Raw genomic sequence first — 57,671 nt, forward strand, 5'->3', positions numbered from 1 at the left:
CAGAACTGATTGGGGCAGCAGTTCCAGAGCTTCAAAGCTATTTGGGATAGCTGGCGGTTTGATTTCCATGGTTCTACACTACTACTCATCCTTCCCTTTTTGTCAACCCCATCACCTGAATGCTTACCCTTTTTCTTCTTACTAACCCGGTTAACTCCAGCTGACAAGTGTTACGGGAGAGTCGCTTGCACTTGTACCCTCCTTGTTGGTAAACTATTTGATTCCTTACCCAAGAATGGCCTCTCTGATATTCCTTCCTAACAAGTCTATGTAGGAGTGAATTGTCCAGAAAAGCTAAGGTTTTAAGCTGTTTACAAAGCTCTTTTTTTATCTTCTGGTTGTCCTTCCCAGGAAACCTTTTGTAAATCTTTTTAATCACCGCTTCAGTACAAGCTGCCTGCTGAGCGGTGATCGCTTTGGCGACATCGCTGACTGTCCACTCCATCAACTTAGAGGGCAGTCCCAATGATTCGGGAGTCCTGAAGCTTCTGACTTCTGGGTATGACTTTTTCCAGTCAAGCCCCCAGTGGCTAATACTCCCCAGCTTGTTGTAAGACTCAGCCCTGACGATGCCAAGCTTTTTCATTGTAGACAGCAACTCAGACTCAACCGCCTCAGTCGTCCCCACAACAGGGACGATTTGAGTTGATATTTTCTTAGTTACTCCTACTTTTTTAGCCATCGTCGTTAATTATCTTGGTACTTTAATGATACCTTAGCGCTATAAAATTGTCAAGTGTCTATTTTGTTGCATAAAATACCGTTTTATACCGTTTTAATGGTCAGGCACAACCTATCTAATGGTGCCGCTTCACTCAGACCAATCTTATACCCAATCCTATTATAGCAAGTCTACACGCTCAACTAGAAACTATTTGTTTTTGGATAGTGAAACAGGTAATAGCAAATGGCTCTTTGCTAAGAATGACTATTTAATTGCTAGCGATCGCTTCATTTCAGGAACTAATGATAAAGAGAATAATAGGCTTAAATCGAAACCAGTTATAGCCGTTTTATACCAAATTATTAAACAAGATACCAATGGTGATGGAAGATTAACAAACAATGATCTGCTCACAATAGCATTTACCCATTTCAATGGTAATGACTATCAGGAAGTCCTAAGTGGAGTAGATAAATTTTTGGGTTACAAGGTTCTAAAAGCAAATAGCCTATTAATTTTGTATCAGCGGGATGGGATTGCCTATTCAGCAAAGGTTTCTCTAGATAATTTCGCTCTCTCCAATGAAAAGGAAATAGCTAAATACTAAAAACCTACCTCACCCCCGCTCAGCTCACCTTAAAATCAGAAATCGTCTCAATCCATACCCGTGCTCCACAATGTAGGGGATTATCTGGGCGATACATGACCCGACAAGGGCCATTGACTTCGACAGTATGACCGTAAGTATTGTTAGAGCCTCGTTTTACCGTAATCACTGGATTGCGTTCGCCGGTCTTGAGATTTTGGCGAATCACTTTCTGATTAACGTGGATGACCGCCTTCGTGTAATTTGTACGCTTTGACCAATTCCGCTTCGGTCCGCGAGTGCCAGGGGTAACGACTGGCATGCCATCAAATAAGGGAATCACCCAAGTTCTACCGACCTTATAAGCTCCTTTAACTCTGCCCTTGCTCAACAGGAAACGGACGCGAGTGGCAGAGATACCTAGTAATTCAGCAGCTTGTGCGGTAGAAATCATCATGGCGGTAAAACCATTGCTTTAACGATATTGTTATTTTAACAGGATTTCTGAAAAGATGCAATGGGTTATGTGGGTTATGTGGGTGTTTAAAAAAACTATTGCATTGTCGCAAGTAAGGCTTTGGTTGGTGCGTTACGGGGCGGGCTGTCCCAGGCAACAGATTGAACATCAAACCAAGCCCGCCCCTAACACACCCTACGCAACATCTCCCCGATTCCCGATTCCCGATTCCCGATTCCCGATTCCCTGTTCCCGATTCCCGATTCCTGATTCCTGATTCCCTAATCAAAATAAAAAAAATTCGGTCAAGTTCTGGTTAATTCCAATCCTTGACCGAATTATTTCTTGTAATAGTCAAGAGCCCTAGGAACCTTGACTATGTGTTCACCAAATCAACAACATACTAACTTAGGTTTCAGACTTTAGACGTCGTACTTTCTCCTCAGTTTTTTCCTTGTTGTCAGGGATTGGAATCCCTGACAACTTGCTATCTTAATCTACCAACAGATGTCGAATCAAAATACTGATCACCTCACCAGGATTTCCGGTAGGTTGAGGAGCGCTCCACTCATGAACTTGGGCGTAGCCACGGCTATAAAGATTATAGATTGTGACCCGGACGGTTTTGGGAGAACCGATCAATATATGTTTGATTTGCTCCCGTCCTGGCTGGGGTTGGCCAAATAATTCAGGGAAATTAGGATTGTTGGGATTATACTCAAAATTTGGGAGAAAGTTTTCGATGTCCATAATGTTTTTTGCTGTTGTTTTTGGGACATTTTTATGTTAATAAATGATTATTTATTTTGTCAAGTATTTTTCAACATTTTTTTTAGATTTTTTTTCGGGAGGGGGTATATATAAAAAAACTAGATTAGTATTTTTTGGCTGATATTTTTAATTAGCGTTCGCTTTTAGCGGAAGCTGAGGCCAAAGGCCACGCTTTGCGTTCGCGTAGCGTCGGCTTTGCCGAAACGCTTCATCGCGTAGCGGCTCTTTCAGAGCATCGCATTTAATTTGAGACTGTAATCATGGGATAGTTTAGCGGATCAGACTATCGCCTTTTTTTAGGGATTATGAATTAGGGATGATGAATTAGAGTAATGGTGTTAGATTGGAGGAGTCCGGAAATCTCTCTAGTTTGTCCCCCTTTCATGCGGGATATAATGGGGAATAAAACCCTTTCTATGCCATTTTCTAGTACGATCCCCCCCAGCCCCCCTTAATAAGGGGGGAGTCCGGAAATCTATCTACTTTTTCTCCCTTTCATGCGGGATATAATCGGGGATGAAACCCTTTATATGCCATTTTCTAGTACGATCCCCCCCAGCCCCCCTTAATAAGGGGGGAGTCCGGAAATCTATCTACTTTTTCCCCATTCCATGCGGGATATAATCGGGGATGAAACCCTTTATATGCCATTTTCTAGTACGATCCCCCCCAGCCCCCCTTAATAAGGGGGGAGTCCGGAAATCTATCTACTTTTTCTCCCTTTACTTAATAAGAGTGAAGTCCGGAAATCGCTCTGTAAAGTCCCCCTTATTAAGGGGGATTTAGGGGGATCACAACCCATGCAAAAAACCTGCTCCCGAAATTGCTATAATTAAACCAATCGAACATAATTACCTATAAATTATGGCAGCATTGTCCCTTTTGGCTGGTTTGGAACTATCGCAAATAGCGCCACCATTGTTAAGTATTGTTGCTAAAGAAGCAGGTAAACGCTTAACTCAAGCCTTGACGAAAAGCGATATCGAAAAAGCTATCAAAGCCGGAGCAGAAGCGGTTGATCAATGGGACAAACAACTGGATAGTCAACAGCGCTTATTTTTTTACGCTCCCCCGGATGGCTGGAAGGGAGTTAGTAGGTTTTTGCACGAGTATTTTACTAACCCGGCTGTTTTGGCGGAATTACAGAAACCGTTACTTCATCAAGGTAAGCCAGACCGGGATATTTTAAGCACGGTATTTCAACAAGAAGCTGAATCCAAGACTATTAAACTAAATCAAGACAGTCTCAAGCCTTGGATAGAGACATTTATTAATGCTTATTTTCAGCATACGGATACTTATATAAAATTTCAGGTAGCTAAACAAGATTATAATCAACAGTTAGCTAACTGGTATGATGATGTCAAATTTGCTGGCATTGCTGTGCCTGGGCAAGAAGTAGAAAAATCCGAGAAGTTAGCCCAGATTTTTGTAATGCCAGATGTAGTGGAAGACGTATCAACTGCTCGCCCTTGGGAGCGGGAGTTGTTAACAGTTGGTAGTGGAGAAAATCCAGAAAGGCTACTATTGGAAAAGACAACTGGCCGGAAATTCTTGGCTGAGCAGTTATTGAGCCAAAGTCAGTCGAGACGAGTGGTAATCTTGGGTGCCCCAGGCTCTGGTAAAACCACCTTGATGAGCTATTTTGCAGTAATGTTAGCTCAGGGAAATCCTGAGGTTTTGGGATTAAAGGGTGATACCGACTGGTTACCGATTTTAATCAGGATGCGAGACTTTGCCAGAGATCTCGATAAAAGCCTAATCGACTATGCTCGGATATTTGCTGAAAACACCATGTCAGTGAAACCGTTACCAGTGGGATTTTTTGAGCATTGGTTATCTGATGGTAGAGCCTTGATATTGCTGGATGGTTTGGATGAAGTCGCAGAAGAGGCTAAACGCCATGATGTAGTCAAGCGCATCGAGAATTTTTTAGGACAGTTTGACAGAAATCGCGCTATTATTACATCTAGACCGGCTGGTTATCGGCGCGACTTTTTCCGCACTGAGGAATTTCCCCACTATCAAATCCAACCCTTTGATGACCAGAAGATTTCCGCATTTATTGATAACTGGTATAACAGTCGGTTTCAAGACCAAGCAGAAGCCGAAAGGCGCAAGGAGAGTTTACGAAAAGCCCTGGATGATAATGACCGGATTACCTTGTTGGCACGGAATCCGTTACTGTTGACAATTATTGCATTAATTCATCGGTATCAAGCAGTATTGCCCAAAGAACGGTTTGAGCTTTATAATTGCGCAGTCAAAACCTTGTTAACCTCTTGGGATGCTAATAAAGAAATCAGCAATCAGGGAATATTTAAGTATCTAGATTTATATGATTTGCGTCGATTGATGGAATTGCTGGCTTATTGGATTCATCGCCAAGGAAATAGTGAATATAACGAAGGCGGCACGCTGATTAACCAAGATGATTTGATTGCTCAGTTGAGTCAGCAGATTAAAACCTTGAAACAGGTGCAGTTATATCAAGCTAAAGAAGAAGCAGAAGTATTTTTAACCTTGATTCGCGACCGCACTAGCTTGTTGAATGAGCAGGGGCAAGATTATTATGGGTTTGTCCATAAAACTTTTCAGGAATATTTGTGTGCTGAAGAGATTAACTATCAAGCCGAGAATGAGTATGATTTCGATATTGTTTTGAATCATATTCGGGAGCATTTACATGACTCCCACTGGCGCGAAGTGTTACTATTGCTGATAGCACAACAAAAACCGAAAAATGCGGCAAAGGCAATTCGAGCAGTATTGACTAATAATAGTAACTATGAGCAGTGGTTACATCGGGATTTGTTGTTTGCTGGTAATTGTTTGGCAGAAGACCCGAAGAATTTGCGTGGTGCTGATCGTGAGTTAGTGCAAGAGATTTTAGAGCGGTTGGTTGAGTTGGAGGTGAGTAGTGAGGAGCGGGTTGGGGAGATGGTTTACGAGCAGGTTTTTCAAAGAATTTGTAGTTTGTATGACACGGATTTTGAGGCACAGGTATTGGAATTGTTGAAAGAGCGAACAGATTTAATTGATGAGACACGATTGCTTAACTATCGATACGAGTTAGGGGAAAAGGAACAGGTAATTACAATATTGCTAGCACGGCTAAAAGATGAGAATTCTGATGTACGTAGGGAAGCCGCCTATGCTTTGGGCAAATTCGGAAATAGCTCAGAAACTGTAATCAATGCCCTGATCACAAGGCTTGAAGATGAGAATTCTAGTGTCCGTAGGAGGGCAGCCAATGCCTTGGGCAGATTCGGCAACAGCTCAGAAACAGTAGTCAGCCGTCTCCTAGCTTTGCTTCAGGATGAGAATTCAGATGTGCGTGGTATGGCAGCCTTTGCCTTGCGCATATTGGACAAGAGCTTAGAAACCTTAGTCAGCGCCCTCCTACCTTTGCTTCAGGATGAGAATTCGAATGTACGTGGGGAGGCAGCCTTTGCCTTGGGTAATTTGGGAAACAGCTCAGAAACAGTAGTCAGCCCCCTCCTAGCTTTGCTTCAGGATCCCGATTATCATGTACGTATAGAGGCGGCCAGAGCCTTGGGTAATTTGGGAAACAGCTCAGAAACAGTAGTCAGCCCCCTCCTAGCTTTGCTTCAAGATCAGAATTCTAATGTGCGTGGGTGGACAGCCTCAGCCTTAGGGAATTTGGGAAACAGCTCAGAAACAGTAGTCAACGCCCTCCTAGCTCTGATTCAGCATCCCGATTATCATGTACGTGGGGAGGCAGCCAGAGCCTTGGGCAAATTGGGCAATAGCTCAGAAACTATAGTCAGCGTCCTACTACCACAGCTTCAGGATTCGAATGATCATGTGCGTTGGTTGACAGTCGTAGGTTTGGGCGAATTGGGCAACAGCTCAGAACCTGTAATAAATGCCCTGGTGGGACGACTTCAAGATCCCGATTCCGCTGTGCGTTGGTGGACAGCCGAAGCATTGGGGAATTTGGGCAACAGCTCAGAAACCGTCGTCAACGCTCTAATAGCAAGGCTTCAGGATCAGCATTCTAATGTCCGTAGGAGGGCAGCCCAAGCCTTGTGCAAATTGGCCGAAACATCCAATCATATCCTCCCTACTATCATGGAATGGATTGAACAACACCAGGATTCCGACTATGTGGGCAGAAGTATTGATGCCCTGCGGTATTTGCTTGTAAGACGGGAATTAGGGAATAGGGAGTAGGGAGTAGTAAGAAAGAGATCTAAAGAATTTTTGATTTTGTGAGAAATTAAGATATTGCTGTGCTATAATTTAATATTATTCATTTTTAATGTATTGTTGTTGTTGAATGCGATCGCGTAGCGGCTCTTTCAGAGCATCGCATTTTCCCTACTCCCTACTCCCTACTCCCTGCTCCCTAAAATCAAACCATTGCGATAACACAACATAAAACCCTCAACAGCTCTAAGCCATCGAGGATTTGGTAATATTAAAAGCTGAAAGCTGATGGCTGATAGCTGAATGCTTACCGTTTTTTCCTACGCTTCCTTGCCAGCTTCCTCTCCTTAATTTTGGCAGCCACAACACTTGGTTCAATAGGCAATCCTGCTCTAGGAATTACCTGATATTGTCGCTCGTCTTCTAGATTTTTAAGCTTAGTGTAATCAACCCAGTGGATACAATCTACTGGACAAGTGTCTATCGCTTCTTGTATCACGTCTTCTGGGTCGCCATCTTGCCGAAAAACCCGGGATCTACCGTGGTCGGCTTCCATATAAAACGTATTGCGAGCGACGTGGGCGCAGTGTTTACAGCCAATGCAGGTAATTTCATCAACGTAAACACCTTTTTGTCGCAGAATACCCCCTAGCTCTGGCTCAAAACCAGACCGCTCTGGAGCATCTCGAAAGACACCCCCTAACTCTGGTTCTAAACCCGAACGCTCTGGCGTCGGTGAGAACTCAGACATTACGCGCTCCAGCGTTGTACCACGAGACGAATTGAACCATCTTTATTATCTTGTTGCTCAGCAACCTCAAAACCTTGCTTAGCAGTTTCCTTCATTACTGTGTTGTAAGCGTAACGCTGGGTTACCCTTTGTAGGAAACCATCTACAGACCAAGGCTGTTGCCAATACTGAAAATCAGCAACAAGTTCGTAGGCGTTACCATTCCAACTAAAACCGATGTCGTAGTCATTCTCTTGCTCAATCACTACTTCAGCAGTGCGAGTTTGGCCTTGATAACCGCGCACAGGGCTAGGACCAGATTGCCAATCAATCCCTAAGTCATTTAAAGCAGTTTCTAGGGATGAACGGTTACGGATTTGGGTTTTGATAGTGCTGAAATGAGACATGTTTGGTAATTAAACTAATTTACTAACTGGAACACAAATTTACCAATGGCTAACCGTAGCTTGAGTTGTCGCTGTTGCCGACAGTTCAAGCTTTTGGTCGAAGTAATCTGATGTTTTCTCAACATATACGACTCGTCCTAGCTGAGCTTCAATAGCAGCTGTTACCTCTGCGCAAGATGCTCCGATGATCCCAGTGACTTTTTCCTGGACTCGACCATCTGGATAAATTACAAACTCTAATGTTTCCATAGTCGCCTTAGTGCTCGGTTTATGCCTATTTAGAGGTTGTGGCACCGGTTGTTGCACCAGTCCAGGAGTATCTAATCCCGGATTGATATCACTGATCACTGACCAGTGCTATAGCTGGTCACTAATCAAATGATAATAATTCAGATCATGGCGCAAACAACATTAACATAAGTTTATAGTAAATCGAGTGTTTACTTTAATATTTTGTTAGTTTCTCGTAACTTTAGGGAATAGTCAAGGGGTGGTATAACCCAAAAATGGTTTATTAACAAGTAAGCTATCAGCTATCAGCTATCAGCTATCAGCTCTCAGCTCTCAGCTTTCAGCTTTCAGCTATCAGCTATCAGGTATCAGCTATCAGCTATCAGCTTTCAGCTTTCAGTTTTCAGCTAAAGGCTGAGGGCTGACGGCTGAGGGCTGACGGCTGACGGCTGACGGCTGACGGCTGACGGCTGAGATTAACAAAATGTAGAGAATTGAGGGTACTGGGCAAAGTATGAAGTATGAAGTATGAATTATTAAAGTTCGGCTAAAGAGTCTATAAGTTATGAGTGAAACGCAAGTCAGAGGTGTAAATAACCCGAAAACCGCCAATCCCAATGGATTAGAGCGAATCAGAGTGGGAGTTTTAGGCTTTGGGGGATTAGGTCAAGCCGCTACCAGAGTCTTAGCTCCCAAGGGAGAAATGCTTTGGGTAGCAGCAGCTGACCGCAAAGGTTATGTTTATGACGCAGCTGGGTTAAATCCTGACCGTTGTATCCAGACCTACCAATCCCAAGGTTCATTGGGTTATGTAGAACCAGGTGGCACTTTAAGTAGCAACAGTATCGAAGACTTAATCCAAAACGCGACAGTAGATGGATATTTCCTAGCACTGCCAAATTTACCGAATACCTTTATGGCATCGGTAGTTAAGCAATTTATTCAATCGGGTTGGCAGGGAGTGTTAGTAGATGCTCTCAAGCGCACTAGTGCTGTAGAACAACTGTTGCAACTGCAAGATGAATTGCAAGCCGCTGGAATTACCTATATGACTGGCTGCGGTGCGACACCAGGACTATTGACCGCTGCTGCTGCGATCGCATCTCAAAGCTATGCCGAGATTCACAGTGTCAAGATTACCTTTGGGGTAGGGATTGCTAACTGGGAAGCCTATCGAGCAACCATTCGAGAAGATATTGCTCACCTTCCCGGTTATGATGTAGAACGAGCCAAAGCCATGAGTGATGCTGAAGTCGAAGCGTTATTAGATCAAACCCAAGGCATCATCAGCCTAGAGAATATGGAACATGCTGATGATGTGATGCTGGAACTAGCAGGGATTTGCTCACGCGATCGCGTTTCTGTTGGTGGTGTCGTTGATACCCGCAATCCTAAAAAACCCCTCAGTACCAATGTCCAAATCACAGGTCGCACCTTTGAGGGTAAGATTTCCACTCACACCTTTACCCTTGGTGATGAAACCAGTATGGCGGCTAATGTCTGTGGTCCCGCCTTTGGCTATCTAAAAGCAGGAGTTTCCCTACATCACAAGGGTATTTATGGTCTATTGACTGCTGCTGAAGTCATGCCGCAGTTTGTGAAATAGTCGGGAGTAGGGAGTAGGGAGTAGGGAGTAGGGAGTAGGGAATAGGGAGTAGGGAAGTTAGAAAAGGGATCCCCCCTAACCCCCCTTAATAAGGGGGGAACGGAAGAGGGAAAAAATCCTGTTTACTTGTCTATAGCTGAGAAAAACGCTATAATCAAATAATTTCCTGATAATTACCCTTAATCAAAATCTCCCCACCTCCCTATCTCCCCACCTCCCTATCTCCCCACCTCCCCATCTCCCTATCTCCCCACCTCCCTATCTCCCCATCTCCTCACCCTCTTCCACTAAGCTGGATTTTTCCTCCTGTTCCAGATTAATCGCATCGGTCGTTTGTACCACAAATGGTAAACTAGCCCCTAGTAAGCCTCGCTGAATCCGTTGGGGTGTCTCTGGGAAAACCACAAACAGGGGATAGATACGGTTTACGCCATCACTGAGAATGTGTTGATAGCCAGGAGGCATTAGCCACTCATAGTCTTTGTCTAGTAAAACTTGGGTCTGACGCCAGCGACTGAGCAAGTCAGAGAAGTCTTCATGGGGGCGATGGATAAATAGAACAATCTCTATCTCCATCTTGATTTTCCATTCGGGATCACACATTACCATAGCTAGATCACAGGGTAAAGCTACAGTTTCGGTGATCGTGCCATGGCTAACACTTTTATGCCCTAAGGAGGATGGCGAGTGACGAATTCTCACCACTGGCAAGGGAATGGTGATCACACTCTCGTAAGGTCGGCGCATACTAGGAATCATTTCCAGGTAAGGTCGATAGGATTTCAGGAGTGCGATCGCACCATCATGGTTACTATACTCTGCTAGCCAAGCTTCGTAATCAGATTTCTGAACAGGCATCGAATTAAGCTGTTGCGCATTTAAATTGGATATTATTCAGTTAGAAAAAAACCGTCAAACCCTATCCCATGCTCCTATTCCCCCCTTAATTAAGGGGGGTTAGGGGGGATCCGATTCCCCCCTTAATTAAGGGGGGTTAGGGGGGATCCCTGCTGCCCTGCTGTCAGAACCATTGAATTTAAATTAAGACCAGCTTAGCCCATAGTTTCAAACACTTTAAACATTGGTAGATACATAGATATCAAGATCACACCAACCATGCCTCCCAAAACCACAATCATAATTGGTTCCAAGATACTAGTTAGTGCTTTAACCGCTTGCTCCACTTCATCTTCATAGAAGTCAGCAACTTTCATCACCATAGAATCCAACTCACCCGTCTCTTCACCAATACTAATCATTTGAATTGCTAAAGGAGGAAAAATATTTTCTCGTTGTAAAGCGAGGCTAATCATTCCACCCTGTTGAATCTCATTCTTCGCTGAGTTAATAGCATTAGAAATTACCTGGTTACCCGCTGTATCTCTGACAATATCTAAGGAATTCAGGATCGGTACTCCCGAACGAGTTAAGGAGCCAAACACTCGGCAAAAGCGAGCTACAGAGCCTTTTTCATTCAACTCACCAAATAGAGGCAGTTTCAACTGCAAACCATCAATTTGTAACTTACCCATGGGGGTTTTGTAGTAATACTTGAAAGCGGTAACTAATACAATTACAACAACAATAGGAATCAGAACTTTCCAACTTCTGAGGATGCCGCTCAACCATAGCATAAATCTGGTTAAAACTGGCAATTCGGTTCCTAAATCTTGAAATATCCCAGCAAAGATTGGGATCAGAAACATCGTCATTGCCAGAAAAACCAGTAGGGCTAAAAATCCTACCACAGTAGGGTAAGCCATAGCTGATTTGATTTGGTTTTGCAGGCGATTCATATCTTCGAGCAGCTTAGCTAATCGGTTGAGCACTTCATCAAGTACACCCCCAACCTCTCCAGCCTGAACCATACTCACATAAAGATCATCAAAACAATCTGGATGCTTACGCATGGCATCTGATAGATTAGTGCCTTGTTGGACCTCAGCACTGATGTTCATCAACGCCTTTTTCAGCTTAGGATTAGAACACTGTTCCCCTAAAACCCCAAGACATCGGACGATCGCCACACCAGCATTAACCATAGCGGCAAACTGACGAGAAAAGACCGCTTTGTCTTTGATCGTGACATTGGTAAATTTTTCAGAAAGGCTTGATAGGCTAAAGTCAATATCTAAGCTTTTCTTGACGCTGCCAACAGTAGCATACCGATGTTCTAGCATGCTGCGGGCTTGTTCAGGAGTAGCAGCGTCAATTTTTTCTTTTTTGGATTTGCCTGATTTGTCCCGAACTTGAGCAATAAAAGTAGGCATGGCTTTTTTCTAGATTAAGTCTAATAGCAAGTTTTATGATAAGAGTAGTTGCTTCCTCTAGACTAGGGATAAGCCGTCAGCCCTGAGCTTTTAGCTCACGCTACGCGAACAGCTGTCAGCCGTCAGCTTAAAATAAACCTCGAAAGGGATAATTTAATATTAAGAGATTTTAGAGAATTGAAAGTCTGGGCAAAAGCCGATCAAAGCATATGCACCTCAAGTAGCGCATTAGCTGATAGCACCTCAAGTAGCGTGCGCGTAGCGCTTAAGCTGATAGCTGATAGCTTACGACTAGCGGGTCGCCTTTGCTCTACCGCCCTTAGAATTCATCCCTCCAGAACCAGCAAGGATACGCTGCAATTCATCCGGTTTAGAACTTTTACTAAGTCCTGCTTCCAAAGAGATCAAGCCAGATTTCACCTGATAAGCTAAAGCTTGTTCCAGGGTCTGCATTCCCAATTTCATACCGGTTTGGATAGCAGAGTAAACTTGAGAAGTTTTTCCTTCCCGGATCAGGTTAGAAATAGCTGGTGTCACTACCATGATTTCCTGAGCCATAGTCCGACCAAACTCACCAGGTTTAGGATTTTTCTTTGGTACTAGACATTGACTAAATACTGCAATCAAAGAGTTAGACAGTTGAGCTCGGATTTGAGCTTGCTGTCCAGATGGAAACACATCAATAATCCTGTCTACAGTTTGAGCAGCTGAGTTAGTGTGTAGTGTTCCAAATACTAAGTGACCAGTTTCAGCTGCGGAAATAGCTAGACCAATAGTTTCCATATCCCGCATTTCACCAACCAAAATCACATCCGGGTCTTCCCGCAGTGCCCCCTTCAGGGCATTGGCAAAGCTCTTAGTATCTTCACCTTTTTGACGTTGGTGAATCAAGCTCTTGACGTTAGGAAACACATATTCTATCGGGTCTTCCACTGTCAGAATATGTTCTGCCCTAGTGCGGTTAATTAAATCAATCATGGCTGCTAGGGTAGTGGTTTTCCCAGAACCAGTCGGTCCGGTGACCAATACCATTCCCCTTGGTCGTTCACTCATAGACCGCACCACATCCGGTAAACCCAATTTGTCAAAATTAGGAATCTTGGAAGACAACGCCCTCAAGCAAGCCGCATAGCAACCCCGTTCTTTGTAAACATTGACACGGAAGCGAGCCAACCCCTTGACACCATAGGAACAATCAAGTTCCCAGTTTTGCTCCAATTCCTTACGCTGGGAATTGTTAAGCATACTGAAAATCAATCGCTGACAGGCTTGAGGGTTCAGGGCTTCTTCATCAATGGGTTGGAGTTTACCACTGACGCGGAAGTAGACTGGCGCACCCGCTTGGATGTGCATATCTGACCCCCCCATCTCAATCATCTGCTCCATCAAGTCTTCAATCATCAGTTCCATAATCTTCTCTCCCTTAAAAACCTCAGTAGTAGTTAGTGATTAGTCATTAGTCAAAATAAAATAGCCAATTGTTAATTAACAATTAACTAATAACTAATTTAATTTTGAAAACGCGGTGTCATACAGTAAGGACAGTCTAGCCACTCCGGCTGTAATTGAGCTGAGCAAGTGGCACAGGTCAGAGAACTCTTGCGCTTAGCTTTCAGTTCTGCCTCTAAGCCGGAATCAGTAAAGGTTACTCGTTCCACTTCTTCAAAGGTGGTGTAACCTTCCTTTACCAAATTCAAGCTATAGGCTAATATGGTGATCATCCCTTCCTCTACAGCAGCTTCCTTAATCTCCTCCGTGGGGGCACCTTCGTTGATTAAGGCTTGCAGGTTTTCAGAGATGCGCATAACTTCATAAACACCAACCCGTCCTTTGTAACCAATACCATTACAGGTTTTACAGAGTGTACCTTGTGCCCTAGCTTCAGCAATTTGCTCCGGTGTGAGGGTATTGGCGCGATAGATGGTAATCCCCCCTTCTCTAGAGGATGATAAACCATAGCGCGCTAGTTCCGCAGAACTTGGTTGGTAAGAAATGCGGCAATTGGAACAAACACGCCGCATCAATCGTTGAGCTAACACTCCCAGCAAGGCACCAGAAACCATGAAGGGTTCAACACCCATTTCATCTAAACGAGCGATCGCACCAGCCGCATCATTAGTGTGTAGAGTAGTCAAGACCAAGTGACCAGTCAAAGCTGCTTCAATCGCGGTTTTAGCTGTTTCTTTGTCTCGGGTCTCACCCACCAGAATCACGTCCGGGTCTTGGCGCAGAAAGGCTCGTAGAATTGAGGCAAAATCCATGCCTTTTTCCCGGATAACTTGGACTTGGGTAATCCCAGGTAACGAATACTCAATTGGGTCTTCTGCAGTACTAATATTCACCCCAGGGTCATTACGTTCTGCCAGAATTGAATACAAGGTGGTTGATTTCCCCGATCCCGTCGGACCCGTCACCAAGATTAATCCAAAGGGACGCTTAGCCATTTCCCTCACCAATTCTAAGGTGTCTGGGTCTGTGATCAACTTATCCAAGCCCAACTGGGTGGATTCGTTATCTAGGATCCGCAGAACCACCTTTTCTCCATAACGACTGGGCAAGGTATTGACCCGAAAGTCAACTTTCCGCCCCTGGAACATACGCCGAATTTTACCGTCTTGGGGTAAGCGTCTTTCAGCAATGTCGAGATCTGCCATAATTTTGAAACGAGCCGCCACTGCTGTATGTATTCGCTGTGGTAAGGCATCAAAGGCTTGACGCAGTACCCCATCTTTGCGATAGCGCACCCGCAACTGATCCTCTTGGGGTTCGATGTGAATGTCAGAAACCCCTTCTTGTAAAGCCTTAGCCAGGATTTTGTTGACCAGGTTGATGATCGGAGCCCCCCCTGCCTCATTCAAAGAAGAATCTAGGTCTGCTTCCGCTTCCTCTGGGGCATCCTGTAAACTCTCAAATGAGCCTAAATTTTCTAAATCCTCCTTTACATCTACGGATTTTTGTTGATCTAGTTGCTTTTGCCGTGCCAACTGATCGTCAAGATACTGACTAATGATTTGCTGATAGTCTTCCTTAGTGATGACCATCCGTTTCAACTTGATTCCCTGAGGTCGTAGAATCCGATTCAAATCATCCTGGGCTTCTAAATCATCAGGAGAAACCATTGCCACCAAAACCGATGGCGGCTCAGTTTCATGCTTAGATATCGGGAGCAGGTGATAGCGACGGCAAATATCAATAGGAATCAGGGTTTCGATCAAGCCACCGACTTGCTGAGTAGAAATATCACTAATTTCGGGATCTAGAGACTCAACACCAAAAAGAACTTTCAGTTCAAACAACTGCTGTTTCTTGTATTGGCGGATCAAGTCCGGTGGTAACTGACGTCCGGTCATTGCTTCGATGACTTCCGTCAGGGGTCTTCCGGACTTGCGAGTTTCCAGCCAAGCTTCCTGCATCTGGTCAGCATTAACGTAACCAGCCTGAATCAGTTTATTGCCAAAGGGAGAAAAATCGTTACGGACTACTAGGGCGCGTCGTTGAGATGAGGAGTAAGTCATGACGGAATAGGAAGTCTCCTTACTTTACACAGTATTCCCAAAAGCCTTATGTTAAGTGACATAGGAGTGGCAGCCACTCCCTTATTTTTACGTTTTAGTTAGATTGACGGATTAGGATAATTTGTCTTAGCTAAATATCACAGTATACATCATAAAAACTAAGCCAACTCATTTGCTGTATAATTCTTATCAAGTCCTACTCGCTCAAGGTTGGTTACCATCTCAGATGCTACTAGATTTTCGTTAATGACCGATTTATCATCACAACATTCAACTATGCAACAAGACCAGCCAAAGCATGCAAAAAGACTAGCAAACGGAAGTAGCGCCATCAAGGAAAGTCCGTGGAGAAACAACAGTAGGTGGCTCAGTAAGCGTACAGGCCATAAGGATATGATCGGCGACGCTGCCCAAGACCCGCATTGTTGCTAACGGAGGGCTTGCCAGACCACACAGTTGAGGTAAGTCTGAGGTCGCAACAACTCTCAATAAGCTTAGAAACCCATGCTATAGTCTTAGACTGAACGTGGTTAGCTGGCAGGCATTAGAAGCCCCACAACGAACATGCGCAGCATAGGTGCTTAAAGTTACCGTAAGATAGTGGAGCTTTTATGGTTAGTCGCTTATGCGCAAAAGGGTTAAATATGCATGTAATAAAGCTCCACTATCTAAGGTTTCGTCTCCAGGGATGAATTTTGCACAGAGTCTTTTGGGTCCCGAAAGCGAGCTATCAAGCTCCTTATCAACTCTGATTGAGTCATTCCGCGTCGCGAGGCCTCTTGTGCTAACTGTCTTTTCTCAAAATCTGTAATCGAGATTGTTAACTTTTTATCTTTCATTGTGACTTGAAAAATGGCTGTACGTTAACTATAATATTACTAGGTCGATAGATAAGAGGACAAGCAAGGGTGAGAATTGCCTATCAGTACCGGCTAAAGCCAACAAAAGATCAAAAAGAAAAAATAGATAATTGGCTCTCAATGCTTTGTGCTCAATATAATTATTTATTGGCTGAGCGATTTTCTTGGTATGAGCAAAATCGCTGCTCAATCAATGCTTGTCCTCTCGTTTGTCATATTCCCGAATTAAGAAACAATCCAGATTACTACTCTCAGAAAAAGACTTTACCAAATCTCAAAAAAAGTCATCCCTGGTATAAAGAGATTCATTCTCAAGTACTACAGGATGTAGTAAAGAGAGTAAAACTAGCTTTCGATCGGTTTATAAAAGGAGATAGTAACGGTAAACGAAGCGGAAGACCTAGGTTCAAAAAAAGGCACCGCTATCGTACTTTCACTTACCCTCAAATAAAAGAAGGGTGTCTAGAAGGGAATTTAATCAACCTTCCCAAAATAGGTAAGGTAAAGATTATATTACACCGCCCTATCCCTGTTCGCGAAGCGTCGGCTACCCCGAATGGCTTTAAGATAAAGACAGCTTCAATAACAAAAAAGTGTGATGGTTATTATCTGGTCTTGTCTCTAGAAGATAAGACTGTTCCCAAGGTTAAGCCCGACATTAACCCTGAATCTATAATTGGGATTGATGTTGGCCTTAAAGAATTTTTGACCACTTCTGAAGGGGAAACAGTAAGCATTCCTCAATATTATCGACGGTCTCAGAAAAGGCTGAGAGTTATTCATAAAAGAGTATCTCGACGAAAAAAAGGAGGGAAAAATAGACTCAAAGCTATCAAACAACTTGGAAAACAGCACAAAAAAGTATCGGACAAGCGAAAAGACTTTCATTTTAAGACAGCCAAATATTTGCTGTCAAAATACGATGTAATTGCTCACGAAAAATTAAACGTAAAGGGACTTGTCTTATCTCGATTGGCTAAATCTGTGTTAGACGCTGGGTGGTCTAGCTTTCTGACAATCCTGGCAAGCAAAGCCTTAAATGCTGGCTTGTTGGCGATTCCAGTAAGTGCTCGGAACACTTCACAGAACTGTTCCAGTTGCCGCAAAAAAGTCCCTAAAAAGTTGCATGTTCGGTGGCATGATTGTCCTCACTGTGGTTGCAGTTTGGACAGAGACCACAATGCAGCAATAAATATAAAAAACAGAGCGGAAGGGCAGTCCGTTCTTAAAGCCCAGCGCCTCCTAAGCGATAGCCGGACTGGCTGGGAAGCCTACACTGACCTTACAGGTTCAGTGTAGGAGCTGTCACTTTACAAAATTTGCTGGAAAATTGGTTGGCTAGTAAGAAATTATAGATAAACTAGCAGTCTATTGAATTGGGATGAGTGGAGCATGATTGACGAAGCAAAACAGTCAGATAACACTTCGCAGGAGACAAAGGAAGAGTCCACTACGGTACTCGCAGACAATCTTGAGGTGGAAGCGGTAGCCGTAGCCTCTGACTCAGAGGTCAACTCTGAAGCAGCACAACCAACTGAATCCCCTGCTGCGGAAGCATCTGAGCCAGAGTCGGTAGACCAAGCCGAGACCGAGGTAGCTCAAGCAGCTACCGATGAATCACCTACGGAGGATGATTCCAAAATTATAGAAACCATCAAGCAGGAAAATGAGGCCCTGAAAGCTCAACTAGAAGAGCGAACTCAGCAATGTGATTCCTTTAAATCTCAATACATCCGGATTGCGGCAGATTTTGAGAATTTCCGCAAACGGTCAACTAAAGAGAAAGAAGACTTGGAACATCAAGTTAAAGGAAACACCATCACTGAGTTATTGTCAGTAGTAGATAACTTTGAACGGGCGCGCACCCAAATTAAGCCTCAAAATGATGGGGAAATGTCAATTCACAAAAGCTATCAAGGTGTTTATAAACAGCTGGTAGATAGCCTCAAGCGCCTTGGGGTTGCTGCGATGCGACCAGAAGGGCAAGAGTTTGACCCCAATCTCCACGAAGCGGTTATGCGAGAACCAACGGATGACTATCCAGAAGGAGTAGTCATAGAACAGCTAATGCGGGGTTATTTACTTGGGGAGCGGGTGTTACGTCACGCTATGGTGAAAGTAGCTGCTGCGGCAGAACCACAGGAAACCTCGGAAGCTCAGAAATCTGCTGAGTCAGAAAATTAGCTGCCATTGAGTGGTTAACCTTCCTTTGGTGTCAGTCTCTGACCATCCTACGAAAAGGGACGAACGCACCAAGGGAAGTTCTATTATTTTGACCGAAGACCCTGAGGGCGCAAGCCCCTGGATTCTATCCATGGGGTTAGCCCGAACAGGAATTTATTCCCTAACTGCGATACGAACTTTTGCTTCAATATATCGACTATAATAGTAAGCAATGTATTAACCCCAAGGAGGTGGTTTTAGGTGTTGGTCATGGAGTTCAAGGCTGTTCTCAAAGAGCCTCAAAGGTTTGCAATAAATGAAGCCATTAGAACGGCTCGCTTTGTCCGCAATAAAGTACTTCGGTACTGGATGGACAATCGTGGTACAGGGAAAAAAGAACTCTATCGCTACAACACTCAACTAAGAGACGAATTCAAGTTTGTTAAAGACCTCAATAGTCATGCTTGTCAGGCATCAGTTGAGAACGTAGAACGCGCTATCAAACGTTTCTTTGATAATTGCCAGAATAAAATCCCTGGGAAGAAAGGTTATCCCCGTTTCAAAAAGCATTCTAGGTCAGTCGAATATAAGCAATCTGGATGGAAGTTATCCCCAGATAAGAAGTCCATAAAATTCACCGACAAGAAAGGCATTGGGCAAGTCAAGCTCAAAGGTACCTGGGACTTGTGGCGCTTCGACCAGAAGCTAATTAAGCGAGTTCGGATTGTTCAAAGATCCGATGGGTACTATGTCCAGTTTTGCGTCAAGGTAGATAATTATGACCAATTAGAAGCAACTGGGTTTACTGTTGGCTTGGACGTTGGGCTAAAAGAGTTCTATACAGACTCTGATGGGTATTCTGAACCTAACCCAAGATTTTACAGAAAAGGTGAAAAGCGTTTAAAATTTTATCAACGTCGGGTTTCCCGAAAAAAGAAAGGCTCTACTAACCTAAGACGCGCAATTAATAGGCTGGGTAGACATCACCTTAAAATAAGTAGGCAACGTGAAGAACATGCCAAGAGACTGGCCCGTTGCGTAATCCGGTCTAACGACCTGGTCGCTTACGAAGATTTGAGGGTTAAAAATTTAGTTAAAAATCACTGTCTCGCTAAGTCTATTAATGATGCAGGTTGGTACCAGTTTAGGGAATGGTTGGAATATTTTGGGCAAAAGTTTGGTCGGATAACTGTTGCAGTTAATCCTGCCTATACAAGCCAGAATTGTTCCAAATGTGGTGAAGTGGTCAAAAAGTCATTATCAACTCGAACCCATGTCTGTCAGTGTGGGTGTCGGCTAGACCGCGACCACAATGCCGCCAAAAATATCCTAACTAGAGCCTTGAGTACCGTGGGGCACACGGGAACTTTACTTAACGCTTGGGGAGAATTGGCCTCTACTCTTCCTGATTCCGGTCTGGTTGAGCAAGTCAGCTCGTTGAACCAAGAATCCCCCGGCATAAGCGCCGTGGGGAGTGTCAACAACTCAACAAAAAATCAAACTAAAATAACTTAACATAACCGTTAAGCCGCAACCCTATGGGAAAAGTTATTGGCATCGACCTAGGCACAACCAATAGTTGTGTTTCTGTCTTAGAAGGGGGTAAACCCATAGTCATTTCCAGCTCGGAAGGTGGGCGAACTACACCGAGTATTGTGGGATTTGGCAAGTCAGGGGAGCACCTGGTGGGTCAACTGGCCAAGCGTCAAGCAGTCACCAATGCGGAAAACAGTGTCTACAGTATCAAGCGCTTTATCGGACGTCGTTGGGATGAAACTGCTACAGAGCGTTCCCGTGTCCCCTATACCTGTGTTAAGGGTCGTGATGAGACGGTAGATGTAAAGATTCGGGATCGGGAGTACACCCCTCAGGAAATCTCGGCCATGATCTTACAAAAGCTCAAGGCTGATGCTGAAACCTTTCTTGGGGAGTCAGTGACTCAAGCTGTGATCACAGTTCCTGCCTACTTTACCGATGCTCAACGGCAAGCCACCAAGGATGGGGGTACCATTGCTGGTTTGGAAGTATTGCGCATTATAAACGAACCGACTGCTGCTGCTCTTGCCTATGGCTTAGATAAGCTGGATCAAGACCAGCTTATATTGGTGTTTGACTTGGGTGGTGGTACCTTTGATGTCTCAGTTCTGCAACTGGGGAATGGGGTCTTTGAAGTAAAGGCAACTTCTGGGAACAATCACTTGGGGGGAGATGACTTCGATAATGTGATTGTCCGCTGGATGGTTCAAAACTTTAAAGCCAAAGAGGGCATCAATCTCACCGAAGACAAAATGGCTCTTCAGCGTTTGCGAGAGGCGGCGGAAAAGGCAAAAATTGAACTGTCTAGCATGGTAGCCACCCCCATCAACTTGCCCTTCATTACTGCTGATGAAACAGGACCAAAACATTTAGAGATGGAGTTGTCCCGGGCTAAGTTTGAAGAACTATCCAGGGACCTGATTAACGCAACTATAGAACCGGTAAAGCAGTCGCTCAAAGATAGTGACCTCAAGCCAGAGCACATTGACCGGATTTTGCTGGTAGGGGGTTCAACCCGTATCCCGGCGGTGCAGGATGCCATTAAAAAGTTTTTTAATGGTAAAGCTACTGATCGTTCGGTTAACCCCGATGAAGCTGTGGCATTGGGAGCAGCAATTCAGGCTGGTGTTTTGGGCGGGGAAGTAGAGGATGTCCTGCTACTGGATGTTACTCCCCTGTCCCTAGGTATAGAAACGTTAGGAGAAGTGTTCACCAAAATTATCGAGCGCAATACTACTATTCCTACCAGTAAGTCCCAGGTATTTTCCACAGCTACTGATGGACAAACCTCCGTAGAAATCCACGTATTGCAGGGGGAGCGGGCAATGGCTAGAGATAACAAAAGCCTAGGAAAATTCCTGCTCACTGGTATTCCCCCAGCTCCCCGTGGTGTCCCTCAAATTGAAGTTACCTTTGAAATTGATGTCAACGGCATTCTTAAAGTCGCTGCCAGTGATCGAGGAACTGGGAAAGAGCAAAGTATTGTGATTACCAATACGGGTGGATTAAGTCCAGCGGAAGTGGAACGGATGCGCCGTGAGGCAGAAGACTATGCTGACCAAGACCGCCGTCGCATGGAATTGGTGCAACTCAAAAACCAAGCCGATGGCTTACTATATAACTATGAATCTACTATCAAAGACCATGGGGAATTGATTAGCGCTAACCTTCAGGCTCAAGGACTAAAGGAGCAAGCAGATCAACAAAAGCAGCACCTAGATACCATAATCACAGACCCCTCAATTGAGGTCGAGGAGGTGAAAGAAGCTATTGAAACTTTGCAGAAAACTGTCTTGGAAATTGGGGGGATCATTTACGCCAGTGCCAGCCTGGGGTCAGACCCGGAATTTATCGTGTCTGACGAAACAGTTCAAGAGTCCAATTCAAACGACTCCACCCAAATAGAACCGGATGCTGTAGGAGAATTTGTGGTTGATTTTGAGGATGAAACCTTAGAGGTGGAGGTTGACTACGAAGCTGTTGATTACGGCAACAGCTCCCTAAAAGATAGATAATTCAATTCCTTGCTTTGACTAGCTCAAGCCAACCTTGAGATTATGGTCACATAAGCAGGTGGCAATCAGCTGATTTTTTTGATAGACAATGATATAGGATGCAGGTAATGCTGGAATGCGCTCTTTGTGCTTTTATAGCAATAACCTGAGGAATAACAAGAGCCCCCACTATATAAATGGAAGACCGATCAGCGCTCTATGGCTGACTATTATGATCTGCTTGGTGTCTCTCGTGATGCCGACAAAGATGAAATTAAACGTGCTTACCGTCGCTTGGCACGGAAGTACCACCCAGATGTTAACAAAGAACCAGGAGCTGAAGAGCGCTTTAAGGAAATTAACCGGGCTTACGAAGTCCTATCAGAACCAGAAACTCGAGCAAGATATGACCGTTTTGGGGAAGCTGGTGTTTCCTCAGGTGCGGGAGCAGCCTACTCGGATTTTGGCGATATGGGCTTTGCTGATATTTTTGAAAGCTTCTTCAGCGGCTTTGCTGGTGGTATGGGTCAGCAAACTGGTGGTCGTCGGCGTAGTGGCCCGGTGCGTGGTGACGACCTGCGACTAGACTTGAAGCTGGCTTTCAAGGAAGCTATATTCGGTGGTGAAAAGGAAATCCGCATTCCTCACCTAGAAACTTGTAAAGTCTGTAACGGCACAGGGGCAAAGCCAGGAACTCGAGCCCGCACTTGCCCAACGTGTAACGGTACAGGTCAAGTACGGCGTGCTACTCGTACCCCTTTTGGTAGTTTCACCCAAGTCTCAGTCTGTCCTACCTGTAACGGTGAAGGTCAAATCATTGAGGATAAGTGTGAAGCCTGTGGTGGTGCTGGTCGTAAACAAGAAACCAAAAAACTGAAAATCACCATTCCAGCAGGGGTGGATAATGGCACCAGGCTACGGGTTTCTAAAGAAGGGGATGCTGGATTACGTGCTGGTCCACCAGGAGACCTATACGTTTATCTATTTGTAAACGAAGACAGCCAGTTTCAGCGGGATGGCATTAACATTCTGTCTGAAATGAAAATTAGCTATTTACAAGCAATTTTAGGCTGTATTATCGAAGCAGAGACAGTAGACGGTCCAGTGGAATTAACTATTCCACCCGGTACTCAACCCAATACTGTATTAACTTTAGAGAATCACGGTGTCCCAAAATTGGGCAACCCAGTCAGTCGGGGCGATCACCTAATCACGATTTTGATAGATATCCCCACTCGGATTAGCCCTGAGGAAAGGGAATTGCTAGAGAAGCTAGCGAAAATTAAGGGTGAGCGCACTGGTAAAGGTGGTATCGAAGGATTCTTGGGAGGGTTGTTTGGCTCATGAGTGGACTAGCCTCCTCGCAGATGAGTTCATTACCTGATGATCAACTGGATCTGCGGGGTACCCCTTGCCCGATTAACTTTGTTCGCACTAAACTCTATCTAGAAAAAATGGCTCCAGGTGCCCTATTAGAAGTGTGGCTCGACCCAGGAGAACCCATTGAACAGGTTCCTGATAGTCTGACTATGGAGGGTTACCCCATAGAGGGTGTTGAAGAACGCGATCGCTATTTTGCTCTGAAGGTGCGTCGTCCACACCAGCATCTTCATGATTGAATTAGAATACACTAATTCGTCAAACTTGTCAACCCGTTGGCTGGGTACCGTGCTGGCGGTTCAGGCAAATTTCTATCAGGTGCGTTTAGATCAGTTGAAGGTTGACAAGTTGGAGGTTGTAGGTTGTGAAGATAACCTTCAAGCAAATAACCTACAACCTTCAACCCTCTTATGTACCCGTAGAGCCCGGTTAAAAAAAATTGGCCAGCAGGTGATGGTGGGAGACCGGGTTGTAGTAGATGAACCTGACTGGGTTGGTGGACGAGGGGTGATTGCTGAAGTGCTGCCCCGGACAACCCAGCTCGACCGCCCACCAATCGCCAATGCTCAGCAAATTCTGGTGGTTTTTGCTCTGGAAGAACCGACCCTGGATGCTTATCAGCTGAGTCGGTTTTTGGTGAAGGCAGAATCTACTGGTTTCAAGGTATGTCTGTGTCTGAATAAACGTGATTTAGTAACACCACAGCAACAGCAGCATTGGCAACAACGTCTGGAAGCATGGGGTTATCAGCCAGTCTTGATCAGCGTTCATAATGGTACTTGTTTAGAACAACTGACTGACCTGTTGAGTCAGACCATCAGCGTTATGGCTGGTCTTTCCGGTGTGGGTAAATCGAGTCTAATTAATTATCTGATTCCAGCAACAACGGTGCGGGTGGCAGAAGTGACTGGGAAACTGGGTCGAGGACGCCACACCACTCGGCATGTGGAATTATTTGAATTGCCTAAAGGTGGTTTTTTGGCAGATACCCCCGGATTCAATCAGCCTGACTTGACTTGTTCTCCTGAGGATTTAATCCATTACTTTCCAGAAGCAAGAGAGCGTTTAGCCCAACACCGCTGTCAATTCAGTAATTGCCTACATCGGGATGAGCCAAACTGTGCTGTGCGAGGAGACTGGGAACGGTACCAGCATTATCTGGATTTTTTAGCAGAAGTGATTGCACGGCAAGAGGCTTTGAAGCAAAAAGCTGATCTTGAATCCACTATGAAGTTAAAAATTAAAGCTTCTGGTCGGCGTCAATACGAACCTAAGCTAGAAACAAAAAAATACCGCCGTCGCTCCCGCCGTACTCAGCACCAGAACCTAGATGAACTTTATGACGAGATGAATTAAGGTTAAAGGATGAAGTATGAATACTTCATCCTTCAACCGTTTAACTTCAAAGCGCGTTTAACTTCTAAGGCTAACCCCAAATTTTTCCTCTAGGGCTTCTCGCACTTTCTGATGTACTGGCTCGACTTCTGCATCAGTAAGAGTGCGATCGCTAGCACGGTAGATTAGCCGAAATGCCAAACTTCTCTGTGCCTCAGGAACAGACTCTCCTTTATATTCATCAAACAATTGCACTGACTCCAACAAATTCCCCGCAGCTTTGCGAGTTGAACGTTCGATTTCTGCCACAGATACTTGTAGTGGGGCAAAGAACGCAATATCCCGGTCAATGGCTGGGTAGGTGGAATAGACTTGGAATCGGGGAGTCAGAATTTCATCGCGATCAAGAGCCTCTAAAATTAGCTCCAAGTCCAAATCAAATACATAAACCTGATCGGGAAAACCTCTTTGTGAGCTTAGCTGGGGGTGCAATTGCCCAAATTTGCCTAATTTTTCACCTTGCAACCACATCGATGCAGTCCGTCCTGGGTGAAGACGGGGATCGCTGTGGTCTGGTTGGTATTCTACTGTCAGACCGCAACGGGAAAACACTCTCTCGAGTACTCCCTTAGCCTCGTACCAGGTCATGGGTTCGGAATGCCCTCCCGTGACCCAGTTACCTTGGGTGATATTTCCCCCTAAAATCCCGGCAATAGCATCAGCTTCTGCGAAACCCTCTTCTGCTCGCCAGAAGATCCGACCAATTTCAAAACCGTTGAGTACACCGTTACCTTGCTCGATATTGTACTGACAGGCATCAATAAGCCCTGATAGTAAATCCGTGCGTAGGGATGAGTATTCCGTAAACAGGGGATTATCAAGACGAATTTGGTTTTGTTCCTCTGGCTTGACCAAGGAATACTGGACTAATTCGGTCAACCCAACTGCACGGAATTGCGATCGCAGTTTTCGCTTTAAAAATTCCTCAGCAGACAGATAACCTGGTTCAGTTTTGTCTGGTAAGCTATCACAGAAGTTGTCATAGCCGTAGAGACGGGCAATTTCCTCAATTAAATCAATTTCTCGCTCTAAATCCCGGTAGCGGTAGGGGGGTACAGTCACTTTCCATTGGGGAGAATCCTGGGGTGTAATTGGTTGTAGTTGACATCCGAGGGCAGTCAGGATTCTTTCCACATCTTCTGGCAGGATTTCCCCAAGCTCCTCTCCCTCATGAACTGGTCCTAAAATCTTATTGACACGGTCAAGACGTAACTCAATGGAACGTGCCCAAGTAGAGGGGTCAGGGCGCTGGTCAGCAATACTCTGGGTTGTGGGAGTACCACCAGCTAACTCAGTAATTAATGCGATCGCTCTTTTACAAGCAATATCCAATTCTGCTTGATTGACACCACGCTCATAACGGGTAGATGATTCTGTCCGTATGCTTTGACTACGGGAAGAACGACGAACAGTCACTGGATCAAACAGTGCTGCTTCCAAAACAATACTTTGGGTGTTCTCGTTCACTTCTGTGGGTTCCCCACCCATAACCCCAGCCATCGCAACGGGTTGGTCGTTAGCTGTGATCAGTAACGCTTGTGGTTCCAGGGAACGGGTTTGACCATCAAGAGTAGTCAGGGATTCCCCACTGTTAGCAAAGCGGACACCAATGGTCACGTTTTCTGCACCAGCAACAGCTTGCAAGCGTTCCCGGTCAAAGGCATGGAGAGGCTGACCCCATTCCAAGAGAATATAGTTAGTGACATCCACTACATTATTAATCGGTCGCACTCCAGCGGCTTCCAAGCGCTGTTGTAACCAATCGGGAGAAGGAGCAATCTTAACCCCTTCAATCACAGTGCCAATATAGGCGGGACAAGCTTTGGGTTCAGATACTTTCAAGGTCAAGGCATCGGATTTTTTGGGAATAGACACCTCAACAGCTTCTGGCAAGCTTAAGGATACCCCAGTTAAGGCGACTACTTCTCTGGCCACGCCCACCATACTTAGAGCATCTGCCCGATTAGCCGTAGACGTAACATCAAGAATGATATCAGTTAACCCCAGTAAGGGACGAGCATCACTGCCTAGGGGTATAGTTTCTGCCTCGAAAATATGAATGCCAGCGGATTCCTTGGCCAAGCCCACTTCTGCTAAGGAACAAATCATCCCTTCTGAGCGAACACCGCGCAGTTTTGAGGCGCGAATTTTCAAATCAATAGTTGGTAGGTAGGTTCCGATGGTGGCGACCGGCACGTAAATGTCTGGTCGGACATTGGACGCACCACAAACAATATTCAATGGGTCACTGCCACCAATATCAACTTGACAGACCCGAAGCTTATTGGCATTAGGGTGAGGCTCTACCTCCAGAACCTTGCCAATCACCACTCCATCGGCCAGGGTTCCTAGGTCTTCAATATCTTCTACCTCAAACCCAGCCATAGTTAGGGTTTGAGCTAGCTCTTCTGGTGTCAGAGTTACCTCTACTAGTTCTCGCAGCCAGTTTAACGATATACGCATGGACTCCTAAATTTTTTTGCTGAACTCTAATATAAGGTAATAAATAAGGTGCAAGTTGCCGGTTACTTCCACCGTAAGCATATGCGCTACGCGCACGCTACGCGAACAGCAGTCAGCGGTCAGCCGTGAGCTTTAGGCTCACGCTGCTTGAGGTGCTTATTTTATTCAAAAGCTGTTCGCTTAGCGTGGCCAAAGACCAATGGCACCTCAAGTAGCGTGCGCATAAGCTGATAGCTGATAGCTGATAGCTGATAGCTGATAGCTGATAGCTGATAGCTGATAGCTGATAGCTGATAGCTGATAGCTGATAGCTGATAGCTTACCTTCCACGAAAACATTTTTCTATTGTGATGGGCCTAACCCCTTAACGCTTGACAAAAGTACACTATCTATGGTCAATGCTAAATAAACGCTCTAAAATATAGGTAGCTTCATATACGTTTTACTTTAATCACCCTTTACTTAACTCAAAATTGTCCTTTGTACCCTTAGGTGGATACAAAAAATAAGGTATCCTGGTTGAGGATCAGGTTTCACCGGAATAGTTGTCTAACTAAGGGGGTAGTAAGAGGCATTTTGCATAAAATAAAGAAAAGTAAAAGACTATAAATCATCTTTCCTGCTCAGGTGCTCCGAGCAAAAGTTTTAGTTCCAGTATGGGCAAAGGAACATCAGTAAGGCTGAATGAGCTACTGTCTAAATCCTACCTGCACTCAGGCAAAAAACCCAGAACACGCCGACTTTTGTCAGGCGTGCAGTTCTAAATTATTATTAGTTGACCGCTATCGTGTGATCAAACCACTCGGTCAAGGCGGATTTGGAGCAACTTTCTTAGCAACAGATCAATCCTTGCCCGGTAAGCCGACCCGTGTAATCAAACAACTCCGCCCAAGCGCCAAAGGCTCAGAGATTTCACCGATGGCAAGGGATCTGTTTGAGCGAGAAGCCCGAACCTTGGGAGAAATAGGGAATCATCCCCAATTCCCACAGTTATTCGATTACTTTCAAGACAATGAGCATTTTTATCTGGTTCAGGAATACATTAGCGGTTTGACACTGCAACAGCAAGTCAGACGGTCTGGTTCATTCTCGGAAGAGGGAGTTAAACAATTTTTAAGTGAAATTCTACCACTCCTGCAATATATTCATCAGAAAAACGTAATTCACCGGGACATTAAACCAGCGAATATAATTCGTCGTGACCAAGACCGCAAACTGGTACTGATTGATTTTGGGGCTGTGAAAAACAGCCAAACCAATCCCTCCAATTCCTCAGACACAGTATTGACCAACTATGCCATAGGAACTCCAGGCTTTGCCCCTCCTGAACAAATGGCATTGCGACCTGTAATTGCTAGCGATATCTATGCAGTGGGGGTTACTTGCCTTTATCTGTTGACGGGTAAATCTCCCAAAGACCTCGATTATAATCCTTCAACCGGAGAAATAGTCTGGCAGACTAATGTCAACGTTAGTGACCACTTTGCTAAGGTTTTAAGAAAAATGCTGGAGTCTTCTGTCCGTTATCGCTATCAGTGCTCAGAAGACATCCTGAGAGCTCTTGACCTAGAGCCATATCTGGAGAGTTTAAACAAAAGCTTAGTGTCGCAACCGATGGATGACGCTAATTCTCACTTCAACTCAGGGAATTTGGGTCCTGTGAATGGTTATTCATCCCCGTCGTCAGTTCAATCCCGAAGAATGGCAGAGCAAATTAGAGAATGGCGGGAGCGTCGGGGATTGAGCAATGGTCGAAGATCAGAACCTAAAAACGGTGGAGGTTTTACCAACAGGGATTCTACAGCTGTGAGCGGTAGTAGGAATAGCATTACAGGCAAGTCGAAGGGTAATGGCAAGTTGGAGGCGGAAACGTTATTAAAAGCTTACGGCTCTGGCAGAAGAGACTTTGCGGCTAAAGATTTGAGGGGACTTAACCTTAATAATGCCCAGTTATCTGGGATAATTTTCCGCCAGGGCAAACTGTTAAATATTAGTTTGAAGGGAGCGGATTTATCTAGTGCTAATTTTGGTGAAGCGAATCTCCATCAAGCCGACTTACGCAATGCCAATTTGGGTCGAGCTTACCTGAAAAAAGCTATTTTGGCAGGAGCAGACTTGCGTGGGGCAAATCTTAGTTATGCTCATCTCGAAAATGCTAATCTACGGGGAGCAAATTTGTGTGGAGCCAATCTTGCTAATGCTAAAGTTACTCAAGAACAGTTGACCCAAGCTAAGACTAATTGGACAACAGTACTCCCTACTGGGAAGCGGGGGTTTTGGTAATATAGCGCAGGGAGTAGGGAGTAAGGAGTAGGCATGCTAGCAATAGGCAATAGGGAACAAAAATTACCACAATTCATTTATGATTATATAGCACTACGGATTTAGATTAGGACATTCCTAAACTCAGCAAACCTAGTTCTAGCTTACTTTTGACTTCTGACTTCTAACTTCTAACTTCTGACTTGCGCGTAGCGCTATATAGGTAATCAGGGATTATTTTTTTTTACTTCCTGGCTTTACTTTCTTAATCTCACTTGCTGGCTTGACATTCATCTTAGATAAAGACTTTCTGATTTTATCTATTTTATCTTTGAGGGATTCTGAAAGACATTTGGTGGTTTTAATAACAGCAAGCAAATCATCTGTTGTCACTGTATCTTTTTCTGGATCAAGGAAAACATTTTCTATGGTTTCTTTAACAACAGCTTCAATGTCAGCACCACTATAACCATCGGTTTCTTTTAGCAAGCTAATTATATCAATCATCCTATTCCATTTATTTCTCCTTTTTAGATGGATTTCAAATATTTTTTTGCGCTCATCCCCATTAGGAAAATCTACAAAGAACAGTTCATCAAATCTTCCTTTTCTGAGAAATTCAGCCGGAAGTTTGGCAATATCATTAGAGGTAGCCACAATGAAGACAGTGTTTTCTTTCTCTTGAATCCAAGTTAAAATATTACCAAATAATCTGGTGGTGATATCACTTCCGCCTCCAGTTTCGCCAATGCCAGCAAAGGCTTTTTCAATTTCATCTATCCATAAAATACAAGGACTAACCGCCTCAGCTATTTTAATTGCCCGACTTAAGTTTTCTTCACTCTCTCCCACATACTTACCAAGTAGTTTACCAATATCTAGCCGCAGTAGAGGAACTTCAAACAGATGAGAAGTAGCTTTGGCGACTAAACTTTTGCCACACCCAGGCATCCCAATTAGCATAATACCTTTAGGTATATCCACTCCAAATTTGATAGCTTGGTCGAGATTTTTAAATATATTAGCTTTTCTAGTCAGCCAGGACTTGAGATTATCAAGCCCTCCAACGTCATCTAGTGTTTCTTTGAAATTCTTAATTTCAAGGGTGCCAGATTTTTTGATAATTTGTTTTTTTTCTTGGATGATTAGGTGCTTATCATTTTTGTCTATACAGCCACCCTGTTGATAGGCTAGGTTTAAGATCTGGATAATTTCAAATTTACTTAATCCTTTAAAGGATAAGGATAATTCTTCAATGACATTGTCAGTCATATCAAATTGTAAATCCTGCAAAAATTGTTTAATTATTCCTCTAATTTGATTAAGATTGGGAATAGGGACTTCAAAGACCGTAATAAATTTATCAAGTTCAGCCGGAATGATTAATTGACTAGAAACAATAAAACTAGTGGTATAAAAATTATCCTTGTATAGGGTCTTGAGGGCAATTGATTTGAGCAGAGCAATGACTTTGGGATTATCTAAATAAAAGTGAATATCCTTGAGTACCAGAAAACTATCCCCACTTTCATTATTATCAAAAGCTGACAAAAACGTTTCTAAGTCAAAGTTAGACTTAGAATTTTTGGTCTCAAAATCAACATGACCACCAGCATCATTATATTCATAAACGTCAGCTGTTGTAGCAATCTCCTTAATCAGCAAATCAGTAGAATGGAAATCAAAATCGTTGATATAAATGATTGGTCTTAAGGAATCAACATAGGAAGAAAGTTTATGAATTGTATTGTTCATGATAATTGTTAATCGGGAATCGGGAATCGGGAATCGGGAATCGGGAATCGGGAATCGGGAATCGGGAATGGGGAGTGGGGAAGAAAGGTAAGCATTCAGTCAGCTATCACTCACAAGCTGACTGCTGACAGTTGACAGCTGACAGCTAACATGAGAAATGCTATATAATCTCAAACTTCCAAATAACCAATTACATGGTCAGGATTTCTACTCTTGTAATCTATCCCATCTAGAATGACAAATTTACCATTAACATCATCGGCTGATAACTCTTCACCATGTTTACCAGAGTTTCTTACATAATTTCCATCGTTCATACCTAAAATCATAAAACGCTTACCCTTGGGTTCAATATCTTTCCAAAACTCTTTTGTCTCACCTTTAAATATTTTTAGATGATTCCTGACTAAATAAAACATTTTATGAATTGCAAATTCTTTTTCTGAAAGTACCAAATTTTGTTCGGAAGGAAATATCATGTATTCCACATAATCATTAGAACTATCAGAATAAAACATTAAACCATTCATGATTTTTCCCACAGCATCTTCTTTTTTAAATTGATCGGACCTCAAACTTGGTTCTGAATGAGATACCATCACATCATCACTCTCAGTTAAATCCAAAATTAAACACTTTTTTTCTGGAGTAACAAGTTTCTGCCACCTACGATTAGTGTCTGCTTTATGCTGAATAGGTTTTAGACTAAGTATATCAGGATGTTTTAAAAATCCTTCAGATAACATTTTGGCTGTATTAGGATTAATTTTATTTGTCAAATTTTCTATTCTTTCAGCCATCATGTCAGACCCTAACACTAATCTTCTCAAAGTGGGATTCATGAATGATACAAAAAGAGATAAGGGGACTTTGTCAAAAAATTCATCATACAAGCCTGGTAAGTGAAACTTAAATATCCAGAAATAGTTTTTAGCAATTTGTGCTACACTACTTTTAATCAACGCAATATTATCGGGATCCTCCAACATCCCTGTCAATACTCTATAGTAACCCTGGTGATAATCCTTAATAATGGCTTTGCGATTAAAATTGTTCTTAGCATAATTATTTACCTTGTTCTGGAATTCTTCATGGAATTGGATACTATACAAGGATTCCTCTAGTTTAGTTGCTTCAATTTCCATATCGAAAATTTTCACTAGTTCCTTGCTAATCTCTAGGTCACTTTCGGCTGAGATATCCTTTATTTTTGATAAGGTATCTGTAAATCCCCTAACAGCAAGCCACTTTTGCAATAGACCACTTTTGTAATATCTCAAGATATCATCGATATTAAAATTTTCCCTAACACCATCTAAATCTCTGACTGGAATATTATCCAAAATAAGACTAAACTTAATTGTCTTTGCCATCTTTATCCACCTCAATAATTTAATTTTAATAATTTAATTTTGCTGTCAAGGGCTACCAATTCAATGGATTTAATTTACTTTTAGTAAAAGCTCGCCCAAAAGATTTTGCTCCTGCCCAGGCTTTTTTTACTGTTTTGGTTACTGCTTTTTTACCAAAATTGGCTACTTTTTTGATACCAGTGGCAATAGGTTGACCAATGTTTTTTCCAGCAATTTTACCTGTAACGCTTCCTAGCATTCCTCCAACTGCTGTGCCAATTGGTCCAAATACAGTTCCAACAGTAGCTCCGATACTTGTACCGGATAACCAACCGACAGCCTTGGTGTTTAGACTCACTAAGGTACAGGTAGCTGCAACTTCTCTATCATATAAATCTTCTACAGCCTCAATCAGTGTAATCTCGCCTTTGCCAAGTTTATAGCCGATTTGGGGAAGCGTCAGTCCCATATCAATCATGGCAGCAATTTGGGCTATATCTACTTCATCAAGTATGCCTAAGTGACCCTCTTCTTTAGCAACTACTGTGCCTAAGGTAACTAGTTGTTTGAAGGTATTATCTAAGGGCCCAAGGTATTGATTTAAATAATTATCAGCAACGTCCAGAAAGGAAAAATTATTAAAATAATCTAGATTTAAAGGGTCTAAAAGTGTATCAAACTGCTGGGCCATGGAAATTGAAGATAGCATGGAGTTGTTCTGAATATCATCTAATACTTGTTGTTCCATAACTCTAGGCTTGTTGATGCCTTCAACTTCAATTTCCTTGAGAGGAGTATATACGCCCGTTGGTTCACCAGACAATGACGCTAATTGCTGATTATTGGCTAAAACTAAGGCTTCTTGAATCTCTTGAACAATTTCACCTCTTTTTATCACACTTTCTCTATCGGTGATTTCTTCAAGGGTAGATTCAAGCCAATTTACTTTTGATTTACCTTGTTCTTGAGCACTGATTAAGCTTTGATGATAACTATCAATCAAGTCGATAGTATCTAACGCATTGTTGATATCACTAAGGGTTTTGGTTTTGTCTTTTATGCCTTGACGCTTCTCGATAACATCCTTACAAAAATGTTGAATATTATCTCGATCATGATACTCTTGATAGTTGACTAAGATTTCGGAAATTATTTGTTCAGTAGTTTTCCTACCCTGAGGAGGGATCAAGTCGCTCATTGTTGTTATGATTTACTGAGGATATTACTGATAATACAAGGGTTAGGGCTGGTGTGGAATTCCATAGGATCCCATCGTATTATAGCCTAGTCCAGGATATATTCTTTTTTGAGACTTATGTTAATTATAGTACCAAGTTAACTGGGATCAAGTCTTAGATTTTGACGTATAGTTCTGGGGGGGTGACGAAAATACTTATAAAGTAGACAGGGCAAGCGATCTAGCTCTCATTCCTCGTAAATAATACTTCTGTTGTCTTGATGCAAAGCGCGAGTGGTTTGAAGTTACCGTAAGATAGTGGAGCCTTATTCAAAAGTATTTAACCCTTTTCTGCATAACCTGCTAACTATAAAGGCGACCCTATCTAAGGTTTCCTCTCCGGGGGAAACCCCCGCATGAAGGCGCTGCATCGCTTATTACGATTAAGCTTCATTAATTTTTGGATTAAATTAATTAGTTCATGGCTAAATTTCACCCAAGCTTGAGCATGTAAGCCTATATAAAAACTAGACGGTGCGCGCCTCCTAGGGCGAGTAAATCGCCCTTGGGTCGCACCGCTGTGTCGTCGTTGTAAACGACCAGATTCTTTTACTCTACCGACATATTCCTGAACTCCTTTGCGTTTTATTTCTTGTCCGTTAAGAGTAGCAGAAGTATAAGCTATTGTTATCACTAAAATTAGGGTAATTAACCGATCTCCTGAAACATTAGTGTCTTCGCGCGTTATAGCCACCTGGTCTTGATGCAAAGCGCGAGTGGTTTGAAGTTACCGTAAGATAGTGGAGCCTTATTCAAAAGTATTTAACCCTTTTCTGCATAACCTGCTAACTATAAAGGCGACCCTATCTAAGGTTTCCTCTCCGGGGGAAACCCCCGCATGAAGGCGCTGCATCGCTTTTGAAATCTCTAAACATTTGTTCAATATTAAAGCGTTTTTTATAAGCGGAAATTGCCAAATATAAAGAGTTTAGATTGGTTAGAATAAACCAGGGTTCTTTTGGGACAAATCCTGAAATCTTTCTTTGTCTTGATGCAAAGCGCGAGTGGGGTTTCCCCCATGAGCGACTGCATCAAGAAGCGCTGTAGTCTTTTTCTTATACTTTCAAACTTTATTCCAAGAGGTAAAGCATTGGCTAACTTTTCAATGGCTTTCTCTTTTGATCGATTGTAGAAGAATGACTACAATATTTACTAAAATAAAATTACGATCCTTTAGTTCAAATTTTAGATGGTTTTGATAAGTAGTCGGACATAATTAAACTTCGCTGTGTTAATAAATGTAAAATAAAGGCTAATTTTTATACCACAAGCGTTTTGGCAATCTTTACAAAACTTTATACAGACCCAAAAACTTTTGTCCGACTACTTATAATAATGGCAACATTTGCAACAGATAGGTCTTATTGACAATTTGAGACCTATCTTTTTAGATCACAAATCGTTACACTCTTTATGTATCAATCGTTTCAAGCCATATCGTCGCCCCCCCAGGTAATAGGCAAGAGGCAAGAGGCAAGAGGCAAGAGGCAAGAGATAGGATTATTTTTTGGTGTTATGAGAAATCAGCAATTTTAATAATAAATTGTCTAGCTTACGGTCGGGTGCAGTGATTGGTTAAACTTTTTTGGTGGTTCAGTAGCGGTCATGAGTTATTTGAGTACATTTGTCATGGAAATTTGACATGCTCCCAACACACCCTACAAAATTAGCGATTGGCCGTAGGCCACGCTACGCGAACGCACTAATGTTAGATTGCATCAGTACTTGTGTTTGATTGCTCAACTTGCTGCTGATGTATCAAGATAGGCAAGCAACAAAGCCTCAATGTAAGGCACCAGAGATATGACATCAATGGACTCCTAAACTCAGCATCGCAAATCAAACCATGAGCCATATGATTTCTTAAGTTACTACCAGCATGTTCAACCAGTAAACATTTCAAGTCAAATAGCGTATTTTCCTCAAAAATAGAGGTTATCTCTGAATGAGCAAGACTCTTGCTCAAACTAAATTCATCCTGAATACCGTTGTCGTCCAACCCAGAAGTAATGATGCCTCTTTGGCGCAGGATATAACGGATAGAGTTTTCAATTTGGGGAATTAGGATGTGGGTAGATGTGAAAAAGTCTCCAGTAAGTCCAGCATACAGCCCCTTTGCAAACAGGTATTCACGCTTAGGTGGAATAAATGGACTATTGGAAACGATGAAGAGAATATCGTCTAGTCGAACACAATGCTCTAAATTAATCTGATATCTAGCAGGTTCAATATATGCTTGAGCTTGTAGATTATAATCTTGAATGGCTTTCTGGCACATATAAAAATTGGTTGCAGCCTCCGCTTCTTCAGGATCACTGGAGAGAACAGAATATGGTTGACTCGCAACAGTTTTGCCCATTTCATTTATTTTTTTAATAGGGACAAGATGAGATCCTAAAGACTTATGAGCGTCCTGCTGTACTTGTTGTTTCAATTTAGAGACATGAGTTGGAGCACCCAAACGAGCCAAAGCGAAGAGTGCCTCTTGAAGTTTTTTGTCCCTAACCCAATTTCTGGCTTCCTCTACGACCTTGCTAATATCCATTTTATGAGAAATGGTCATCATCTCGTTGCGACTTTTTTCTTGGTACTGAAGAAGCCGCTTGTGAAGTTCATTGGCTTTTGCTTTAGCATCCACAGTTTCTTCCTTTGTTCCTCGAATGCTTCTAAAGGCTTTAACAGCTTGTTGTAAAAACTGTGATGCGACCATGTAGCTTGGTGGAGTTCTTTCAAGAGCAGAGTCGGCGTCCTTGACATAAGTCTCAGCGGCTGACATTGAAGCAGCACGCTCTTTGCTGTAGTCTTTATCCATACGATGCCATACTGCTTTAATACTCCAGAATCTTCTTGCTATTTCCCAATTATAAATTGATTCTGCTAAAGTTGCTGCTTTTTCAGCAAGGGCTGCATATTTGACTGGTTCTCCACATTTATGTTCCTGCAATAGCTCCATTAATTGTCTAGATGGCCACAAATAGTCTTCCCCTTCATAGCATTCAAGAACTGCTTCTAGATGTTCAAAAACAACTTTTTTCTTATTTTTAAATTGGCGTTCGAGCCGAAATGCTCGTTCTATTCTCTCCAAATAATGATGCCAATTCTTAGAGCTTTTTAAGGTAGTTGCTGATTTTAAGTAAGCGGTAATTGACAACTGAGCCATTGGATAGTCACGTCGTATGACCCAAAGAATATCTGCTACTCGCGCTTGAAGTTCAGGATCTAATTTTTCAGGTGCGATTTCAGCAAGAAAATTTAGCTGCTCTTCTGTAAGATTTTTAAACCTATCAGCAAACAACTCTTCGTTTGATTTTGGATTAATTGGAGACATAGTCACGGCTGCCAGAATTTCAAAAACAGCTTGTTCTCTGAAATTTCCTGATTCTTGCGCCTCCTTGGCTTTTTCATGAAAACCAATACAATAGGTGATACAATCCTTACTTTCGCTGCTTTTCACTACATCTTCCCAGCAAGTGTTAGTGAAGTCTGTTTTTGTAAGAGGTTGGTTCAATTCTGACATAGTGCTAATTCATTATTTTTTTTATAATTTGCCAAAATTTTATTCAATTAGCTTGAGTATAAACACTGGGGGGGCGACAAGCGCCCTGTAACCCTTGATATATCTTAAATTGAGCGAATTATGGTAAAAAAAGATAGGTCAGAAATTGTCAAGACGACCTATCAATTCAAAATGCTACCAGAATTATATCAAAAACATCTAAAAAATCTCCTTTCCGAATCTCAATTATTGTTTTTTTACCTTGTAGTAATTATTGTCCAAGATATCAAGAATGTTAAACTCGAAAAAATTGCTGAATCTTGTCTTGGTGCAGTCGCTCATGGGGTTTCCCCCATGAGCGACTGCATCAAGACAACGTTTTGATATTGAGGAAATGTTCCGAGATTATAAAAGCGGTGGATATAATAGGGAAGGCAGTAATGTTGTCGGGAAACGCTTTATATCTTTACTTATTATAATCTCTTTTGCTTACTTTATTGCTACAATTAAAGGAGAAATAATTAATAAAAGCGATGCAGCGCGGTCTTGGGGGTTCCCCCCATGAGCGACTGCATCAAGACAAGGAGTTCAGGACTATGTAGCTAGAGTCAAAGAGTATGGGCGATTAACTAAAAAACATAGTAATTTTTATATTGGAATGTATGCTCATAAATGGATTAATTTTATGGATAAATGTTGGGAATTAGTTTATGCTTTGATGCGTTTAAGTCGTCATAAGCTCGATAATTATTTACGAGGTATGAGAGCTATGAAGCTTATACAGTCTACTTTTTAGCTCTCATGTCGCCCCCCCAGGTATAAACACTAAAAAAAAATAAATAACTAACCCACTAGTAACTTAAGCAATCGAATTAATAATTCTTATCCTAAAAATATTTGATACTACTATATCAGTATGATAATGTTTAGCTTATAGAGCTATTGATTAAGTTGAAACTAAAAATCATAATTTATTCCCTATTTACCATAAATTCAGTTAAAAATTTTAGCTTTGTCTTTTATTACTTGACGCTTGTCGATAACATTATTCCAAAAATTTTTAATATTATCTATATCAGTCTACTCTTTATATTTGAATAATATTTCGGAGATTATTTGCTCAGTATTTTTCCTGCCATGAGGAGGTATAAAGTCGCTCATTGTTGTTATGATTTACTGAGGAAATTACGGATAAAATAAGGATTAGGGCTGGTGTGGAATTCCGTGCGATCGCATATACCCTAATCCGAGATATATTCTTTTTTTAAAAGTTATGTTACTATTCTAGTAGGTTAGGTGTTAATCCCTAATCAGTGATTCTGCGGGAAGTTTCCTGAAAGTCGTCGGTTTATCTGGTATAATTGCCTTAACAGCCACAAAAGCTTCAGATTTTTCAGTCTGTTGATAAAGACTCCAGAAGCAATAATCGAGCTAAGAGTCTTTGAAGTATCAAACAACAGTATCGAGTCTTAGATATTGACGTAGAGTCTAAGAGGTTGTCTGAGAAGTCCCATTTGCCACATCCAAGCCCCCGTGGGTCCCCCAATTTTGGGGGACTTTTAGAAGCAAATTGACTCTTGTTCCCCCCAAAGTTGGGGGGCTAGGGGGGCAAAATTCAGTATCAAAAAACTTTTCAGATATCCTCTAAAGGTGGTGCTTCAGGGGCGGGCTCTCCAAACACTGGCGACTGTGAAAATGAGGGCAAGCCCGCCCCTGAAGCACCCTACATGCGGGTGCATGTCAGTTTTGTTAAGCACCTAAACAAAATTAATTACATATTCTTGACCAAAATTTTCAAGCACTTTTTTGAGATATTTGATAAAGCTTTTCCAGTTTTCGTAAGCATCAACTTCAATCCACTCATACTTAATAAATTTCCAGAAAATTTTAATTAAGTTGTACTTGGGAGAATAAGTGCAAAATATATCTAAATTTTTTCCTTTCCATTCCTCTAGTTTTTCGAGGATTTTATTGCTCGTGTGTATTGAAGCTTGATCCATTACTACTACAGTGAGTTTAGATAAATTTTTACTAAACTTATCTAAAAAATTAATCACAATTTCACTGTCAATTGAACCCTGATGGATTTCGTAATCTAATTGATTTTCACATCCCATTAATCCGAGAACATTAATTCTTTTGCTTTGGGAACTATTAAGAGTTATTATTTTTAACTTTTCTTGCCATGCATAAGGAATATCTGGCTTCAAAGAGAATCCACTTTCATCTAAATATCTTAATTCAATTTCTCCTTTTATAGCTTGATATTTTAGCTCTTTTAGTCTGGGAATTTTTACGTCTAGCTCCCATTCATCAGGGGTTTTACTCGTTCCTCTCTTCATTCTTTTCCATTTCATATTTAACTTTTTTATGGTTCTTTTTATAGTTTCCTTACTCACCTCGATTTTCCACTCTTTATTGATTTTATTTTTAACTTTATTCAGGCTTTTTGGTTCAGAGTTTACCCACTCCTTTACTTGTTTCCTTTGCTCCTTATTTAATTTAGGTTTTCTGCCCCTACCTTTTTGATTGTATATTCCTATTATTTTTTGATCTTCCCATCTAGTTAACCAGTTATATATAGTTTTTCGAGTGACTCCAAATAGCAACGTTAATTCATTGATAGAAAACTTTTGATAACTCAACAATATACATTTAGCTCTGTCTCTAACTTGAGGATATTTACTTTGCCAACTCATTCTTTCCAACAGTTTTTTAGTTTCGGTATTTAATTCTCTAATGACTCTCATATAAATACCCATTTTTAGTGATTTTATATAATTATAAATTATTAGGCCAAAAATAGGTAATTAATTTTGTGCACCTGCTTAAGCCCTGATTCAGATCCCCCTAACTGAAGTTCCCCTGTACATTTGTACTACAAGGTCACGGAAAGGCTATCCCCATCAGGGATAAGCTTTATTTAGCCTGACCCTTGTGTGCCCATGTAATTTTCCAATTTTATTAAGATTTAAAGTTGGGTAACTTCGGCTATAATGTAGTCATGTATATAGAACGAGTTCCCAATCGAAATTCACCACCTGCTGTCCTTCTCAGGGAATCATACCGAGAGGGAAATAAAGTTCGTAAACGCACCCTAGCGTTCTCTGTCTAAATTACCTGATGATGTCATCGAAAATTTACGTATTGTTCTCAAAGGAGGAGTCGCTGTTGAAAACTTCAAGCAGGCTTTTGAGATTCAAAGGAGCTTACCTCATGGTCATGTATCTGCGGTATTAGGAACTCTTCAGAAATTAGGAGTGCCAGAACTGATAGATTCAAAAGCCTCTCGAAATCGCTCTTTAATCATAGCAATGCTCGTAGCAAGAATTATTGAGCCCCGTTCAAAATTGGCAACGGCGAGGGGATTTAATGTTCAAACTTGTTCAACATCAATGAGTCAGCTACTCGGACTTGAATCAACAGATGAAGATGACTTATATGAAGCCTTGGATTGGCGGCTAGTTAGACAAGCTAATATTGAAAATGAACTGGCTAAAAAGCATTGAGAAGAGGGAGCGTTAGTTCTTTATGATGTCAGTTCTACCTATTTTGTTCGCGAAGCGGAGGCCGTAGGCCACGCTACGCGAACGGCTTTGCCGAAAGGAAAATCCTGTCCTCTGGCTAACTATGGCTATAGTCGAGACAAAAAGAGAGGAAAGCTACAAATTGTTTTTGGTCTACTTTGTAATCGAGAAGGATGTCCGATAGCGGTAGAAGTTTTTGAAGGGAATAAATCCGATACGACGACCTTGGGAAAACAGATAGAAAAAGTCCGTCATCGCTTTGGAATCTCAAAAATCATCTGGGTCGGAGATAGAGGAATGATTACTCAGACCAGAATAGACAAAGAGTTCTCTTCTTACGAAGACCTAGACTGGATTACCGCTTTAACAGCGCCTCAAATTAAAAAATTAGCCGAACAAAAAGTCATTCAACTGGGACTCTTTGATGAACAAAATTTAGTCGAGGTCGAATCGGGAGATTATCCAGAGGTGCGACCCGTGGCGAATTTAATTCGCCTACGGAAAGCGCACCTAGGGAAAGATTAATCGCTTGTCGCAACCCAATAACCGCCGAACAAAGCGCCCAAAAACGAGAAAAACTCTTACAGAAAACAGAAGAAGAATTAGAAAAAATTGTCCGGGCTACTCAAAGAAATAAAAGACCCCTAAAAGGGGCTGACCAAATTGGCATCCGAGTCGGAAAGGTAATTAATAAGTATCTGCTCGGGAAATTATTTAATCTGGAAATCGGTGACAATAGCTTTTCCTACTCTCGCAAGTCACAAGAACTCAAAGTTGCCGCAGCTAAGGATGGATTGTATGTGATTCGTACATCTGTAGAGGCAGAAGTTTTAGATGCTCCAAATACTGTAAAAGCTTATAAAAGTCTCTCTCAAGTGGAACAAGCTTTTCGCTCTTATAAGACTGTGGATTTAAAAGTCCGTCCAATTTATCATCACCTTGAAAGCCGAGTTAAATCTCACGTTTTTCTTTGTATGCTGGCTTATTATGTGGAATGGCACATGAAACAAGCTTTAGGGCCGATTTTGTTTGAGGATGAGGATGACACTCCTATGGATTGGGATGGAGTAACTCCTGTCAAACGTTCAAAAAAGGCTTTAGGGACTTCCAAAGAATAAATCATCCAAAGACAACTCAAGAAATCTCTTTTTTGAAAAAAATAATCATTATTATAGAGCCAGAGAAAGGGTGGGCGTCAGCCACCCCTTTCTCTCCTAAAATACGCCGCCAAAATTTCTAGACTTCTGATCGTACAGTGATGACAAATATTAGACTAAATTTATTTCTAGGTTTTTGAGATGATTTTAATTATTGGACAACTAGCTTGTGCCACAACAGATATCAATAAACCACTTCCCTAAATTTGGCAAGTCTTTATCTGTATAATTGGTAAGACGTTTGATTTTTTTTTCAATTTTTTCCCTAGCTTTTTTTGTAAGCTTAACTCCTGTCTCATAAGTTTGAGTAACTAACTTAACAATTGGAGTTTTTCCCTTCCAGGTCATAGTTTCGGCAAATTTTAAGGCAGTCTCAACTTCATCTAAAATGCTACCATTCCAATGGTTTTCTAGCACCGCCCAAGTTCTTTCAATGGGATTATATTTACTAGGATAAGGGGGGTAATACGCTAAACGTATATTAAGTTGATATTTCTGGGAAAATTCAACTATACGTTTCATGAATTGGGTACGCCGAGAATTATTCTCCGGTCCATTATCTTGATTAATCACCAGTGTTTTTATTTGCTCAAAATGAGACTTTTTAGACTGCCAAAAATCCTCTAATACATCAACTATAAAGTCACTGGTAATTTTTGACTCTGTGAAGTCCAAAAATAGGTCATCAAGCTCTGGAAGGAATATACCGTAAGGTGTTAGAGTTGTTTTTGGATTAAAATCATGGTCATTGTCTTGATGCAGTCGCTCATGGGGGAAACCCCCAAGACCGCGCTGCATCGCTAGTTTCAACCGCAATTCTAGTTTTACCACCTCGGTCAAATAAACCAATATTTATGATAGCTTTGGCATCTAAACTTAAACGTAAAATGCTAGGGTCTTGATCAGCCTCCTGATTAACTATTGCTAATTGCTCGAAGATTGCCTCGGTTTCTGGAATTTTTTTTGAGGTAAAACTTTGGCGACCCGCTTGAGACGATATCCTAAATTATTTAGCTTAATACGAATCGTTTCGACCGTTGGTAATTCTTGATCACAGTAACCCAATTTATCAATTAGTTGTTTTCGGACTTGGGCAGCAGTTAAGCGTGTATAAAGTCTCTGACTTTTAAAACTTGGGTCAGTTTGGCTTTGAGAATCAACTAACTTTTTGATATCTTCTAAAAGATTTGGTAAATGGTCTTCGGCTTTTTTCCTTCCTTTAGCTGAATGGTTATCACAGCAAGTAATCCCATTTTTTAACTCGTTCATTCCTTTGCGGATAGTCCCTCGATTCCACCCTAATTCTCTTTCAGCCAGCGACTGTCCCCCTAATCCAACGTTCCAAAACTGTTTGTGCCATAAATTTGCGCTTGGCTGCACCTTTCAATTCAAGGGCAGTTAAGACCAACAAATTTTTAAGGGAATCAGTTAACTCTATCAACATCTGTCAGTCAAAAAATTTAATCATAATCCATTTTACCACAAAAACGGCGAGCAAGGGATCGTCTTCCTCCTCCAATTCCATTAATTCTCATTATTGAGAATGGATAGTTTATTTTCTGGAAGTCCCTTATCCAAAGCTCGTAGGAAGAAGACATCAGAGAACTTACCCGTACATAGCTTTTCAACTTTGATGGCCGATCTGGGGACAATTACTCTCAACACTATTACTGCTAAATTAGAGGGAAATTCTCTAACTTTTTCCAAGGTTACTCAACCCACACAAGTCCAACAAAAAGCTTTGGATTTGCTTAATGTTTCCCTGTTTGTACCCAGTAAGTAACTTCCCGAAAATCTCTAATCCCTTATCCTGCATAGGTTGTGCCGTTTTGTCAAAGGGGAACTTCAGCCCTAAATCCCCCTTAATAAGGGGGACTTTTGAATCTAATTCCCCCCTTTTTTAAGGGGGGTTAGGGGGGATCTATGTACCTAATTTCAAAAGTGACATGCTCCCCTACATCCTTACCCAAACTGTTCAATCAGATGATCGCCCACCCGCAGAGCATTAGCAATAATGGTTAAAGCTGGGCTGACACTAGCATTGGATGGAAAGAAACTGCCATCGACTACGTAAAGATTTTCCACATCATGAGTGCGGCAGTTGCGATCGAGCACAGTAGTAGCAGGATCGTCCCCAAAACGGCAGGTGCCACACTGATTTGCCATTACTTGAATCGGTACTTCCCCACGAGGATATATTTTACCGCTCTGAAAACTATCCAGCCGTTTTTCAATGGTTTTTAGCACTTCAGTCAAGCGATAAACTAGGCGATCGTGGGCTTCGATATTATTGGGAGTGTAGTCAATATACAACTTGTTTCCATCAATTCGTACTCGATTATTGGGATCGGGCAAATCCTCCGTCTGCACCCACCAGCCAATGGAACGAGTAGCTAACTGCTTTAGTCCAAATCCTGGCATAAATTTTGCCAGAACTGATAACAGTGGTGGTGCTTCAGCAAAAATAATATCTGTGAGCAATCCACCGGTATTTTGAATGTGACCCATTGGGTAAGGAAAATCGGAATCACCCCAATAAAAATCATTGAGATAAATACTTCTTTGAAAAGCACCTGAATTAGGCTTAGTGCTCAGTTGCACTACAGCAGTCATTAGGCTTTTCATCAAATTCCGTCCCACTTGCCCCGAACTGTTAGCAAGTCCTTGGGGGTGTCGATCATTGGCAGAGTGTAATAGCAAGGCTGCTGAATTTACGGCACCACAAGCAACTACGACAATCTCCCCCATAAACAAGTAGGATTGTCCGGCAATTTCGGCTTCGACCCCTTTAACTGCTAAACCTGAGGGGTTAGTGTGCAAACAGACCACCTTCGCATTGGTTTTTAAGGTTACGTTCGGATGTTTCAACGCTGGCACAATTCCGCTGACCTCGGAATCATTGGTTGGGTCGTCGTCTTGGCGCGTCAGTCCTAACGGTAGGTAAGATGGATGCAGACCTTGCTGAGCGATCGCATTGTAAATTTCCGCAATTTGAGGCTCTTGGGGGATTGCTTCAAAGGGATAGTCTTGACTATGAAATGGCTCGGTGGGATCGCTGGTTGCCTGACCGTGAACCTTATAAAGCTGTTCTGCTTCAGTGTAGTAGGGTTCAAAGTCGGAATATTTCAAACACCACTCCGGCGACACTCCTTCTTGATGTTGCACTTTCTCAAAATCCCGCTCCCGCAGTCGTAGCAATGCTGCACCATAGATTTTAGTATTGCCACCGATAGCGTAATTCATTTGGGGGAAAAAGGGTTCTCCAGCAGTGTCATACCAAATTTCAGGAGCGTGATAGCGTTCTCGCTTAAAAATATCGACATTACTGCGATTTTGCTCTTCTAGAGGCATAAAATCGCCTCGTTCTAGGATCAGAATTTTCTTTCCTGTTGGCGCAAGTTTATAGGCTAAGGTTCCGCCGCCAGCCCCTGTGCCGATAATAATAAAGTCGTAATATTGGTCGTCGATAATCATAGTAAAAGTCCGAAGTTTGAAGTGGGAAGTCGGAAGTCAGAAGTCAGAAGTCAGAAGTCAGAAGTCAGAAGTCAGAAGTCAAAAGTCAGAAGTCAGAAGTCAGCTATGACTAAGTTTCGGAGTTTAGGAATGTCAAACCTCTGAATGTGTAGTGCGCTTGCAGGAGTTCAGGAGTTACAGATGATCACTGACTTGTGATATTTTTGAGGATAGGTGCGTTACTTAATTAACATACCCTAGAAAATTAGTGATTGGCCGTAGGCCACGCTACGCGATCGCACTTTTGTATAGGTGGATTATCTTATGGAAAGCAGGATTTATAGCTCATATCCAAGTGTTAGCAAAACCACTTCTTCCAATTGAGCAACTGTTTTAGGACTAAGGTGCCCCAGTTTTTGAATTAAACGACTTTTGTCAAGCACTCGCATTTGGAAACACAGTGCAACAGAATCTTGAGCTAATCCACCCTCTCCTTGTGCAATCTGAACACAAATTGGTAACGAAGCGCGGCGTTGATTTGTCGTTAAAGGAATTGCAATAATTGTTGTAGAGAACTGGGAAACAATGTCATTTTGAAAAATAATGACAGGACGAATACCTGCTTGCTCAGAACCTTGACTTGGATTGAGATTAGCTACCCAGATATCGCCACGCTGATATTTATTGGTCATAGCTTATCTTCTTGATCAAGACTTGCCGCATAATCGCTCATTCCCACTTCAGCAAGAGCGCGGTCTTCCTCAGCAAACTCATGAGCAAGGGCTTTTAACTGAGCAGGATCTAGGACAATCCGACGACGTTTATCTTGAAACTTAAGAAATGCAATAAAATCAGCGACTTGCTGAAGTTGTTCAGCAGTAAGTATATCCAGGTCTTGCTTGATAGCTTCGGTGCTGATTGACATAGCAGTAACTTAGTACAATTATAGGTTAGTGATAGGTTATTCCCCAGAAATGTTGAATCTAGTAGGGCTGATGGCTGATGGCTGATAGCTGATAGCTGATAGCTGATAGCTGATAGCTGATAGCTGATAGCTGATAGCTGATAGCTGATAGCTGATAGCTGATAGCTTACCTCATAAATACGATAAACGCTATCGACAAGTTTAGCTAGGGACAAGGCTCAATTGTCCAATCTTTAGGTTTCTCACTTTTATAACAGGACTGTTGACGACCTGCTTCTTTTAAATTCCATTTACCGGTAGATTGATCGAATTGAAACTCAAGTCGATAACGCTTGCCCCTAATTTTGTCATCAGGTAGATTCATCTGGGTTAGAATCACGATTTTCTCAAAAGCTTGCTGCTCAATCACCTTTATTTCTTCAGTAAACTCACTCTCGACCGTTTCTTTGTTACCAAATAAGTCTAATGCGATCGCTTTCGGATCATCTCCTATTCTCTTACCTTTGATTTCAGCTATATTCAAGGGTTGATAACGAGATTTTTCTAACGCATCATCAGAGGGATTACAACCCATTATGATTAAGCTAATAGTAAACCCTACTCCTAGAAGCGGTAACCTGTCTTTTCTATCCATGGTCATTTAAACTTAAATTTGTTATAGCCTTGATTTTATCAAACACGAATCAATTTTTAATTGACGGCAAATTCAGTTTGCTGACGCATTTCGGGAGGATAGAAAGCTAAAACAATATTTTCTTTCTTGATTGATGCCAGCATTAACTAAATCAGTAGTGATACCCGTTTCTATTCCATCATATTCAATATAAATTTTATGATTTTTTATAGTAATATATATTAGGTTTCCTCTGATTCTTTTTCCCTGTGACCATCCTACCTGCATTAATCCATAGTGCTCTCGTGTTTCGTCAAAAATGGGATCAAGTCGGATGTCTCCATGAGAGGGACGAAATTGAGCGTATTTTAGAATAACTTGTTTTATTATTTCTCGATAGGTCGTTTGGGTATCCATTGTTTGACTTCTAATTTGGAGGAAACCAATCCGATTGGATTTGCTCAGGGGAATAGGGACATTTGTCAGGAAAGTCCCAATCGGAAATTCCGGTTTCATTAGCAGCATCGGCTCTCGCATCACCATAAACCTTTGATAAATCTGCCCAGTATCGCTTTAAACTAGGAGTATCTCTGAGATAGCGTTTAAGGTTATTGCGCTCTCGTTTGATGGTTATTTCCCAAGACCTAGACCGTTTTTCAGGTTGATATTCCCATTTCAACAGATGTTGAATCGTTAAACGAATAGAAGATAAAAAGCGGTCTCGCTCTCGTTTACCCAAGTCTTCAATTTCTTCTAGGAGATTAATCCAGTCTACTTCACTATATCGTTGTTCTTTGATCAGATAAACTTGTTGTTCAACCCATTGGATGATATCAGTTTCATAGAGCATTTTTTTATTGGAAATATCACTAAACATGACAAAAGCCTTACCTGGTTGGGTTACGCTCCTGCTCACCCAACCTAAGAATAACGCTACTGCCAGATGTAAATCAGCACAAACAAAATAATCCAGATCACATCGACAAAATGCCAGAACAGGGAGGTGGCAGCAACCCCAAACTCACCGTTGTTGTAGTTGCCGGGAATGAAGGAGCGTCCCAGCATAATCAATTGCAGCAAGACTCCTGTGAGCACGTGCAAACCATGAAACCCGGTAAGCAAATAAAAGGTGCCGCCAAATACGCCATCGGTAAACCCAAAGGGGAGACTGCTCCATTCCACTGCCTGACCATATAAAAAGTAGCTCCCCATTGCCATGGTCAAGAGCCAAAATGCCCGAAAGCCCCACAGATTTTTGGCATGGAGATATCGTTCGGCAATGTAAATTACGAAACTACTAGAAACCAGGACTACAGTATTAATAGCTGGCTCTTTGATCTCTAGCCCTGTGACACCGGTAGGGAGCCAGTCGGCTGTGGTAGTCTTATAAACAATGTATCCAGCAAAGAAGCTCAGGAAGATAACACTTTCCGAAAGCAAGAAAATGATGAAGCCAAACATGCTGTTGCCCGCTTCATCATGGCTATGTTCTGCCGTCCCATCAGAGGTATGGGTCTGACTCGGTATTACACCAGAGGTGAGTGATGGATCGATTTCAGTTGGGTTCATGAATAACTTCTAGGGCATCAGGGTTAGAAATCAAAGCTTCAGATTTGCCATAGCCATAGGGTTCGGCAATCACCACAGGCAACTGTTCAAAGTTCTCGTGACTGGGCGGGGAGGAGACAAGCCATTCTATCCCGATCGCCCGCCAGGGATTGGCTGGTGCTTTTTCTCCTTGTACCCAAGAACCAACCATATTGAGGATAAAGGGCAAAGTAGACATGCCCAACAGGAACGCTCCAATGCTAGCAACCACATTCCAAAAGGCAAATTCGGGATCGTAGGACGCAACTCGGCGGGGCATTCCTTGCAGTCCTAATGGGTGCATGGGGAAAAAATTGAGATTGGCTCCAATAAAGGTTAGGGCAAAGTGCAGTTTACCCAACCCTTCATTATACATCCGCCCTGTCATTTTGGGGAACCAATGGTAGAAGGCGGCATAAATTCCCATAACTGTTGCGCCATAGATAACGTAGTGAAAGTGACCAACAACGAAATAGGTGTTGTTGACGTGAATATCTACTGGAACGGCTGCTAACATAATGCCAGTAATGCCCGCAAATACGAACATCACCAAGCCACCTAGTCCGAAAAGCATGGCGCTGGTGAGTCTGAGTTTGCCTCCCCAAATGGTGGCTACCCAGGCAAACACTTTGATGCCAGTTGGCACGGAAATCAGCATTGTGGAGAACATAAACAGCATCCGCATCCATCCGGGGGTGCCACTAGCAAACATGTGATGCACCCAGACTATAGCGCTCAACCCGACAATAATTAGGGATGAAATAGCAACTACTTTGTAACCAAAAAGGGGCTTGCGGGCGTAAACTGGGAATATTTCTGAAAAAATGCCAAAAATCGGCAGGATAATTACGTAAACGGCTGGGTGAGAGTAGAACCAGAAAAAGTGCTGGAACAGAATGGGATCGCCCCCTTTGGCAGGGTCAAAAAAGCTGGTGCCTAGGGTTAAATCAAACAACAGCATGATGGCTCCAGCAGTCAGGGCAGGTAAGCCAAATAATTGAATAATCTGGGCACTGAGTACAGCCCAGACAAAGACAGGCATTCGGAAAAAGGTCATTCCGGGCGATCGCATCCGAATAATCGTGGTTACGATGTTGACAGCTCCTAGAATAGAGGATACTCCCGAAAGCGCCACGGCTAGTAGCCAGAGAAATTGACCGTTAATCAAAGCACCAGTAGGGTTTTGCAGGCTCACGGGTGGATAAGACCACCAACCTGCCTGGGCTGGGCCTCCTGGAGCTAAAAAGCTTCCCATCAGGACAACCCCAAAGACGGGCACCATCCAGAAGGCGAGGGCATTTAGCCTGGGAAATGCCATATCCCGTGCCCCAATCATCAGCGGTACTAGGTAATTGGCCAGCCCGGCTAACACTGGAAAGGTCCACAAGAACAGCATTACTGTTCCGTGGAGGGTAAACATAGCATTGTAGACGGTGCGATCAACCAGATCGGCCTCTGGGGTAATCAGTTCACCCCGGACGATCATGGCAAATATTCCACCAATGAGAAAGAAGAAAAAAGAGGTGACAATATACTGAATCCCAATCACTTTGTGATCGGTGCTGAAGCTGAAAAAGCGTTTCCAGTCTTCAGGGGTACCTGGCGAGGGCTGTTTGCCCAAGGAAGCGATCGCGTCAACCGAAGAAAGATTGGTCATAACCCTTTGTTTTGCTGATTTGAACCAGAGTAATTCACCATAGGAGGCGCAGCTGGAACCACCGTTTTCCAGCCTGCATTAATTGCTGTTTCAGAGGCTCGACGATATTCCTCGAAGGCTGGATTGTAGGCTGCTTTGGGGGGTTGAACCGCTGCTTGAGCAAGCCACTGCTGATAGGATTCCGGGGATTGTACCACCACATCCGCCTGCATTGCTGCAAAGTAAGTCCCACTGTATTGAGAATCCCGCAACCGATAGTTGCCTTCGCGAATGGGAGTAAATTCAAACTCGATCGCCTGATTTGGGATAATATCCTGCTTAACTCGAAAGGCGGGTATATAAAACCCATGTATCACATCCTCTGATTTCAGGGTAAGCTTGATGCGATGGTTGTTGGGTAAATGCAGTTCTGTGCTGCTGATACTTTGCTCGGGATAGCGAAATTCCCACGCCCACTGACGAGACAAGACTTCGATGCGCTCTATTGGTTCGTTGGAGTCAGGCATTTGTGAGTCAGTACTTGGTTCAATTGGTGCAGCCTCAGCGGTTGCCATTTCTAGATGAACATGCTCCATCGGACCGAGAATCGACATCTGGTCGTAGACCTGGTAACTGTAGGCTGCAATCCAAATTACTAGGACCAAGGGAATTGCTGTCCAGACGATTTCCAGGGTGATGTTTCCTTCAATTGCTGGACCATCACTGATGTCATACTTGCCTGCTTGCTGAAACAAGACTGAATAGGTTAGGGTTCCTACTACTCCTAAGAAAATAAAGGTTCCCAGTGTCACTAGGAAACTGAATAAATCGTCAACTAGCAGGGATTCAGCTGAAGCTTGGGGAGGAAACCAAGAGTAAGCCTGTTGACCCATCCACAGACTAATCCCGGCTAATGCGATCGCAACGACAACCAAAGTCAAAATCCTGCGAATATTCATGAGCTTATTTATTTCAAGAGTAAGTTTGGATCTTGCCCCAGTCTCAACAGGCGATCAGCGCTAATGTGTAGGCCAAAATCTGCCGCCAGTTGCGCTCCCAGGGTACCGTGAACAAACATCAGTGCAAAAATCCCTAGTCCCGCTAACAAATAGGTCCATTGTACTTGTCTGGCCCTATCCTTATTCCAAACAAATCGCTGAAATCCTCGCCATACTGTCATTGCTACAATCAGCAGCAGCAGCAAGACTCCGCCAACTCCATGCCAAAGCATGGTTTCCATCGCTTGTAATCCCCAGGCACTTCTAACCTCTGTGGGTGGGTCTGCCAGCATGATTTCATAGAAACCCGCTGCAACGGTGAAGAAAGTAACCACTGCTGCTGCCAGCATGTTGTACCAGCCGACATCAAAAAAATTGGATCTTGTGGCAGGAATTGCCAGTATCTTAAAGACTGGCTTTTCCAGGGGAAACAAGACCCCAACGATATCAAAGCCGATGGCCACGATAAATAAACCAAGGGTTAGATGTACCAGATTGGGATGAATCGGAATCGGGTAAGGCAAGCCATTGGCTCCCAATTGGCTCCCTAGTTGGTCAATTAGGTTTGAACTCATTGCAACAAGCCCTCCCTAGTCCCTTCTACTACCGGAACAGTATGTAATCCATAAACCCAAACCAGTAAGTCACCCAGGTAGACCTGGACAAACACTAACCCTACTAACAACGCCCCCACCCCCAAAAAAGGTATGGGTAACTCTTTGGGATTGCGAGAACGAATAATGTAGCGCCATGCTGTCACCGCTGCAATGATGCCAGACAGAGACCAACCAATCAGCGTATGCAGGTTCAATGTTGCCTCTGCTGCTGTGTAAGGCTCTGCTAATCCAGCTTCAATTTGCCCAAAAATAACAGCAATAAAGATAGAAATAGTCGCAAAAAATAAATTCCACCAACTTACCTCATACAGACGATAATTACGGCTAAAGTAGCCGATAGCGTCACACAAGACGGCAAACAATACCATGGCAATCACAAAATGAACCACGATCGGATGAATTGTATCGGGATACGGCAAGTTGTGATCGTTGAGTGGGGGGAGATACTCTAGCATATTGTTCTCAATGAGGTTTCAATGAGGAATTGTTGGTAGTGGTAAACAAGTAGTGATTTTCACACCCGAAACCTTCACGCTTACCGTAGCAAAATCACTACATATTTACCACTAACTTACTAAGTTTGAATTATACTACTCAAATAATAGTAAAATACTAGACTAACTAAAACGCTAGTATCAAATTATTAGGCATCTTTGACATTAGAGCCATAAAAACAATTATATTCAGGCTGAGCAGCAATAAAATAACATAAAATTGTTGGGGCTTTATTCCTTTCAAAAAAAACACTGCGATTCTCCTATTTTTTAGTTTTTACCTAGATATAAATCCTCATTAACTGAGGATTTACTTAGACTTGATCAGATATCTAGTTAGTGACTGCTAATTTTTAAGCAAACAACTAACTTTGTCAAATTGATTCAAATTACAGGGTTTACAAAGCAAGCAGCTAGCTCCAGTTAGTAGATATAGCTACTAACTGGAGCAAGGATAGCGATACCTGACTTTAGATATATCACCTGGTTTTAGTATAGCCAGCTAACCCTTAGTATTAGTATATTTTCAGAAAGTTTTAAGATTTATTACAAAGCCAAAAAGGTTGACAATTTGTCTTATCTGACTTTGACGATTTGTATTGTTATAGCAAAGGTAAATTTGGCTCAGGTAAAAGGGAACAGGGAGTAGGGAGTAGGAAACTTTGGAATAGGGAATAGGTAAAAAAATGTATCCATAATTACTATTATAACCGCTAGATAAAGTATTAACTGTATAAATTGAAGGGGATTGGCTTTGGAAACTATAGGCTAGAACTGTTGAGTAATTTTACTTATGGTTTTCCTTCGATATCGTGCCAAGGTGATTTCGACATAAGCAACGTTATCGAGGTGCGACCCGTGGCGAATTTAATTCGACGACTGTAAGCGCACCTCAGGAATCAGGAGCTTCGAGTGAGGAGCTTCAAGTCAGTATAAATTAACTTCTCAGTTAATTTGCAATTAATCAGAGTTTAATCATTTGATAAGATTAGTGATAGCACTTTTGTTTTTCTACTTTGACTAGAAAATACTATAAGTCGAAAATTACCAATTTTTGGACTTATATCTGATTTTTTGGGTCAATTACCCTGTTAGTGAGGATTGGACTGACTAATACTGGGGTATTGGCTTGAGGCGGTGACAGATTGGCTATACTGACAGATTGGCTATACTGATTAGTGAGTCAGGGCTTAGGCAACAAATCTATGATACGTTTGGTAAATAAAATTGGGGGTAAAGCCCCTCAGAGAAATCAATGACTGAGGTAGTAGAGTTCAACCGATTAAACTATCAGTAGCAACTCAAACCGTGAAGATTCAAACTTTTCTTCAACCCATTGACCGTACTGCTGGGGTAGTCATAGTTATACTGAGTCTACTGATTGGTATATTACTGTGGACTGGCGATCGCACTGCCCCCAGGGTACGGGAATTTTCCTGGCAAGATAAACAAGTTGGTGCGGAGGATAAAGCATTTATCCTAACCTTCAGCCGTCCTATGGATCAGACTAGTGTGGAAGCGAATCTGAACATTGTTCCACCCATCCCGGGCAAAATTAGCTGGGCTGGACGCAAAATGGCTTATACTCCGCTGCTCCCTTTACCCTATGGCACCGAGTATCAATTCCAGCTCACTGGGGCAGTAGAGCAATTCGCTAAGCCTGGCAATAAGACTGCCATCGAACCGTTTAAGGCATCCTTCCGTACCCGTGACCGAGCCTTTGCCTATGTGGGTGTTAAAGCAGAAGAACAGGGGCGATTAATTTTCTATAATCTCACTCGCCAACAAAAAACTATCTTAACGCCTCCAGATTTGCTGGTTATGGACTTTAAGTTCTATCCTGATGGCAGCCGAATTCTTTTCTCTGCTGTTAGAAGTCAGAATAAAGAACAGGACTTGCTCTCTGCAAAATTATATACTGTGACCACGGGCATATCTACTCGTGCCCCAGCTCAAGAGACCGTATCCTCAGACTCTGGTGGTAAAGTTGAGCTGGTTCTCGATAGCAAAGACTACCAGAATCTGAAGTTTGATTTGTCTGCTGATGGTAAAACGATTGTGGTACAGCGGGTCAGTCGCAGTAATCCTTCGGAATTTGGGCTGTGGACCATACAACCTGGTGCTAAACCAAAACCATTAGACCATGAACCAGGAGGAGATTTTATGATTACTCCTGACAGCAACGCTATTGCGATGGCTCAAGGTCAGGGAGTGGGCATTTTACCCTTGACACCAAATGCTCAACCCCTAGACTTTTTACCGAAGTTTGGCATGGTCCTAAACTTTGCTAAGGATGGTTCAGCAGCAGTGATGGTGAAGTTTAATAGTGACTATACGCGATCGCTATTTTTAGTCAAAAACCAGGGCTCTGAGCAAGAGATACTGCGCACCACTGGTTCTGTCCATAGTTGTGAATTCTCGGCGCAAAACCATATTCTCTATTGTCTGCTCAGCCAACTCATTGCTGGGGAAGAATTCAAAGAAGAACCTTTCCTAGCAGCGATTAGCCTTAAACCTAATGACAAGAATGAGTATACCTTAAAGCGCTTGGTACTTTTACCGGAGCAACAGGAAGTTCATATGAGTTTGTCCCCAGATGACTTAGGTATACTCTTTGATCAAATAGTCCCTGAACGGTCATCTGATGAAGGTTTGATCACTGATGAAGGACAAATAATTGCTAATGCTAGACTGTGGCTATTACCTTTAGAGGATGATACATCTTCAGATACTCCAGTGAAGCTGGAAGCGGAACCACTCCTAACTGGATTTAATGCTCGTTGGCTACCTTGAAGGTTAGCAGGTTTAAGGTTAGTAGGTTGAACGCGATCGCGTGGCCAATAGGCCAAGGTTAGTAGGTTGAAGGTTAGTAGGTTGAAGGTTAGTAGGTTGAAGGTTAGCTGGTTGAAGGTTAGTAGGTTGAAGGTTAGTAGGTTGAAGGTTAGCTGGTTGAAGGTTAGCTGGTTGAAGGTTAACAGGTTGAACGCGATCGCGTGGCCAATAGGCCAAGGTTAGCTAGTTGAAGGTTAGCAGGTTGAACGCGATCGCGTGGCCAATAGGCCAAGGTTAGCTGGTTGTAAGCATTCAGCCTTCAGCGGTCAGCTGTCAGCAGATGAATAGCACTAACCTTAATTGGTAGTGCTATAACCTTAAACCTGTCGCCTTAAACCATCAAACCTTAAACCTGTAACCAAACAACCTTCAAACCAAACAACCTTCAAACCAAACAACCTTCAAACCAAACAACCTTCAACCTTCAAACCAAACAACCTTCAACCTTCAAACCAAACAACCTTCAACCTTCAAACCTTCAACCTTCAACATTAAAACCTTCAACATTAAAACCTTCAACCTGTAACCTTAAAGTAAAAGACTATGGAAATTAATCAGTGTCTTCATGTTGCTGTTTTAGTTTCTGATTTGGAAAATGCAGAGGATTTTTACGGTAAGATTCTGGGATTATCTAAAGTTGAACGAGAGCTGAGATTTCCTGGTGCTTGGTATCAGGTTGGTCAATTTCAAATTCACTTGATGGTTAATCCTAATGCTTTAGTTGAACTAAAAAATCCTGAAAAATGGGGTCGTAATCCCCACATTGCCTTTAGCGTAGTAAATTTAGATGACGCGAAGGAATCTCTACAAGCTCATGGTTACCCGATTCAATTGAGCTCGTCTGGTCGTGCGGCATTGTTTACCCAAGATCCAGATGGTAATATTATTGAGCTTAGTCAGATTAGTAAGATTAGCACTTAGGGGTTAAGGTCGGTATGGGGAAAATAGATGAAAACCATTGCCTACCTGTACAGCAATCCCCTACTTGACCCGCTACCTGACCCAGAAGTTTGGGGTTTGGAGGTGGATCAGGTCTATCTAGATTTGGGAGGACGTCAGCAGTGGCAGCAGTTAGTTGCGGATTGCCAAGCTCAACCCCCTGATTACTTGCTAATTCGTCGTCTGGAGGAACTGGGAGAGTGTTTAGCTGAAATTAGCGATCGCATTACCCAAATTGAAACCCTTGGTGTTTGCTTGATTGCCACAGAACAATCTTACAATTCTGCTCAGCTAACGGATGCTACCAACTACACTGCGATTCGGGCTAGTTTACTGAAACTTCTACACGAAATCCAGCAGGAAGTCAACAGCCGCCGCCTTCGGCAAGGGCACGCTCGTAATCGCCTCAAAGCCTTACCCCCACCAGGAAAAGCCCCCTATGGCTATCGGCGCGGCAAAGACCGCTATCTAATTGACCGCAGTACTGCACCGGTGGTTAAGGATTTTTTTGAACAGTTTCTGCTTTATGGTTCCTTGCGGGGTGCAGTACGGTATTTAGAGCAAAAATATGGTAAACGGATTTCCGTAACTACCGGGCGTCGTTGGCTGACAAATCCGGTGTATCGGGGAGACCTTGGCTATCAAAAAAATGGTGAAGTTATTTCCGATACCCATAACGCTATTTTGAATCGCGAAGAAGCGGCACAGATTGACCGACTGCTCAGGCGCAACCGACAATTACCTCCTCGTACCGCCAGTGCTCCCCGTTCTTTGGCTGGGTTGGTGGTTTGTCAGGAATGTCAGTCGGGGATGACCGTTGTTAGTGTTACTCAATATCGTAAAAACAAACAATATCTCTACCTACGTCCGATCAATTGTCCTAAGCATCCCAAATGCCGTGCTCTTAGTTATGAACAGGTCTTGGAGCAGACTATTCAACTGATCTGTCAGGAATTACCCCGTGCTGTTGCTGCTATGAATGCTCCCAGCTTGGATGGGGTCAAGGAATCCCTTAAGGGTAAAATTACTCAAAAAAAAGATAATTTAGAGCAGCTACCCCTGTTAACGTCTAGTGGTGTGCTTGATCAAGACACGGCTGATTTACGAGCATACAAACTACGGACAGAAATTTCCCAATTACAGCAGCAGCTAGCTGCTTTGCCGCCAGTGAATTTAAAAGCGATCGCTAAGACAGTATCCATTCCTCAATTCTGGATTGATTTATCAGAATCAGAGCGTCGGTTCTACTTTCGGGAGTTTATTCAAAAAATTATCATCCTGCGTCAGGTAAAAGAATTGCAGCTGCAACTTGTGTTTATTTTTTAGGGGTTATTTTTTAGGGATTACTATCGATTAGCCACCGCTCACAGGAGGAATCAGAACCACTTCATCCCCATCTTGCAAGGGGGTATCGGGGGGAACAAATTGGAGATTGATGCCAAAGCGGGTCACTTCACGCCATTGCTCCAGTTCTGGGTGTTCACTCAGTAAACGGTCTAGCACGGCTGATACTGATGTTTGAGGAGGAAATTCTAACTGGAGTTCTGGCAAGCCATAGGTTTCTTGATAAGCAGCAAAAAGCTTTACTGT

General features: G+C 42.7%; 49 protein-coding genes and 5 pseudogenes (1 of these 54 running past the window's edge). 20 read left to right on the plus strand and 34 right to left on the minus strand.

All coding sequences use genetic code 11. The annotated features are described in order from the left end of the window. Window positions 1-127 precede the first annotated feature (127 nt). Window positions 128-682, minus strand: a pseudogene (locus F6K46_RS13015) (transposase); the annotation flags it as partial. A gap of 118 nt (window positions 683-800) precedes the next feature. Between F6K46_RS13015 and F6K46_RS13020 the strand changes: the two are divergent. Further along, window positions 801-1,271: a hypothetical protein gene (locus F6K46_RS13020; RefSeq protein WP_075903456.1), complete on the plus strand. Its 471-nt coding sequence runs from the start codon at window positions 801-803 to the stop codon at window positions 1,269-1,271. Window positions 1,272-1,290: 19 nt separating this feature from the next. Here F6K46_RS13020 and F6K46_RS13025 read toward each other — a convergent pair whose 3' ends face one another. Further along, window positions 1,291-1,707, minus strand: a complete 417-nt coding sequence (locus F6K46_RS13025) for a helix-turn-helix domain-containing protein (protein ID WP_070395180.1) — start codon at window positions 1,705-1,707, stop codon at window positions 1,291-1,293. 55 nt (window positions 1,708-1,762) lie between these two features. Here F6K46_RS13025 and F6K46_RS13030 point away from each other — a divergent pair, with 55 nt between their 5' ends. Further along, window positions 1,763-1,984 (plus strand): hypothetical protein, encoded by a 222-nt coding sequence (locus F6K46_RS13030; RefSeq protein ID WP_293059827.1) that lies wholly within the window; start codon window positions 1,763-1,765, stop codon window positions 1,982-1,984. 215 nt (window positions 1,985-2,199) lie between these two features. Here F6K46_RS13030 and F6K46_RS13035 read toward each other — a convergent pair whose 3' ends face one another. Then, window positions 2,200-2,457, minus strand: coding sequence for a hypothetical protein (locus F6K46_RS13035; protein WP_293059824.1), 258 nt, complete (start codon window positions 2,455-2,457; stop codon window positions 2,200-2,202). Window positions 2,458-3,342: 885 nt separating this feature from the next. On the opposite strand from F6K46_RS13035, the gene F6K46_RS13040 reads away from it, so the two are divergent. Beyond that, complete coding sequence (locus F6K46_RS13040; RefSeq protein WP_293059821.1) at window positions 3,343-6,675, plus strand: HEAT repeat domain-containing protein; 3,333 nt, start codon at window positions 3,343-3,345, stop codon at window positions 6,673-6,675. Between the two features lie 283 nt (window positions 6,676-6,958). Here the strand turns inward: F6K46_RS13040 and F6K46_RS13045 are convergent, their stop codons facing one another. Genes F6K46_RS13045 through F6K46_RS13055 form a run of 3 tightly spaced genes read right to left on the minus strand, consistent with a single transcriptional unit; the run spans window position 6,959 to window position 8,037 of the window. After that, window positions 6,959-7,402 carry a ferredoxin gene (locus tag F6K46_RS13045; RefSeq protein ID WP_293025515.1) on the minus strand — a complete coding sequence of 148 codons (444 nt, stop codon included), beginning with the start codon at window positions 7,400-7,402 and terminating at the stop codon, window positions 6,959-6,961. After that, window positions 7,402-7,788, minus strand: coding sequence for a DUF1257 domain-containing protein (locus F6K46_RS13050; protein WP_293038194.1), 387 nt, complete (start codon window positions 7,786-7,788; stop codon window positions 7,402-7,404). Before F6K46_RS13050 ends, F6K46_RS13045 begins: the two co-directional genes overlap by 1 nt. Before the next feature lie 39 nt (window positions 7,789-7,827). Then, window positions 7,828-8,037 carry a DUF2997 domain-containing protein gene (locus F6K46_RS13055; protein WP_293059841.1) on the minus strand — a complete coding sequence of 70 codons (210 nt, stop codon included), beginning with the start codon at window positions 8,035-8,037 and terminating at the stop codon, window positions 7,828-7,830. A 547-nt stretch (window positions 8,038-8,584) separates the two neighbouring features. Here F6K46_RS13055 and F6K46_RS13060 point away from each other — a divergent pair. Further along, window positions 8,585-9,625 (plus strand): saccharopine dehydrogenase-like oxidoreductase, encoded by a 1,041-nt coding sequence (locus F6K46_RS13060; protein WP_293059818.1) that lies wholly within the window; start codon window positions 8,585-8,587, stop codon window positions 9,623-9,625. Between the two features lie 258 nt (window positions 9,626-9,883). On the opposite strand, the gene F6K46_RS13065 is transcribed toward F6K46_RS13060, so the two are convergent. The 5 genes from F6K46_RS13065 to F6K46_RS13085 all read right to left on the minus strand — a co-directional run bounded on the left by F6K46_RS13065 (window position 9,884) and on the right by F6K46_RS13085 (window position 16,249). Next, the gene (locus F6K46_RS13065; protein WP_293059815.1) at window positions 9,884-10,483 is read right to left on the minus strand and encodes a hypothetical protein; all 600 of its coding nucleotides are present in this window, start codon (window positions 10,481-10,483) and stop codon (window positions 9,884-9,886) included. 194 nt (window positions 10,484-10,677) lie between these two features. After that, window positions 10,678-11,895, minus strand: coding sequence for a type II secretion system F family protein (locus F6K46_RS13070; protein ID WP_293059812.1), 1,218 nt, complete (start codon window positions 11,893-11,895; stop codon window positions 10,678-10,680). Window positions 11,896-12,186: 291 nt separating this feature from the next. Next, window positions 12,187-13,305: a type IV pilus twitching motility protein PilT gene (locus tag F6K46_RS13075; protein WP_293059809.1), complete on the minus strand. Its 1,119-nt coding sequence runs from the start codon at window positions 13,303-13,305 to the stop codon at window positions 12,187-12,189. 98 nt (window positions 13,306-13,403) lie between these two features. After that, the gene (locus tag F6K46_RS13080) at window positions 13,404-15,410 is read right to left on the minus strand and encodes a GspE/PulE family protein (protein WP_293059806.1); all 2,007 of its coding nucleotides are present in this window, start codon (window positions 15,408-15,410) and stop codon (window positions 13,404-13,406) included. Between the two features lie 668 nt (window positions 15,411-16,078). Then, window positions 16,079-16,249 (minus strand): ribbon-helix-helix protein, CopG family, encoded by a 171-nt coding sequence (locus F6K46_RS13085; RefSeq protein WP_293059803.1) that lies wholly within the window; start codon window positions 16,247-16,249, stop codon window positions 16,079-16,081. Between the two features lie 69 nt (window positions 16,250-16,318). Between F6K46_RS13085 and F6K46_RS13090 the strand changes: the two genes are divergently transcribed. From F6K46_RS13090 to rsgA, 7 genes are all read left to right on the plus strand, one after another. Further along, window positions 16,319-17,569 carry a transposase gene (locus tag F6K46_RS13090; RefSeq protein WP_293059800.1) on the plus strand — a complete coding sequence of 417 codons (1,251 nt, stop codon included), beginning with the start codon at window positions 16,319-16,321 and terminating at the stop codon, window positions 17,567-17,569. Window positions 17,570-17,662: 93 nt separating this feature from the next. After that, the gene (gene grpE / locus F6K46_RS13095; protein ID WP_293059797.1) at window positions 17,663-18,454 is read left to right on the plus strand and encodes a nucleotide exchange factor GrpE; all 792 of its coding nucleotides are present in this window, start codon (window positions 17,663-17,665) and stop codon (window positions 18,452-18,454) included. A gap of 240 nt (window positions 18,455-18,694) precedes the next feature. Further along, on the plus strand, window positions 18,695-19,948 hold the full coding sequence (locus F6K46_RS13100; protein WP_293059794.1) for a transposase: 1,254 nt from the start codon (window positions 18,695-18,697) through the stop codon (window positions 19,946-19,948). A 23-nt stretch (window positions 19,949-19,971) separates the two neighbouring features. Then, window positions 19,972-21,984, plus strand: a complete 2,013-nt coding sequence (gene dnaK, locus F6K46_RS13105) for a molecular chaperone DnaK (protein WP_293059791.1) — start codon at window positions 19,972-19,974, stop codon at window positions 21,982-21,984. Window positions 21,985-22,182: 198 nt separating this feature from the next. Continuing rightward, window positions 22,183-23,310 carry a molecular chaperone DnaJ gene (dnaJ, locus tag F6K46_RS13110; protein WP_293059788.1) on the plus strand — a complete coding sequence of 376 codons (1,128 nt, stop codon included), beginning with the start codon at window positions 22,183-22,185 and terminating at the stop codon, window positions 23,308-23,310. A 20-nt stretch (window positions 23,311-23,330) separates the two neighbouring features. Further along, complete coding sequence (locus F6K46_RS13115) at window positions 23,331-23,582, plus strand: sulfurtransferase TusA family protein (protein WP_364418222.1); 252 nt, start codon at window positions 23,331-23,333, stop codon at window positions 23,580-23,582. After that, complete coding sequence (gene rsgA / locus F6K46_RS13120; RefSeq protein WP_293059782.1) at window positions 23,575-24,699, plus strand: small ribosomal subunit biogenesis GTPase RsgA; 1,125 nt, start codon at window positions 23,575-23,577, stop codon at window positions 24,697-24,699. Before F6K46_RS13115 ends, rsgA begins: the two co-directional genes overlap by 8 nt. Window positions 24,700-24,756: 57 nt before the next feature. Here the strand turns inward: rsgA and pheT are convergent, their stop codons facing one another. Together pheT and F6K46_RS13130 are read right to left on the minus strand one after the other, a co-directional pair. Beyond that, the gene (gene pheT / locus F6K46_RS13125; protein ID WP_293059779.1) at window positions 24,757-27,201 is read right to left on the minus strand and encodes a phenylalanine--tRNA ligase subunit beta; all 2,445 of its coding nucleotides are present in this window, start codon (window positions 27,199-27,201) and stop codon (window positions 24,757-24,759) included. Window positions 27,202-27,362: 161 nt separating this feature from the next. Next, window positions 27,363-27,539 (minus strand): hypothetical protein, encoded by a 177-nt coding sequence (locus tag F6K46_RS13130; protein ID WP_293059776.1) that lies wholly within the window; start codon window positions 27,537-27,539, stop codon window positions 27,363-27,365. A gap of 346 nt (window positions 27,540-27,885) precedes the next feature. Here F6K46_RS13130 and F6K46_RS13135 point away from each other — a divergent pair, with 346 nt between their 5' ends. After that, the gene (locus F6K46_RS13135; RefSeq protein WP_293059773.1) at window positions 27,886-29,484 is read left to right on the plus strand and encodes a serine/threonine-protein kinase; all 1,599 of its coding nucleotides are present in this window, start codon (window positions 27,886-27,888) and stop codon (window positions 29,482-29,484) included. A 213-nt stretch (window positions 29,485-29,697) separates the two neighbouring features. Here F6K46_RS13135 and F6K46_RS13140 read toward each other — a convergent pair whose 3' ends face one another. From F6K46_RS13140 to F6K46_RS13160, 5 genes and pseudogenes are all read right to left on the minus strand, one after another. Next, entirely contained in the window at window positions 29,698-31,218 is a 1,521-nt protein-coding gene (locus F6K46_RS13140; protein ID WP_293059770.1) for an AAA family ATPase, read from the minus strand. A 170-nt stretch (window positions 31,219-31,388) separates the two neighbouring features. Continuing rightward, window positions 31,389-32,591, minus strand: a complete 1,203-nt coding sequence (locus F6K46_RS13145; protein WP_293059767.1) for a hypothetical protein — start codon at window positions 32,589-32,591, stop codon at window positions 31,389-31,391. A 52-nt stretch (window positions 32,592-32,643) separates the two neighbouring features. Continuing rightward, complete coding sequence (locus F6K46_RS13150) at window positions 32,644-33,768, minus strand: hypothetical protein (RefSeq protein WP_293059764.1); 1,125 nt, start codon at window positions 33,766-33,768, stop codon at window positions 32,644-32,646. A 364-nt stretch (window positions 33,769-34,132) separates the two neighbouring features. Continuing rightward, a pseudogene (locus F6K46_RS13155) lies at window positions 34,133-34,486 on the minus strand (hypothetical protein); the annotation flags it as partial. Window positions 34,487-35,515: 1,029 nt separating this feature from the next. Continuing rightward, window positions 35,516-37,324 (minus strand): DUF4209 domain-containing protein, encoded by a 1,809-nt coding sequence (locus F6K46_RS13160; RefSeq protein WP_293059761.1) that lies wholly within the window; start codon window positions 37,322-37,324, stop codon window positions 35,516-35,518. 232 nt (window positions 37,325-37,556) lie between these two features. On the opposite strand from F6K46_RS13160, the pseudogene F6K46_RS13165 reads away from it, so the two are divergent. Then, a pseudogene (locus tag F6K46_RS13165) lies at window positions 37,557-38,125 on the plus strand (hypothetical protein); the annotation flags it as partial. Between the two features lie 935 nt (window positions 38,126-39,060). On the opposite strand, the gene F6K46_RS13170 reads toward F6K46_RS13165, so the two are convergent. Further along, window positions 39,061-40,053, minus strand: a complete 993-nt coding sequence (locus F6K46_RS13170) for an IS630 family transposase (RefSeq protein ID WP_293059838.1) — start codon at window positions 40,051-40,053, stop codon at window positions 39,061-39,063. A 510-nt stretch (window positions 40,054-40,563) separates the two neighbouring features. Between F6K46_RS13170 and F6K46_RS13175 the strand changes: the two genes are divergently transcribed. From F6K46_RS13175 to F6K46_RS40125, 3 genes are all read left to right on the plus strand, one after another. After that, window positions 40,564-40,812, plus strand: coding sequence for a hypothetical protein (locus tag F6K46_RS13175; RefSeq protein WP_293059757.1), 249 nt, complete (start codon window positions 40,564-40,566; stop codon window positions 40,810-40,812). Window positions 40,813-40,899: 87 nt separating this feature from the next. After that, window positions 40,900-41,355, plus strand: a complete 456-nt coding sequence (locus F6K46_RS13180) for a transposase (RefSeq protein WP_293059754.1) — start codon at window positions 40,900-40,902, stop codon at window positions 41,353-41,355. Window positions 41,356-41,630: 275 nt separating this feature from the next. Then, a complete protein-coding gene (locus tag F6K46_RS40125) occupies window positions 41,631-41,948 on the plus strand; it encodes a hypothetical protein (protein WP_366510724.1) in 318 nt (105 codons plus the stop codon). 201 nt (window positions 41,949-42,149) lie between these two features. Here F6K46_RS40125 and F6K46_RS13190 read toward each other — a convergent pair. Then, window positions 42,150-43,425: pseudogene (locus F6K46_RS13190) on the minus strand (ISAzo13 family transposase). 105 nt (window positions 43,426-43,530) lie between these two features. On the opposite strand from F6K46_RS13190, the gene F6K46_RS13195 reads away from it, so the two are divergent. Then, complete coding sequence (locus tag F6K46_RS13195) at window positions 43,531-43,770, plus strand: hypothetical protein (protein ID WP_293059752.1); 240 nt, start codon at window positions 43,531-43,533, stop codon at window positions 43,768-43,770. A 179-nt stretch (window positions 43,771-43,949) separates the two neighbouring features. Here F6K46_RS13195 and F6K46_RS13200 read toward each other — a convergent pair whose 3' ends face one another. The 12 genes and pseudogenes from F6K46_RS13200 to F6K46_RS13255 form a co-directional block, all read right to left on the minus strand. Then, a complete protein-coding gene (locus F6K46_RS13200; RefSeq protein WP_293059749.1) occupies window positions 43,950-45,461 on the minus strand; it encodes a GMC family oxidoreductase in 1,512 nt (503 codons plus the stop codon). 317 nt (window positions 45,462-45,778) lie between these two features. Beyond that, a complete protein-coding gene (locus tag F6K46_RS13205; RefSeq protein ID WP_293059745.1) occupies window positions 45,779-46,132 on the minus strand; it encodes a type II toxin-antitoxin system PemK/MazF family toxin in 354 nt (117 codons plus the stop codon). Next, the gene (locus F6K46_RS13210; RefSeq protein WP_293038235.1) at window positions 46,129-46,365 is read right to left on the minus strand and encodes a hypothetical protein; all 237 of its coding nucleotides are present in this window, start codon (window positions 46,363-46,365) and stop codon (window positions 46,129-46,131) included. Before F6K46_RS13210 ends, F6K46_RS13205 begins: the two co-directional genes overlap by 4 nt. Before the next feature lie 205 nt (window positions 46,366-46,570). Further along, window positions 46,571-46,999 (minus strand): hypothetical protein, encoded by a 429-nt coding sequence (locus F6K46_RS13215; RefSeq protein ID WP_293068630.1) that lies wholly within the window; start codon window positions 46,997-46,999, stop codon window positions 46,571-46,573. Window positions 47,000-47,055: 56 nt separating this feature from the next. Next, window positions 47,056-47,142 carry an element excision factor XisI family protein gene (locus F6K46_RS13220; RefSeq protein ID WP_293059832.1) on the minus strand — a complete coding sequence of 29 codons (87 nt, stop codon included), beginning with the start codon at window positions 47,140-47,142 and terminating at the stop codon, window positions 47,056-47,058. Beyond that, window positions 47,135-47,521, minus strand: a pseudogene (locus F6K46_RS40130) (element excision factor XisI family protein); the annotation flags it as partial. The gene F6K46_RS13220 and the pseudogene F6K46_RS40130, both read right to left, overlap by 8 nt. Continuing rightward, on the minus strand, window positions 47,406-47,894 hold the full coding sequence (locus tag F6K46_RS13230; protein WP_293117081.1) for a DUF29 domain-containing protein: 489 nt from the start codon (window positions 47,892-47,894) through the stop codon (window positions 47,406-47,408). The gene F6K46_RS13230 and the pseudogene F6K46_RS40130, both read right to left, overlap by 116 nt. Before the next feature lie 17 nt (window positions 47,895-47,911). Beyond that, a complete protein-coding gene (locus tag F6K46_RS13235; protein WP_293059736.1) occupies window positions 47,912-48,547 on the minus strand; it encodes a heme-copper oxidase subunit III in 636 nt (211 codons plus the stop codon). Then, window positions 48,534-50,222, minus strand: coding sequence for a cytochrome c oxidase subunit I (gene ctaD, locus F6K46_RS13240; RefSeq protein WP_293059733.1), 1,689 nt, complete (start codon window positions 50,220-50,222; stop codon window positions 48,534-48,536). The genes F6K46_RS13235 and ctaD overlap by 14 nt, the downstream gene beginning before the upstream one ends. Further along, window positions 50,219-51,160, minus strand: a complete 942-nt coding sequence (locus F6K46_RS13245; RefSeq protein WP_293059730.1) for a cytochrome c oxidase subunit II — start codon at window positions 51,158-51,160, stop codon at window positions 50,219-50,221. Before F6K46_RS13245 ends, ctaD begins: the two co-directional genes overlap by 4 nt. A gap of 8 nt (window positions 51,161-51,168) precedes the next feature. Continuing rightward, a complete protein-coding gene (locus F6K46_RS13250) occupies window positions 51,169-51,774 on the minus strand; it encodes a DUF2231 domain-containing protein (protein WP_293059727.1) in 606 nt (201 codons plus the stop codon). After that, complete coding sequence (locus F6K46_RS13255; protein WP_293059724.1) at window positions 51,771-52,271, minus strand: DUF2231 domain-containing protein; 501 nt, start codon at window positions 52,269-52,271, stop codon at window positions 51,771-51,773. Before F6K46_RS13255 ends, F6K46_RS13250 begins: the two co-directional genes overlap by 4 nt. Window positions 52,272-53,618: 1,347 nt before the next feature. Here F6K46_RS13255 and F6K46_RS13260 point away from each other — a divergent pair. Beyond that, window positions 53,619-55,103, plus strand: coding sequence for an Ig-like domain-containing protein (locus tag F6K46_RS13260; protein ID WP_293059721.1), 1,485 nt, complete (start codon window positions 53,619-53,621; stop codon window positions 55,101-55,103). Between the two features lie 18 nt (window positions 55,104-55,121). Here the strand turns inward: F6K46_RS13260 and F6K46_RS13265 are convergent, their stop codons facing one another. Beyond that, the gene (locus tag F6K46_RS13265) at window positions 55,122-55,319 is read right to left on the minus strand and encodes a hypothetical protein (protein WP_293059718.1); all 198 of its coding nucleotides are present in this window, start codon (window positions 55,317-55,319) and stop codon (window positions 55,122-55,124) included. Between the two features lie 366 nt (window positions 55,320-55,685). Here F6K46_RS13265 and F6K46_RS13270 point away from each other — a divergent pair, with 366 nt between their 5' ends. Next, window positions 55,686-56,063, plus strand: a complete 378-nt coding sequence (locus tag F6K46_RS13270; protein ID WP_293060873.1) for a VOC family protein — start codon at window positions 55,686-55,688, stop codon at window positions 56,061-56,063. Between the two features lie 27 nt (window positions 56,064-56,090). Continuing rightward, complete coding sequence (locus tag F6K46_RS13275) at window positions 56,091-57,407, plus strand: recombinase family protein (RefSeq protein WP_293060872.1); 1,317 nt, start codon at window positions 56,091-56,093, stop codon at window positions 57,405-57,407. Window positions 57,408-57,434: 27 nt separating this feature from the next. Here F6K46_RS13275 and F6K46_RS13280 read toward each other — a convergent pair whose 3' ends face one another. Beyond that, window positions 57,435-57,671 carry the 3' portion of a MoaD/ThiS family protein gene (locus tag F6K46_RS13280; RefSeq protein ID WP_293060870.1) on the minus strand. The gene runs 24 nt beyond the window's last position, so the window shows 237 of its 261 coding nt (coding positions 25-261); its start codon lies beyond the right edge, outside the window; its stop codon occupies window positions 57,435-57,437.

Source organism: Moorena sp. SIO3E8, assembly GCF_010692445.1.
Lineage (GTDB): Bacteria > Cyanobacteriota > Cyanobacteriia > Cyanobacteriales > Coleofasciculaceae > Moorena > Moorena bouillonii.

Coding starts and splice junctions, on each gene's coding strand:
- F6K46_RS13245 (WP_293059730.1), bottom strand. CDS start 51,160: ATGAATATTCGCAGGATTTTGACTTTGGTTGTCGTTGCGATCGCATTA.
- F6K46_RS13275 (WP_293060872.1), top strand. CDS start 56,091: ATGAAAACCATTGCCTACCTGTACAGCAATCCCCTACTTGACCCGCTA.
- F6K46_RS13205 (WP_293059745.1), bottom strand. CDS start 46,132: ATGACCAATAAATATCAGCGTGGCGATATCTGGGTAGCTAATCTCAAT.
- F6K46_RS13035 (WP_293059824.1), bottom strand. CDS start 2,457: ATGGACATCGAAAACTTTCTCCCAAATTTTGAGTATAATCCCAACAAT.
- F6K46_RS13020 (WP_075903456.1), top strand. CDS start 801: ATGGTGCCGCTTCACTCAGACCAATCTTATACCCAATCCTATTATAGC.
- F6K46_RS13115 (WP_364418222.1), top strand. CDS start 23,331: ATGAGTTCATTACCTGATGATCAACTGGATCTGCGGGGTACCCCTTGC.
- F6K46_RS13130 (WP_293059776.1), bottom strand. CDS start 27,539: ATGTTTTCGTGGAAGGTAAGCTATCAGCTATCAGCTATCAGCTATCAG.
- F6K46_RS13195 (WP_293059752.1), top strand. CDS start 43,531: ATGGATAGTTTATTTTCTGGAAGTCCCTTATCCAAAGCTCGTAGGAAG.
- F6K46_RS13170 (WP_293059838.1), bottom strand. CDS start 40,053: ATGAGAGTCATTAGAGAATTAAATACCGAAACTAAAAAACTGTTGGAA.
- F6K46_RS13065 (WP_293059815.1), bottom strand. CDS start 10,483: ATGCCTGTTCAGAAATCTGATTACGAAGCTTGGCTAGCAGAGTATAGT.
- F6K46_RS13070 (WP_293059812.1), bottom strand. CDS start 11,895: ATGCCTACTTTTATTGCTCAAGTTCGGGACAAATCAGGCAAATCCAAA.
- F6K46_RS13050 (WP_293038194.1), bottom strand. CDS start 7,788: ATGTCTCATTTCAGCACTATCAAAACCCAAATCCGTAACCGTTCATCC.
- F6K46_RS13250 (WP_293059727.1), bottom strand. CDS start 51,774: ATGAGTTCAAACCTAATTGACCAACTAGGGAGCCAATTGGGAGCCAAT.
- F6K46_RS13135 (WP_293059773.1), top strand. CDS start 27,886: ATGAGCTACTGTCTAAATCCTACCTGCACTCAGGCAAAAAACCCAGAA.
- F6K46_RS13255 (WP_293059724.1), bottom strand. CDS start 52,271: ATGCTAGAGTATCTCCCCCCACTCAACGATCACAACTTGCCGTATCCC.
- F6K46_RS13160 (WP_293059761.1), bottom strand. CDS start 37,324: ATGTCAGAATTGAACCAACCTCTTACAAAAACAGACTTCACTAACACT.
- F6K46_RS13045 (WP_293025515.1), bottom strand. CDS start 7,402: ATGTCTGAGTTCTCACCGACGCCAGAGCGTTCGGGTTTAGAACCAGAG.
- dnaK (WP_293059791.1), top strand. CDS start 19,972: ATGGGAAAAGTTATTGGCATCGACCTAGGCACAACCAATAGTTGTGTT.
- F6K46_RS13215 (WP_293068630.1), bottom strand. CDS start 46,999: ATGGATAGAAAAGACAGGTTACCGCTTCTAGGAGTAGGGTTTACTATT.
- rsgA (WP_293059782.1), top strand. CDS start 23,575: ATGATTGAATTAGAATACACTAATTCGTCAAACTTGTCAACCCGTTGG.
- F6K46_RS13075 (WP_293059809.1), bottom strand. CDS start 13,305: ATGGAACTGATGATTGAAGACTTGATGGAGCAGATGATTGAGATGGGG.
- F6K46_RS13235 (WP_293059736.1), bottom strand. CDS start 48,547: ATGAACCCAACTGAAATCGATCCATCACTCACCTCTGGTGTAATACCG.
- dnaJ (WP_293059788.1), top strand. CDS start 22,183: ATGGCTGACTATTATGATCTGCTTGGTGTCTCTCGTGATGCCGACAAA.
- F6K46_RS13030 (WP_293059827.1), top strand. CDS start 1,763: ATGCAATGGGTTATGTGGGTTATGTGGGTGTTTAAAAAAACTATTGCA.
- F6K46_RS13140 (WP_293059770.1), bottom strand. CDS start 31,218: ATGAACAATACAATTCATAAACTTTCTTCCTATGTTGATTCCTTAAGA.
- F6K46_RS13040 (WP_293059821.1), top strand. CDS start 3,343: ATGGCAGCATTGTCCCTTTTGGCTGGTTTGGAACTATCGCAAATAGCG.
- F6K46_RS13270 (WP_293060873.1), top strand. CDS start 55,686: ATGGAAATTAATCAGTGTCTTCATGTTGCTGTTTTAGTTTCTGATTTG.
- F6K46_RS13080 (WP_293059806.1), bottom strand. CDS start 15,410: ATGACTTACTCCTCATCTCAACGACGCGCCCTAGTAGTCCGTAACGAT.
- pheT (WP_293059779.1), bottom strand. CDS start 27,201: ATGCGTATATCGTTAAACTGGCTGCGAGAACTAGTAGAGGTAACTCTG.
- ctaD (WP_293059733.1), bottom strand. CDS start 50,222: ATGACCAATCTTTCTTCGGTTGACGCGATCGCTTCCTTGGGCAAACAG.
- F6K46_RS13025 (WP_070395180.1), bottom strand. CDS start 1,707: ATGATGATTTCTACCGCACAAGCTGCTGAATTACTAGGTATCTCTGCC.
- grpE (WP_293059797.1), top strand. CDS start 17,663: ATGATTGACGAAGCAAAACAGTCAGATAACACTTCGCAGGAGACAAAG.
- F6K46_RS13220 (WP_293059832.1), bottom strand. CDS start 47,142: ATGCTGGCATCAATCAAGAAAGAAAATATTGTTTTAGCTTTCTATCCT.
- F6K46_RS13210 (WP_293038235.1), bottom strand. CDS start 46,365: ATGTCAATCAGCACCGAAGCTATCAAGCAAGACCTGGATATACTTACT.
- F6K46_RS13060 (WP_293059818.1), top strand. CDS start 8,585: ATGAGTGAAACGCAAGTCAGAGGTGTAAATAACCCGAAAACCGCCAAT.
- F6K46_RS13055 (WP_293059841.1), bottom strand. CDS start 8,037: ATGGAAACATTAGAGTTTGTAATTTATCCAGATGGTCGAGTCCAGGAA.
- F6K46_RS13085 (WP_293059803.1), bottom strand. CDS start 16,249: ATGAAAGATAAAAAGTTAACAATCTCGATTACAGATTTTGAGAAAAGA.
- F6K46_RS13145 (WP_293059767.1), bottom strand. CDS start 32,591: ATGGCAAAGACAATTAAGTTTAGTCTTATTTTGGATAATATTCCAGTC.
- F6K46_RS13200 (WP_293059749.1), bottom strand. CDS start 45,461: ATGATTATCGACGACCAATATTACGACTTTATTATTATCGGCACAGGG.
- F6K46_RS13150 (WP_293059764.1), bottom strand. CDS start 33,768: ATGAGCGACTTGATCCCTCCTCAGGGTAGGAAAACTACTGAACAAATA.